Source organism: Clostridium sp. HGF2, assembly GCF_964240115.1.
GTDB classification, from domain to species: domain Bacteria; phylum Bacillota_I; class Bacilli_A; order Erysipelotrichales; family Erysipelotrichaceae; genus Clostridium_AQ; species Clostridium_AQ innocuum.
The window spans coordinates 57,672-115,342 of the sequence record NZ_CAXSSO010000001.1; the positions used below are offsets into that span (position 1 = coordinate 57,672).

Here is a 57,671-nt window from a genome sequence, read left to right on the forward strand (position 1 = left end):
CAGAAAAGAACTGGAGCAGGAGGAGCATGAAAAGCTGAAGGATGCAGGAAAAGAGGCATCTTGAAATTATTAGATATAAAAAAAGGATTGCGGGTCCGCAATCCTTTTGGAATAATGAACTATTGAATGCTCGTATCGTTTACAATAGTATCCGTGCTATCCTTTAAAGCCTCAATAACACAGAATTTCTTATAAAAAGCGATGCCATAGCCGATAATATCCTCATAACCCTCCGCCAGCATACCTTCTATATATTGTTTATCCTTTATCTGCTTACATGCGTGCTTTGCCGTGTTTTTTAATTCCGCAAGGGAAGTAGCTGTTTTTAGTTCTAATATCATCCCCCGATCACTTAAGGAACGAGGCGCAACCGCTATATCGAATCTTCCCAAACCGGACTCCTGATTAGACATGATGCGATAATTGCATAACAAGCCTATTAAAATGCCATGATAGAATTTCTCATCATAATCAAAATAGCTGATGGAAGTAAAAAGAAGGTCATTTACTATTTTATTTGCGGTTTCTATATCTTCCTTCAACAAGGCTTCAGCGAAATTCTCAGCATGTGCCTCCGTTTGTTCCTGAAACCATTCTTCAAATATGAGGGTATAAATTCTGTTGATTTCTTTGTTAGGAATCATCAGCTGGTATATACTCTTTTCTTCATCTATGCATTTTATGACTTTCAAATAACCCGTGAATAGAAGAAAGCTGTAAATGTTCTGTATTTTATCCATTTCACGGTAGGTGAGCTCATGTTTTATGGCTTTTTCAATCATCTTACCGGATGTCAATAAATCAAAATCCTCTCTCATATGTGAATTTGCTTTTTGAATGTACTGATAGATAATATCATTTCCACTCGTATTTGCCCAGAAGGATTCCGGTGTATCGTTTCCCTGCTTGATTTTTTGAACATATTTCAGTACGCTCCATGGATTGTATATCTCTTTGTTTCCGAATAGATACCCATCATACCATTCTTTTATGGTTTGTTCATAGGATTTCAAATCGTAGTGTTCAAGGAGTATTATCGTTTCTTTTGGTGTAAATCCAAAGGATGTACTGGATTGATCTTCAGAAATGGAATATACACTAAAATTATTTAAGCCAGTGAAGATCGACTCTTTCGCAATTCTCAGGCAGCCTGTCAGAATCCCTTTTTCCAATGCATCATTTGTTTTTAGGGCAGCACTGAACATACCGCTTAAAAAGTCTGCCATTTCATCATAATATCCTTTTAAATATGCGCTTTGTAACGGAACATCGTATTCGTCAATCAAAAGAATAACATCTTTATGATAATGCTGCTTCAAGCAACCGCAAAGAAACTTTAATGCATTCTGCAGATCTACATCACTTTGTGTACGACGATAATATGCTATAAGCTGTTCTTTATCGAAGGTATTTAATTCCTCACTTTCGAGTAACTCCTGATTTTTTCTGACAATATCCTGGATTAGGATAGCGAACATCGCCTTTTGATTTTCAAACGTGTGTTTTTTCATATCTTTCAGAGTAATAAAAATGACCGGATACTGATTTTGGTATTGTAATGAGTCTGTATGATTGACAATATCCATATCGTTAAAAAGATAAGCATTATCCTTCTGCTTCATTGAGAAAAAATAATATAGCATACTCATATTCAGTGTTTTACCAAAACGGCGCGGTCTGGTATATAATGCGACCTTTTCATTTATAATGTCTGTAATGAATGATGTTTTGTCTACATAATAACAGTCTTTGTCAATCAGTTCCTTGAAATCTTCTATTCCAATCGGCAGACGTTTCATATGATCAGCTCCTTAACTTTATCCTTATTATACCACGATACCGAAACCGTATCGTAAGGAAATAATGTTTTGCGTACATGGTTATACAAAATGCATAATGCTATAAGGCATAGATGATATAGAAGGACTTTATTTCCCTTTCTTTCGCATGTTTTCATGTGAAAAGTACAGAAATAAGTGCTATACTATAGAGGTTGAAAAGAGGTGTCTATATGGAAATGCATAGAAATACACGCTGCTGGTGCGGCAGTGGAAAGAAATATAAGCAGTGCCATGAAAAATTTGATGAAAAGCTCGCAAAGCTGGCCAGGGAAGGACATATTGTACCGGATCGCTCTCTGATTAAAAACAAGGAAGATATCATCGGTATTAAGAAAAGTGGGAATATCAATACAGGAGTACTGGATCATGTCGCAAAGCATATTCGTCCCGGTATGAGTACCGGTGAAATTGATCGTCTGGTATATGATTATACTGTTTCCCATGGTGCGATTCCTGCACCATTGAATTATGAAGGATTTCCGAAAAGCTGCTGTACATCTGTGAATGATGAGGTCTGTCACGGTATTCCGGATGACAGTATTATCCTGCAGGAAGGCGATATTGTAAATGTCGATGTATCAACAATCTTTCATGGCTACTATTCCGATGCTTCCCGTATGTTTATAATCGGGGAGGTCAGTGAAGAGGCAAGAAATCTGGTTGAGGTCACAAAGGAATGTCTGAACATTGGCATGGATGCCGTCAAGCCATGGGGACATGTCGGTGATATCGGTGCCGCCATTCATAAATATGCGACAAGCAGGGGATACAGCGTTGTTGTGGATTTTGCCGGACACGGTGTTGGCAAGGAGTTTCATGAGGATCCGGTAATCGGTCATGTCGGTCGTGCAGGCAGTGGTATGGTGCTGGCTCCCGGTATGGTATTTACGATTGAGCCCATGATCAATGTAGGAGATTATCATTTATATATTGATGAAGATAACGGATGGACATCCTATACAGAGGATGGTTCATTAAGTGCCCAGTGGGAGCATACCCTCCTGGTCACAGAACATGGTATTGAAATACTAACGTATTGATACAATAGAATATAGAGATGTCTGAATTAGTGTGAGCAACAAAATGTTTTTATAATGTAAGCAGATAGTATATGCAGTATTCAATACTTTATATGGTATCTGCTTTTTTGTACATCAGCTTCTTTGCACATAAATTGCCTGTGAAATAGCATTTTTCATAGTTTTTTTTTGAATTTGCTGAATCCTACGGTTTTTGTCACAAAAATGTCTTAAACAAGCAGGTTTAAAGTGTTTTCATAGTGCCTGTATTGTGTTAAAGTAGTAATAAGATAGATTAGGGAGGTATGCATATGAAGAAAATCAGTGGCAATAAGTTGTTGGTAAAGGCACTTCAGGAAGAGGGTGTGGATACGCTGTTTGCTTATCCGGGCGCCTGTACCATTGACATCAGTGATGAATTATATAAGCAGAACAGTATAAAAATCATTCTTCCAAGGCAGGAAATCGCTCTTGTTCATGAAGCGGATGCCTATGCACGTTCTACAGGGAAAACAGGGGTATGTCTCGTTACCAGTGGCCCGGGTGCGACAAATCTTGTGACCGGTCTTGCGACTGCCTATTATGACAGTGTTCCACTAGTATGCTTTACCGGACAGGTTGCCCGAAATTTAATCGGAAATGATGCGTTTCAGGAGGTGGATATTGTGGGAATCACCCGCAGTATCACTAAATACGGTGTCACGGTTCGCAGAAGGGAAGACCTGGGACGTATTATCAAAGAAGCCTTTTATATAGCGGCAAGCGGAAGACCCGGTCCGGTGCTGATCGATCTTCCAAAGGATGTTATGGGAGAGCTGGGAGAAGCAGATTATCCGGATAAGGTGAATATTCGGGGATATAAGCCCAATACTGCAGTGCATATTGGTCAGCTGAAGCGTGCTATCAAAATGCTGGGAAAGGCAAAACGTCCATTGTTTCTTGCCGGGGGCGGTGTGAATATTGCCCATGCAAATGAGGACTTTACAAAGCTGGTTAATAAAACGAATATACCTGTCATAACAACAATTATGGGGAAGGGGGCAATTCCAAGCAATCACCCGCTGTATGTGGGGAATATCGGAATGCATGGTGCCTATGCCTGTAATATGGCCGTAAATGAGTGCGATCTGCTGTTTTCCATCGGTACAAGATTCAATGACCGGATCACGGGAAAGCTGCATTCCTTTGCGCCCAATGCCAAAATAGTGCATATTGATATTGATACTGCCGCGATCTCTAAAAATATACAGGTAGACATCCCGATTGTTGCGGATGCCAGAGAAGCAATCAATAAAATGCTGGAATATGTGCATGAATATAATACAAAAAAGTGGCTGGATGAAATCGATGCATGGAAAAGCGTGCATCCACTCATGATGAAAAAGAAGCCGTATCTGACCCCGCAGGACATCATCGAAACTATCAACCGGGTATTTGAGGAGCTGATCGTTGTCACCGATGTCGGACAGCATCAGATGTTTACAGCACAGTTTATCGAGCTGACTAACAAGAAGAAGCTGTTGATGTCCGGAGGTCTTGGTACGATGGGCTATGGTCTTCCGGGGGCAATCGGCGCAAAAATTGGAAATCCGGATACTCCTGTACTATCCATTTCGGGAGATGGCGGGATGCAGATGAACATCCAGGAAATCGCAACAGCTGTACTGGAGGAGCTTCCTATTATAAATTGTATTTTCAATAATAACAATCTGGGCATGGTTCGGCAGTGGCAGAAGCTGTTCTATGGAAAGCGCTATGCCATGACCTGCCTTCGTGCCGGAGCTGCCTGCCGCAATAAATGCGGGGAAGTATCCTGTCCAACGTATACTCCTGATTTCGTAAAGCTGGCGGAAAGCTATGGGGCAAAGGGGATCCGGGTAACGGAAAAGGAACAGATTGAGCCGGCACTTCGCGAGGCGATGAGCAGTAAGAAAACACCGGTAATCATTGAATTTATCATAAATCCGGAGGATCTTGTGTATCCGATGATACAGCCCAACGGCACCTTAAAGGATATGCTTATGGATTGTTAAACTGATGCTGAAACAGGAAGGAGAGAATGGATATATGAATGGTAACGGTATGAAAAAACGTTGGATATCGCTGTATGTGGAAAATCAGGTAGGTGTTTTGTCTAAGATTTCCGGATTATTTTCCGGGAAATCATATAATCTTGACAGCCTTACCGTAGGAACGACGGAGGATCCTACCATATCCAGAATGACGATTGCGACAGTCAGTGATGATGAAACCTTTGAACAGATCAAGAAACAGCTGAATCGACTAGTGGAAGTAATTAAGGTCATAGATTTTACGGATATCTTTGTCCGTATGAAGGAAATTTTATATGTGAAGGTACAGAACTGTACCCTGCAGGAAAAAACGGAGCTGTTTCAAATCGCACAGACCTTTAAGGCAAAGGTGATTGATTATGGAAGAGACAGCCTCCTTCTGGAATTTGTGCAAACCGCAACAAAGAATGATGCGGTCATTAAGCTGATGAAAGAGGAATTCAGAGACATCGAGGTAGTTAGAGGTGGAAGTGTGGGAATCGAGTCAATCAGCATGATGGAACGTTGAATACACATGGAACGCAAAAATGTATATAACTAAGAAATAGGGATCAGAACATCTGGTCCTTTTCTATTTATTTGGCTGTTCGCAAATACAATAAGCGGTATAACGATTCTGTACATGCATATATGGATATGTGGTATAATGAACAGGAAATGCGGGGGTATACATAATGGTAAAGCATATGTCATTTAGCTCACTGGAAGAAATTGATGTGAGACTCTATGATTTTAAAATTCTGTTCGCGTATCATTCAAATAAAATAGAAAATGTCATGACACAAGAGATATTTTCGAAAAGGGCTCTGTGAACGGTTATACCGGTGATCTGAGAACACTGTTTGAAATAGAAAATCAGGTGCATTGCTATAATTACTTGAAACTGCTTATCGTAGAGAAAAAAGCTCTGGATATAAACTTTATCAAGCGCATGCAGTATAAGCTTATGAAAGGTACATATGATGATATTCGTTACCATGATAAACAGGAACGTTCGGGTGAATTCAAAATACATGATTATGTAACCGGTAAAAATGAAATCGGCAGGTATCCTCATGAAGTCGAATCCGATGTGAAAGAGCTGTTATCAGAGCTTAATACATATCAGGGAACAGATTACTTTACAGCAGGAGTATATCTACATGCAATATTTGAACATATAATCCCTTTGCGGATGGCAGAGCAGGCAGGACATTGATGAATTATTATTTCATGATTCATGATATCGCCCCTGTTATCATTTACAATGAGGATAAACCGGCGTATTACCGTGCACTGGAGGCCTTTGATCACAAAGTGATTTGATTCCTTTAAAAAGCTTTATACAGGAAGAACAGGCAAAAACATGGTGTAAGAAAAAGGATTCAGGAAAAAAGCGGTTAAGGAAATTTCTGGAGTAAACTGTATATAAATAAGGAAGCAGACACCCCATATGAGAGCATGGGGATTGCATTGCTTCCTTTTATTGGATAATATGCCAGAGATTCTGCCTTTTGATAGAGGTTGAGCAGAGAATCAGATCAATATGCAAACTGGCGGTAATAGCGTCTTGTTGTCAGATCATGACCAGTCACACGTTCATAATGAACAGCCAGTCGCTCGTCAAGAATTGTTGTCACAATGGAGGTTGCTATGATATCCATAAATTCCTCATCGATATCCGGACAACTGTAATCTGCGACATCAATCACTTCTGCATGATCGCTTAATTTTTTAATCAGTCGTTCCACACGATTATCAATCGGTCTTGTTTCATCCACACCCTTTACAAGAAATACAGGAGTATCCTTTTCAATCACTTCAAGGGTACCATGAAAGAATTCAGCACTTTTAATGGATTTTGTACGAATCCATTGCATTTCTTCAAGAATGCACATCGCATGTAAATAAATTTCCGGTGCCAGAGAGCCGCCTCCAATCCAGTATTGAATACCGGAATTATAATAGGTTTCGGCAATTCTTGCGGCAGTTGGCTCGAACTGTTCTTTTACAGCTACAAGATTCTCAGGAAGCTTCTCCAGCTGGTCAGCCAACCGGTTATAGGCATCGAATTCACCATTGTTAAACAGCAGCCGGAATGCCAGCAGGTAATGCTGAATATACTCAAACTCTACAGCATCCTTTGCTTTTCCGATGATGGAATAGGTAGCCAGCTGATCAACCGGTGTATCCGGTTTTCCACAAAATGCAATGACGCGGATTCCTTTTTTATTACAAAATTCGATCGCTTCCATTGTTTCACTGGTAGTACCTGATTTACTGGAAGTGATAACAATGGAATCCTTTGTCAGCTGTTTATTATCTGTCAGGATAACCTCTGATGCAATTTCACAATATGTGGGAATCGCACTTTTTGAACGCAGCAGATACTGAATCGGCTGCATGACTGCCAGAGAGCCTCCGGAGGAAATGAAGAATATGTTTTTAAATCCCTGCTTGCTTACCTCATCAGCAACCCGTTCGATTTCTCCTCTTGTATCATATGTTAGTTTAGCGTCTGTGAAATATGCTTCTTTATCAAAATTGTACATGTGTTTACCTCTCTTTTCTTTCTGTTTTCGTATGTTAATTATCTCCCAGTATGGAAATCATTACATCCCGTATCTGTGGACCATCAAACTCCGCAAGATAAATTTCCTGAGCCTTTCCAAGCATGATGCTACCATTTACGATTGGAAAAACGGCATGATTCCCTGTGATCATTGCCTTTAAATGTCCGGTGGGATTCCCGGCCATAGCACCATAGCTTTGCAGGAATCGAGCATGATAGTAGTCGTCCTCTTCGGGAAATATCATACCGAGTCTCTTCAAAATATCAGCCTTTAGACATTCCAGATTTTCATTTACTGTAATTCCCGTTGTTGTGTGTTTGGTGATGATATAAACTATTCCCTGCTGTATGCCGCATTCAGATACCAGTTTTTTTATATCCTCTGCAATCGGAATAAGCTCATTGTACGCCTGTGTTTCATAGGTCAATTCTCTGTATTCAGTCATAGAAACCGCCTCCGTTTAAAAAGTCAAGTGCATTTTCTCTGAATATCATTTGCTTTGTTCTCTCACGCCAATCCATGTTGTAAATCGCTTCTATCATGCGTCTTTGTTCAAGACGTGGCTCATCGCTTCCAAACATGATCTGGTGACGAAGACTGCGGTCAATCCAATGTGCGCCAATGTCTATACAGAAGCTCTGATGATAAAATTCTTTGGGATTGTCAAAATAAAGCAGAGCTGTGTCGGTATATACATTTTTATATTTCAGCATCAGCATGCATACCTCACGTACCCATGGCCATGCAAAGCCGCTCAGGCAGATACGTAAATGTGGATACGCACAGGCGACTTCTTCAAATAACAGCGGATGTGCATATTTACTCAGTGTATTGGGACGTGCAGACATTCCGGCATGAAATATGATTGGCTTATTAAATTCCTCGCATACCTCGTACAAAGCCCCGCATAACTCTTCATTTGGATAAAACCGTTGCTGGGAAGGATGAAGAACCAGACCGGATAAATGCAAATTCAAAAAGGCATGGCGGACAACATCCACGGCATCACTTCGATGCGGATCTACACTGGCAAAGCCGATAAATAGATCAGAATCCTTTTGTACCAGTTGAGCAACCTGTTCATTGGTGCCCAGATAAGCATTATGTGTTGTTGTTAAATCGAGGGGAAGAAGGCAAAGCATTTCAATATCCGATACCTTACACATCGTTTTCATAAAGGAAACAGGCTGAGTATCTGTCTTGTATAAGCCTGTCAGCCTGCGACAGGTTTGCAGCTGCGTTTCGCTTTGATGCAGCTCGTCAATAAAAGCCGGAGAAACATGCATATCAATTATCAATCCTGCCACCTCACTTTCATCCATCTGTAACTAGCAGGCAAGAATGCCGAGCCACGCACAAAGGATACCAAAGAGTGCAGTACCGACAATCATGGCAATGACGTTCACTTTCTTTTTCAAAAGCCAGTAGTAAATCCCCATGACACCAAGGCTGAGCATACCCGGCATGATACCGTCCAGTATTTCCTGAATGCTGGCAGCAGCGTCACCGGAGCCAATCGAGACTGGCGTATTAACAGTAATCAATTCCTTTGTCATACCACCGATTACCATAACACCGACAATAGAGGCAGCCAGCATAAATTTATTCATTAACCCGGATTTCTGAATTTTTTCCAGATAATTAGCACCAAGCTCATACCCCTTCATGGCACCAATATAACGGACGGCATATGCAGGAATATTGAAAATCAGCAGAAACAAGATTGTACCGAGAATATTTCCCTGTGCAGCCAGAGAGGTACCGACGCCAATGGCAAGAATACGAATCGTACCAAAGAAAACAGAATCTCCGATACCGGCCAGCGGTCCCATCAATGCGACCTTCATAGTACTGATGGAGGCAGTATCAAAGCTGCCCTGTCTTGCATTCATTTCCTCCATGGAAATGATGATACCTGCAATAAAGGTACTGAAATACATGGATGTGTTAAAGAATTCAAGATGACGCTGTAAGGAATCATTGAACTTTTCCGGATCATTATCATAAATTTTACGAAGTGCCGGAATCATCATGAATTCAAAGCCCATATGCATCTGACGCTCATAGTGCCAGGAAAATTCCATAGGAAGCGATCTCCAGAACATCTTATGCAGGTCTTTTTTTGTAATCAAATCACTGGTATTAGAAGTCATCATCTTCACCTCCGTCCGCAGCTACTGCGGTTTCTGAGAAAAAATCAACCTTTAGGAATGCGGCAATCACACCCAGCAGAGCAATACCGAGAACCGGTACACCGACATAAGCAGACAACAGGAAGCCCAGGAAGAAGAACATAATGACTTTCTTATTCAATGTCATTTGAGCCAGCATGGCGAATCCCATGCCAGGAAGCAATCCCGTTGCTATGGTAAGGCCGTCTGTGATAACAGCCGGTATGGAATTTACGAGTGTTTCCACCTGACCGCTTCCGATCAGGAAACCAAAAACAACCAGCAATGCAAAGGTCAGACTCTGAACGATACCATCTCCGATATGGATCATTTCTATGGCACGGTAGTTTCCCTTCTCTGCATACTTATCTGCCCAGGTACCGGTTAAAGGGAAGATGGCAGACATAAACAGATTTTCAAATATACTAGCAAGCAATGCGATAGGGTAAGCAAGTGTAACTGCTACTTCCGCACCCTTTCCCGTCGTAATTGCAAAAGCGGTACCAAGCACACCGCCAACAACAACATTAGGCGGTACAAATGCACCGATGGATTGTGCACCGATAAACGCCAGCTCCAGTGTACTTCCTATGATGATTCCCTTTGTGACATCCCCCAGGACCAGACCGACAAGCGGTCCTAATACAATTGGGTTTTTCAATAAGCTGGTACCCAATGCATAATCACAATTACCGAAAAATGCAATAGCCCCCAATAATAGTGCCTGTATCATTTTTTACTTCCTCCTTCATGCAGTGCGCTGCGGGCATCAATGGACTTATCCACCGGAATCATTCGGATTTCCACTTCGACTCCGGCATCCAGTAATTCCTGAATCCTTTTTTCCTCCACCGGATTCACATTTACCGCTCTGGAAATGCTGCGTGTGCCTTCTCTGGCCTTTGTTCCTCCCAGATTTACCGCTTTTACAGCAGGACACTGCGTCGCAATCTGATAAGCATCTTCTATGGATTCTACAACAATAAACAGCTTATACTTGTCTGTAACACCGCTGTTTAATGCTTCGATGGCATCCGCAAGTGTTTTAATAACCAGCTTGACACCGCTTGGCTTGGCAAGCTTGATCGTCGTTTTGCGCATCGCATCATTCATGACATCATCATTTGCAATGAGAATGCAGTCAGCCCCCAGTGCTGTTGTCCAGGAAAATGCCACCTGGCCGTGTAATAATCTGTGATCCACTCGTAAACACTTAATCATACGCTACCTCCTTCAGAACTCCTCGTCCTTTTTTTCTACCAGATCATCTCTGGTCATAAGTGTTATTCCCTCTCTTGCATTTTCAAGCAGAATCTCACGATTTTCTGTTTCAATCGTATCGGGACAGGACAATAGCAGATCCAGAACCAGGTTCATATTGGTGCCGCTGAATACTTTAACGTTTTCATATGCACACAGCTGTGAACATACTGTATGAACACTTCCTCCTTTGATGTCACAGAGGAAGATGTATTCATGCTCCGGATGCTGCTTGATTTCCTGTTCGATTTGTTCCTTGAAATCCATAGGGCTTTGAGAAGGATAAAGACAGAATGTATGGATATCATCCGCAAGCTTTCCAACGATCAAGGAAATGGAATGCTTCAGTCCCTTCGCAAATTCTCCATGGGAAGCTATGGTTATTTTTCTCAAGCTGTTATCTCCTTTCTTTTTGTGCATACAGGAAATTCCCTGTATTACTTTTAATACTCATACATATCCAAGCAAGGATCATGCCACAGCGCTGTAACCGACATGATTTTCTTTTCAAGGTATGCATCTGTATACAAGCAAAAAGCGTGCCATAGGGCACGCTTAGGTATAATATTTTTTATAATTCAGATCATTTTTTACATAATCATGCACATAGCCGATTTCAGCAACGGGAATCTGCACACCGTAAAAGGCTTCTACTGCTGTGAAGGCTGTTTCTACCTGCTGTATGAATACAGTATGCTCTTTTTCAAAGGCAAGCATATCCGGATACAGTTCGATTCCCTTGTTCATGACAAGACGTTCGATCAGACAGCTCATGTGAACATACAGCCCGAAACAGGTGTTGTTGGCAAGTGAAATATTAAGGATTATCTGTAGCCGGTCTATAGCATCGGCAACATGCTCCAGCAATTTATTCGGATTCAATATGGTAAGACTGTTCATGATGTTGGAAAGCGAGAAATTCTTTAATATATTCTTCTTGAACAGAGTCAGCTGTTCCTTCGACATTGCATTCTCTATGCAATGATCAAATCCGTCAATCGTATCGTTGATAATTAAATCCTCAATCGGAATAAAATACAATTGGTCAATGTTTGGATTTAATGTCCCAATCACACAGAGTATATGATAACTATCAAACAGTGTGCAGTTCATTCCCTTTTCAACAAGCTCATTATAGTCATAAGCCAGTACACTGATTTCTGTGGACAGAGGCAAAGAATCTTCAATCGTTTGTTTTAGTTTTTCTGCAGTTCCCATACCGCTTGCACAGCTGCACAGGATGGCATGTTTTTTCTGTCGGTTTCGTTCGATGTGATAACTGGTAATATTACCGGAAACAACATCACGGAAGATATCCTCCATGCTTCGGCTTTGCAAAATGCCGCTTCCTATTTCAAGCGCTGCCCGTGTACTGATATTGTTTATGATTCCAATATTGACATTGTTTAGGTGAAGTCCTTTATATATTTCCTCCAGACTTCCCATGTCCACAAGAAGAAACAGCTCTTCAGTTTCCCCCAGCTTTTTCAGATAGGTATTCATCTGTTCCAATATGGAGCTCATGTCAACATTCAAAGGCATGTCGATCGCATCAAAAACGTAGCTTCCCAAAGACTTATTTACCGCATCGGAAATACTGCTTGCGGTGGAAAAGCCGTGGGCGAGGATCACACCGCATCGCTTTTGGTCGTCCTCCTCTGCGAACAGACTTTTAAAATAGAGAATGAAGATAATCGTTGCCATTGGCATGATATCGATATCCAGATAAGAGTTTAGATATTTTCCAATTTCTGAAGCGATGCTGTATTCTCTGGGAAAACGGGTTTTCAGACAATTCAGAAACAGCTCCGTCTTACCTTTATGTTTAGCTGACCAGTTTCGAAAGCTGTGGTAATCCTTTGTATAGGCATTGAGGTAGCTACATACAGACAATACATCGTTATTACTGATGGTGAGCTTATACTGACCGCTGACGATTCCGAAGATATGCTGAATACCGCTTTGGTAGAAATCCTTTTCCTGCTTCAGTGCTTCTGTAAGAAGTACAGTGTCAAAATATTTCCACACAGCCTGCCTGCATCTTCTGATATAGCTTTCTTCATCCGCTGTATGGTTTTCAAATGCCTGAAAATGCTTTAGAAGCTCTTCATTAAGCCGTATGATTTCCTTATCCGTATGAATGAAATTCTGCAGATCATGCAGATTGATGAATTCGGTTGTTGTTGTATAAACGGAGCTTTTTTCCGTTATGCCGTTCAGTATCTGTTCCGACATACTGCTGAGCTGAATGCGCATTTCCTGATTGTCATCATCTTGAAAAAGGGAATTGATGCAACAGGATTGCACACAGCTTTTTAAGCCTCCAATATTACCGGTAAAATCATGGGAAAGCAGGATATTATATACCTTGGTGCTGATGTGAATCGTTTTGCGAAGGCGCTGTTCTTCTTCCTTGAACATAGCATATAGAAGCTGTACCTTCTCCTGTACACCGCGCTGCTTCAATGTGGGAACGGTAATCGTCATAGGGATTCTGCGCTGCAGTGTTTTTAATAAGACCTCTTCCGGAGGCTCTGTTGTTGCAAGTATAAGACGTACCTTTGACGTATACCAGGTTTCATTATCTCCTACCTTGTGATAGATGGAACGATCCATAAACTGAAACAGCTTCTCCTGACATTCTGCTTTTAAATTGTGAACCTCGTCAAGAAACAATACGCCGCCATTTGCCAGCTCGATGAGTCCGGCCTTGTTCTGGTCAGCGCCGGTAAAGGCTCCTTTCACATAGCCAAACAGATTTGCAGTCAGCAGTTCGGGATTGTTCGCATATTCACTGCAATTCACTGCCATGAATTTTCCATGCTCCGAAAGGAGTCCGTTATTTCCCGCATATTCGTATGCCAGACGGGCAATCAGACTTTTACCGGTTCCTGTGGGGCCGTAGAGCATAAGAGGAAGCCCATCAGGTGGATACGCAATGGTAGCTCTGCATTGCTTGATCAGTTCAGACAGACTTCCATCGTGTCCTATGAGTTTTTCAAAATCCTGCGGCTCATTTCTGCATTGGGATATTAGAAATTCGACAGATTTATAGCTGTTGTTTGGAATTTGCATACCGTATTCCTGCTCCATAAATTCTCTGTCTATGAAAAACGATGGACGTGCTCCAATTTTTATTACTTTCTTTTGTGTTGTTAATGCATGAAGCAAGGATGCAGTTTCATTTCGACTTATATGAATCTGTTCACTGATGATAATGGCTGTATTGGCTTCAAACATCTGCTGCTCACAGTTTCTACGGATTATTGCTAGTATTTTATCTCTCATGCCATCACCCCTTTGATAGAATAGTAATTTCAAAAAAAATAAATGTCAAGATTAAAATTTACATCCACTCTGTGGCACAATTCTTGCTAGAATATTGGTGAGAGGAGGGATTGCTCTGGAACCAAAATTTATTTATACACAAAAGCTTTCACAGACACTTCAGCTTTCGCAGTCGATGAAGAATTCACTCGATATACTTAAAATGAGTCAGCAGGATTTGCTGGACTATATAAAAACATTAACGGAGAATAACCCTGTAATTGAATATACGCCATCGACTGATATGCACCTTCTGCTGCAGGATAGCATTGCTGCAGGAAAAACATTGAAAGAGGATTTGTATCTGCAGTTGCACACAACAAAACAGGATGCTGATGAGGATATTTGTAATTTTTTGATTGAATCACTGGATGAGCATGGATTTCTTAACGGTTCAGCTGCAGAATATGCGGAAATACTTGGTAAAACACCTGTTAGTATTCAAAAAAATATCCAAATTCTTCAAATGTTCGAACCTGCCGGTGTTGCCGCAAGGGATAGTATAGACAGCATCCGTCTGCAGTTGTTAAGAAACAAGAAATATACTGCTGAGAAAATATTCACTCAGTATGTAGAAGAGCTTATCCGTAAGGACTATAAAGCGATAGCAAAGGACTGTGGGCTGTCAATGGAAGCTGTAACACAGTGTCTGCTAGAAATACAAGGCTGCCAGCCGTATCCCTGCAGCTCCTATGCTGGAGAAAACAATGCAATCCTTCTGCCTGATTTTGAAATTCAGACACTGGGCGATGAAATAGAAATAATACCAAAGCAATTGGGACACTTTCAGATTCAGGATGAATTACAGGCTGTAAAGAACGATAAGGAGCTCCGTGCGTATTTTGATGAGGCTTATTATTTTATCGATCATTTAAGTAAACGTAATAAAACACTCTTAATCATGGTAAATGCGCTGATTCATATACAGAGAAACCATTTTCTCTATATGGATGAACTACAGCCGTGCACACTGCTGGATATCGCCAATAAGACAGGATTTCATGAATCCACCGTATCCAGAACATTGTCAAATACATATTATCTTTTTCATAATGAAATTTATGCAGTAAAGGATCTTTTTGTTTCTGCAACTAGGGATGGAAGCAGCAAGGATTCAATTCTTAAGGCAATTCAGAAATTTGTGGAGCAGGAGGATAAAGAAAATCCTTATCGTGATCAGGATCTGGTGGAGCTGCTGGAAGAAATCGATTTGTATGTGTCCAGAAGGGCGATTGCAAAATATCGTTCCATTCTGCACATCCCAGGATCAAAAGAGCGGAAAGTAAGGTGAAGCTTATTACCTGATTACAAGGGGATCATCCTATCGTATTGTCTGTATAGGCTGTTGTAAAACAGTAGCAGCAAATAGAAAGCTTATACAATAATGCAGGATTCAATACATGTTTCATCCGTTAATATAACATCCTTCCATTATTTTCGTGAAATGCAATATCTTTATAGCGGATACTTTATGTATCAGAATTTCCTAAATGTCAAAGCTCCTGGTTTATTCTATAGAAAAAGAGTCTATTCTTCTACGACTCTTTCTTACTTTAGGGTTTGAAAAAGGGAGAATTCAACTTCTATTGCTACATACAATCGTATTGAAGTCTCCCTGTTTTAAGTTTACTCATATTCGGAAACAACTTCTTCTAACGAATAAACTCTTTCATAGCTGTCATTTCTTATACCTTGTAACATCGACACCTGATAATAGAACATATTTCTGATGATCATACCATTCCACATAGGCTGCTGTCGTTTGAATATCCGCATTCAGCTTCGCATTATGTATGTCTGTGGAGGCAGAGGGAACTGTCTTTGAAAGCTGACGTATCGGGCAATCCTTACACGGTGTATCTTCCTCTCTGAAGACCTTATGACAAATTTCACCAGTCTTCAATTTCGGAAAGATTTCCATAAGACTCTGGTTAAAGTAAATCAGCTGATAGCTGTGCGGATCAATGACATATATGGAATTTCCAAGGTTGTTCAAAAGTGAAATCAACGTGTCGGTATACTTTTTCTGCTGCTCACGCTGCTGCTGATCTTTGAGGAAGGTGACGATTACCTCAAAAATTGTCCGAATATCCGTGCGCTGATCACGACTGAAGCTGTGCGTATGCCTGGTATTGGCAAGACCGATGAGGATATCGTGTTGATTGGAAACCGGCACACTCATGTGAACCAGCGCAAAAATAGCTAGCTTGTTCAGAATTTCCTTTGGAAATCTATCAAAACAGTCCTTCCCGCAATTTTCCAGAAACAGTATACGGTCATTGTCAGAATGAATGGTTTCCAGAAATTCCAATGCTGCTTTCTGCTCATCCAGCTGCAGCAATTCATACAGGCTCTTATCCTCTTCACTCCAGGAAAGCAGCGGCTGTATGCATTGGGTTTCCCTGTTGAAATCCATAACATAAAAATACTGCATGTCGTAATGGTGGGCGATAAGCTCCAGTACCGTCCGCATGGTTTGCGGATCCGTCTTCTCCCGACGATAGAGAATGCGGAAAATATACTCGCCGATATTTTCCTCAAAAGGCTTATTCAGCTGCATGTCCCCGATATTGTCGGAATCCGGCTTTTCCATGATTTGCTGACAGCGCTCCATCGTATCCTGATAAACCGTCCATCCGTTTTTTCCGTTCCGCTTACAATGATACATGGCAATATCCGCCTTATCATAAAGCTCTGTAAAGGTGGTACCGTGCCGTGGATAAAATGAAATCCCCATGGAGACACTTGTTTTTACCATGTGACTTCCCGAGGTATAGGTATTCACAAGTGCTGTTTGCAGGCGTTCAGCTGCATGCATGAGAACCTCCTCGCTTTGTAAACGGGGAAAGAATGCAACGAACTCATCACCGCCCAGCCGTCCTATCAGCGTGTCACTTCGACAGAGCTTCTGAATTTTCTTCGCTGTTTCAGATAATACAGCATCGCCGTATAAATGACCGAAGGTATCGTTGACCTCCTTGAAATTATCAATATCCAGTGATGCGCATGCGCTGATCGCTTCGGGATTCTGCCGCAGCAGCTCCTCGATATGTGTAATAATTCCTTTACGATTATAGGCGCCTGTCAGTGCATCGATGTGCACTTCTTTTTGAAGCTTTTCTTCCTTTTCTTTTTGTGCCTGAATATCTTTCAGGAAAACACGTGCGAAAATATCCGCACTGCTATCTTTTTTCAAAAGCTGAATGGATGCATTGATCCAGTGGTAACAGCCTTTTCGCTTCAGCCTGTATTCCACATTGCATGTATGTATGCCACGCATATACGCCAGATGCAGTGCCCTGCAATTCATTTTTTCGTAGACCTTTTTCTGAAAGTCCGGATGAATTTTCGGTAAAGCTGCCTGTAGAATTTCATCATACACGCCTTCCTCCGGCGGACTGCTCAATTTTTCCGCAGCTTCCTTATCTATCAGAATCATCCGGTTTTGTGTTACATTTATTTCGAAGACACTCAGGAATCCTGCATTCATGATTTCCTGCAGCTTCCGTTCATTTTGGTAGCTGCTTTCCAAGCGCTTCTGTTCACTGATATCCTTTGAAATACCGATTGCCTTAATGGCTCTTCCCGCTTCATCGAAAATGGTTGTACAGCGGATTTCCACCCATCGTTCCTCACCATTTCTGTTACGCATATGCAGCTGTCCGGAAACTTTTTTGTAGCCTTCCTTCAGCTTGCTGTACATGACTTCGATCTCCCTAATGGAATCCTCAAATAGAATGCCCTGCGCAATAAGAGCATCCGGCACGCCTTCAATAACCCCTTCATTGGGAAATATTTCAGAAAATTGTCCCCGGACATTATCTATACGCTGTATGGTATGCTCCTTGATATCGTATTCCCACAATGCGGTGCGGGCCTGCTGTAAAGCAATCTCATAGCGCTCCTGGCTGATTTTCAGCTGGCGCTGCACCTCCATCAGCTCCCGTACATCCGTGGATACATTGATATAACCGATGGGATTGCCCAACGCATCCCTGAGATAGGAAATATCGACACGATTTATAATATCTCCGGGACCGCTTTGGATGGCACCCTTTTCATTACGCAGGAAGCGTTGGATACAGCAATCTTTTGTATGACAGTAGGGTGTATGAAAATTACTGCAGGGTTGATTCAACAGCTTCTCATAAGGAGGGGGAACAATCGCTCTCGCCGCAACATTGATATAGCGTACGATTTTGTCCATATCTGTGACGATGACAGGGTTTGGAAGAGAATCGAGAATATAGCGGTATTTATCCAGACTCTCCCAGAACTGATTCTGATCAGGCATGGGCGCCGCCTCCTTTCCCAGCTTTTATAAATCCGTATACATGTTTCTATCTAACTTCATTATAGCGGATAAACAGGGGCAGTTCAAATGATTATCGGTTTTCTTTATGTATTTTGAAAAATGGAAATGTTCACCTTTGTGAAGCCGCCTGCAAAGGAAAGGCAAAAGGTTTTCTTAACAATTTAAAAAAAGAGTTTCGTTTTAAAAAAGCAGTGCTATAATTAAACCATGCCGTTAAGGAAGGAGAGTATCATGGATCAAAAAGAAAATAAGGAAGAACAGTTCCAGGCAGTCATCGATGGAACGGAAAACATAAAGCCAAAAAAGAAAAAGGAAGAAAAGAAAGGTTTAAAATATGAGCTGCTGGACTTGGTGAAAACCTTCGTCATCTGCTTTGTATGCATCTTTCTGTTAACCAATTTTGTTGTCAAGCCGGTGCGTGTGGATGGCAGAAGCATGGACCCTACGCTGGAGGATGGAGAAATCGGCCTCATGAATGTGTTCAGTGCAAAGTTTCAGGATATTGAACGCTTTGATGTAGTCGTAGTATACAATGAAGAAAAGAAGGAAAACTGGGTAAAGCGTGTCATCGGTCTGCCGGGTGATACGATTTATGCAAAGGATGATGTGGTCTATGTGAATGGCATGCCGATAGAGGAGCCTTATCTTGACAATGCTTATGCAAATCAGATTCGCAGGCATGGCAATAATTTTACAGAGGACTTTCCAAAGCGGACACTGAAGGATAATGAATATTTCCTGATGGGGGATAATCGTATCGTTTCTTATGATTCCCGTCGTGTCGGGCCATTCAAGCGGGAGGATATACGGGGAAAGGATGTCTATGTCCTGTTTCCGTTTAATAAAATAAAAATGGTACGCAATGGAGGAGCAGAATGAAAACTTCCGTATTTCGAACTGAGCTGCCATACAGCACAGAGTCTGTCTGGGCGGTTATGACAGATACAACGCAGTATGCATGGAGAAGTGACTTAAAATGTATAGAAACCGATAGTGATACGGTTTTTCGTGAAATCTATCCGAATGGTAATGAAACAGTATTTACAATAACAGAAAAAAAGCCGTTTACGCGATATGCTTTCCATATGGAAAACAAACGCTTCAGCGGTGAATGGACTGGTACTCTGGAGGAGCTTGCGCATGGAGGATGCCGTTTGATCCTGGAAGAGCGTATTGAGATACATAATCCGCTTATGCGCCTGGTGGCAGGCATGGCTTGGAATCTCAACAAGCTGTAGCAGACCTATGTGCAAGATCTAAAGAAAGAACTTGTCAGGCGTAATAATTGTAAGGAAGCATCTGCTTCGTTATAATGGTATCAGAAAATTATGAGGAGGAGCTTACATATGGAATATCAGATTATGGTTGATGGAATAGAAATTCAGTCAAATGAACAGGTGAATGAAAAGGAAGCCCGCGCGTATATCAGCTATATACGCAAGAATAATCCAAAGAAGGAGATATCATCCGTTGAGCTGAGCTTTGATGGTGAGGAAGTAGGATTGGGCTATCACCTGCAGCCGGAGGGCTTTGAAAAAATAAGACGCATTACCGGTTACCTGGTGGGGACAGTCGATCGCTTTAATAATGGAAAGCGCGCAGAGGAGCATGATCGCGTTAAGCATGCATAGGCAGCAGAGCGCTGCTTTTTTTTGTATGATATATTACATATAATAGAAATATCACGTAGTGGAAAAGTATAGTCTTAAAATATGTAAAATTAAGTTAATTTTAAGATTTAAAATGACAGTTTATGTGATTAGGTGTTATAATTATGCCGTAAGATTGCATATATTCATCTAGCCAATGAAATAAGGATATGTGACTTACGTAGCGAAATTTCTCTCTCCTCCTTTGAGAAGCAGAAATTCGATTCGGAGTGTTCGTAGGAGAACTATGAGCACTCTTTCATTAAAATAAGGAAAAACGACAAAACGGTGCGCATAGATTATATACAATGATACAAGTACGTTGGAGGTTTAAATATGGATGATAAAAGAAGAACAGCCGGAAATGATGAAGATATTGATTTATCCGGTATGATCAATGAATACAGTCAGGATAATGAATTGAGAAAGAAGATTGAGGAGCTGAAAAAACAGAAGGAAGAGGAGATAAGGATCTATGCTTCCAAGCAGGAGTCCTCAGCAGCAGGCAGCAGCATTTTTGACAGTATCAGCGAAACTGGTACCTTTAAACGGCCGGAAGCGGTAAAGCAGGGTGGGATTCCGGATATCCGTGTGGATGACACACAGCTTGATCAGACGAGGGTAGGCTTTGATGACGATCCTGCCTATGATAAAACACTGGTTATCATGAATAACAGAAACAAGGCATCTTCCGCAGATCAGACACAGATTTTCGGTGAAGACCGTACTGCTGTGTTCCACACAATGGACGCACAGGAATATGATGACAGTGATGTGGAGGAAGAGGATGCAGAGGAAGAAATTTATGAAGAGGATGACGATGATAATCTGCTAGCCCGCATAAAAGAGAAAAAACAGCGCAAAGAGGAAGCAAAACGCAAGCTGGAACAGGATGACGATGAGGAAGAAGATGAAGACGATCCTGGGAAAAGTGCGAAAATGAATAAAATCATCACCTACGTAATTATCGGTATCGTGGGAATCTGTATCATTGCCGGCGCATTTTTCGGTGTGAAATATGCCTTGTCAAATTTCCTTGGCGGAAGTGATGATAAGGAAAAGACAACGGATAAAAGCGGTACTGGTTCAAAGGATAAGGAACAGAACGAAGGCAATAAGCAAACGAATACCAATCCGGGTGATGACGAGGATGAAGAGAAAAAGAATGAAATCAAGACCAATCAGGCAGAAGCGGCTCAGCTGCAGAAACAGCTGGATCAGTATGAATCTCAGCTGAAGGATGTGGAAAAAGATCTGGCGGCTGCAAAAAAAGATAAGGAAGCTGCGCAGAGTGAACTGGATTCGTATAAGGAATTATTTAACAATGCAGTATTGTTGAAAAAGCAAGCAGAGGAATTATATACTTTATTAACACCAGTTAATGAACAAAATACTTATAGGAATAGTGATAATCCAGAAGAAAAAGCCAAATTCGACGTTGCAATTTATGAGACAGCATTAAAAGCATATAATGACGCATGTGCTAAGTACAGTGTTAGCAGTTATAATGAGCTGTATACCAAGAGTCAGCAGGCAAACAATGATTACAATACCAAGGCGCAGGCAGCTGAACAGAAAAAAAGTGCTGCCGAAAGCAGTATCAGCTCACTGGAAAGCAGAAAAACTGATCTTGAATCTAAAATAGCAGATACGACTACGAAACTAAATGCATATAACTAACCGGCGGGATAAGCCGGTTTTTGTTACTGCTCATTACAACTCTGCAATTGCATAAGGGAATTCTGACTATGGTATATAACAGCCATGACCTCTGTTATTGTGCGTATGCTCCTTCAGGATCTGGCTGAGAAATTGTATCGTTTTCTCTACCAGTTTTGTAAGGTAGTCATTATTAAATTGTCATTTTTTTGCCGCAATGCTATAATAGGTTTACTTTGTTTAGGAATGGAGGGAAACAGATGGAGAGAATTTCCGCTTTTCTGCACCGTAAACTTGATAACTTCACACTGGATGAATATATTATTATGTTCGTTGTGTGTTCCATATTCCTGCCGTTTGAATTCCCATTGCTGGCGATTGCCGGTGTACTTCTTTACCTGTGTGCAACAGGAAGGATGAAGGGAATCATTCAGGCAGTGCCAAAATCAGGATTTATGATAGTATTCTGCTTACTGACCTCTGCAATTGCATTTATCAGCGGTAATCTGCTGGGCGGTGTCTGCGGTATCGGAATCCTGCTGCTGATGCTGTTTATATTTTATTTCCGCACTGTTATCAATAAGCGCTTATTCGAGTTGCTGATGGACGCCTGCTGTATCATTTCCCTTTTCTGTTTTGGCTGGGCGATGATGGAATATTGCAGAATCATAGACCGTTTAAATTACAGCTTTCTTCAGCTGAAGGTGGAAAACAGTCCGAAGGACCGTATCAATTCAACCTTTTTCAATGCAAATTATTATGCGATGATGATTGAATTTATTGTATTGATCTGTGTTTATAAAATGATGCAGGTGAAGACTCTGCGCCGTATTGTATTTTACGTTGTTACCATCGTATGCAACCTGTTCGCCCTATATCTGAGCGGCTCCAGAACAGCATGGATTCCCTTCGTGGTGACCATTCCGTTTATGTTTTTGATCAATAAGCGGTTTATCTATTTCACCACATCCATGGCGGGAATTGGCGGTGCCGGTCTGCTGTTGCTGCTGGAACCAAAGCTGATGCAGCGGGCAACGATTTTTCAGGATTTCGCAAAACGCAGTAATATATGGGAAACGGCAATCAAGGGTATCCAGGCGCATCCGCTGCTTGGAGAGGGACCGCTGACCTACTTCCATATATATAAGCAGTATCACGGACATCCAACCCAGCATGCGCACAGCATCTATCTGGATCCGATTTTAAGCCATGGTATTATCGGTGTCATTCTGGCAGGTATCTACTTTGCAGGTAATCTGAAAGAAGTATATTTATTGTTAAAGCGAAGAATTGACTTACGACTGTTTTCTTTAATATCTGCATTCATACTTACCATACTGATTCACGGTATTCTGGATTACACGGTTTACTGGGTACAAACCGGTCTGATGTTTTTGATAGTTTTATCTGCATCCAGTATGTATTTTCACAAGGAACAGCCATATGATATACACGAGGAACATTGATTCCTCTTTTTTATATCCATCATTTGTTTGGGCTCGCTTTCCATTTAATTATTAAACGAATTTTCCATCTTTTCTTATATGGCTATTCTGAATTTCCGGCATTAAGTTTGAAACCCATTATTTCTAAGTAGGAATAGTGAAAAGAGATGGCAAAGGTATTTGATATCTGTATGACATCTCTAATGTTTATACATACTTATTTTATAAATTATAAGATACAGCAAATGATGGAATGGACACATTCTTTATTCGTATAACGGATATATCCGGTTGCGATTAGAGCCGAGCGATACAATAAGCTTCTTATCTGTCATTTCTTTCAGTATCTGCCGTGCCCGAGCCTCATTTATATGGAATGTATTGGCAATTTATCACTGATTATCGACATTTATCGTCGATTTCTATATATATCGCAGATTATCGCTATGTATCGCTGATAATAGACAATTTATCGCTGATTTTATGATGCTAATCGTTAATTTATTTAATATAAAATCAATAATTTCACCAGTACCTAACGATTAACAGTAGACATAAAGACACTATGTGTTTTAAAACGACACTATCTATTCTCTGCTTAACACTATTCTACATTTTTCCATATCTATCCATCTCGTTTTCATTTACAACCATGCAGGATTGCGTTATTTTTAATATAGAGAAGTAGGTGTTGGATATGAAAATGATAATACGTGCGGATGATTTTGGATTTAGTGAAGCTGTAAACTACGGTATTTTGAAGGCATTCCAGGGAGGTCTTGTGAAAAACATCGGGCTGATGAGCAATATGCCTTATGCGAAACAAGCCTTCGATATGATCAGAGAAGAAAATGTCACGTTAGGACTTCATATCAATCTGATTCTGGGAAGCCCCTGTGCCAGACCGGAACAGATTCCCTCACTTTTGAATATGGATGGGAAGTTCCTATCCTCCCGCGTCAGAAGAAGAGAAATGGAAGAGGGAATAGATAACTTCGTATATGAGGATACCGTTGTGGAAGTGAAAGCACAGGTGGAACAGTTTTTGTCCATCTGCGGCAGATTACCGGATTATATAGATGCTCATGCGGTATGCACAGGGACAACAGAAAAAGCCATCTGCGATATTGCGGATGCTTATGGAATCGATATAAAAGGACATATTGAGGATACCCGCTGGCAGGGGATACAGACAGATTACACCAACACAGAGTTTTATAAGCAGAAGCTGCCCTTTGTGCAATTTTTTAAATCCTATCTGAACTACAGTGACCGTATCAGTTTGATTGTCTTTCATCCGGGCTATCTGGATTATGATGTGATCCGTACATCATCGCTGACTGTAAACCGCTGTCTGGATACTGCCTTACTTTGTGATGCTGAAGTTAAAGAATATCTGAAACAACATACATTGTTGTCATTTAAGGAGCTGTAGGTAACATGGAAGACAATTTGCGTAAGCTTGTGAAAGAGAATACGATACATGAAAAGTATAAGCTGAACAATGCTTCTCAGCTGGGGACACAGCTGGGACTCAGCAGAAACTGGATATCACAGTATCTGAATGAATACTATAATGATGGAACATTTATCAAAATAAATACCCGTCCGGTTGTGTTTCTTGACCGGGAGGCACTTGAAGAAAAATATTCCATACGGGTGGATAAGAACCTGCTGACCTCTTTTGATGAGCTAAGATCAATCATTCAGGGACAGAATACATCCGATTTTGAAAAACTGATCGGTCAGAAGGGCTCTCTGCGTGATGTTGTGGACAAATGCAAAGCCAGTATATCCTATCCGCCGCACGGACTTCCGACACTGCTGTATGGACCAACCGGAACAGGAAAAAGCAGCATTGCGGCAATGATGTACGAATATGGTATCAATCATAAAATCCTCAAGGACAACGCTGCCTTTCTTCATGTAAACTGCAGCGAATATGCAAACAATCCGGAGCTGATAACCGCAAACCTGTTTGGTTATAAGAAGGGAGCCTTTACCGGTGCGGAATGTGATAATGTAGGGATGATCAAGGCTGCGGAGGGTGGTGTCCTGTTTCTGGATGAGGTTCACTGTCTGCGTCCAGAATGTCAGGAAAAGCTGTTCCTGTTTATGGATAACGGCAATTACCGCATGCTGGGAGACAACGAGCATCAGTATCACAGTACAGTGCTTCTGGTATTTGCGACAACCGAGGATCCAGAAACGGTGCTGTTAAAAACGCTGCTGCGAAGGATTCCCGTACGTATAGAAATACCGTCGCTGGAGGACCGCGGCATCAAAGAAAAGACCTCAATCCTTGTTGAGGCACTGGATATCGAAGCGAAGAAAATGCGCAGGAATATCACTATCAGCAATACTGCCTTCAATGCACTATTGAATGCCAGATATACAGGGAATGTCGGTGAGCTGTTCAATGTTGTACAGGCAACGTGTATGAATTCACTGTTTCACAACAAAAAAGAAGGAGTACTGGAGATTCATACGCTGAACCTGCCGGGTAAGATTATTTCTAATCATCACATTGATCGAAACAGCATTTTATTTGACAGGCATCAGATGCTTTCACTGGATCAGCTGAAGCAGCATGCATCCGACAGTCTGCCGCAGACCACATTGTTTGCGACACTGCTCGGACACCTTAGGGATCTACAGAATAACCGTATTCTGATGCCGAAGTTTATCGAGAAATGCACCGTGGATGTGGAGCATTATTTTAATTCGGTTCTTTTTGATAATCGGAATATCAAAGACCCGACGAATACGTATATTATGAAGTCACTGAAGGCTATTGTGGAAATGATTTCGGAAAAATACGGGTATTCCTTTCAGACGAACGAGATATATTCCATGTCCCTTATGATCCGTGACTGTATGCAGTCCTATAGAGAGATGGAGGAATATTTTGATACCTTTTCTGAGGAATGTGATAATTTTACCGGTATCATAGAAAAGAAATTCATGCGGGAATATGCCATTGTCTCGGAAATCAGTGAGGTGCTGAAGCTGCATCTTGACATTGAACTGCGCCCTTTTATTGCGGCGATTTTCACCTTAATCATGCATATGTATCACCGCAGCAAAGACATCAATAAACGCATCGGCATCATTCTGGCACATGGCTATGCGACTGCCTCCTCCATAGCGAATGCAGTAAATCAGATGCTGGATCAGTATGTGTATGATGCCATTGATATGCCGCTGGATACGACTACGGAAACCATCGTGAAAAAGCTGAATGATTTTCTGAGAAAGCGGGGAGAATATCGCGATCTCGTATTGCTGGTTGATATGGGCAGTCTAAAGGAGATACACAGGGGAGTTTCGGATATATCGCGGGCAAATGTCGCCATTGCCAGTGATGTCAGTACAAGGATGGCACTGCAGATTGGAGACGCACTCCGTAAGGATGTACCTTTGAAGAAAATTTTTGAGGCATACCGGGAAACGTGTGACATGCATGTAGAGATTTTGGAAAGCAAGGTACGGGAAAAAGCAATTTTATGTTCCTGTGCCACCGGTATCGGAACTGCGGAAAAGCTGAAAACGATACTGGAGGATTCCCTTCCGAAAAATCTTCCTGTACGTGTGCTTACCTATGATTATTCAACATTGCTGGAGAACCGCATGGAGGATGATTTCTTTGACCGCTATGAGGTCGTATGCATTGTCGGTACACTGAATCCCAACATTGACAACATAAAATTCATACCGGTGGAAGAGCTGATTATGAACAATTCGTTTGATGTTTTAACGATTCATTTCAAAGACCTGCTCAATGAGGAAGCAATGGAGCAGTTTCGAAGAAATATCCTGAAAAATTTTTCCCTGTCTAATATCATCGGAAATCTGACCATCCTGAATCCGGATAAGCTGCTCCGGCATGTCGCAGATGCGATTGACCGACTGCAGAAGGAAATGAACAGGATGTTCAGCTATAATATGTGCTTTGGTCTTTATGTGCATGTCTGCTGTCTGATTGAACGTCTGGTAACCCGTGAGGGGGCTGAGGATTATGTGAAAAGCTATGCGGAATGCAGTCGTGAAATGCAGGAGTTTATTCTTTGTATAAAAGCCGCATTTGAAAAAGTGGAAAAGTATTATAGTGTTTCCATCCCGATTGAGGAAATTGAGTATATCTGTATCTATATTCGAAACATGCAGTAGGCGCCAGGGGTAATCGTCCCGATAATTCCATCCGTTTTCATTGATTCCTACATGGGCGATTACTGATAACTCCTAGTGTTAAGTTTTAAAATATAGTGTCCTTAATTGTTGAAAAAGCCTGTAAACAAAGGTTTTTGAAAGGTTGGCATGGGAATTGCTAGAGGAATGGTGAAGCAGAACAGACGCAGAACTCATCATGCGTCGGATTCTGACATGCGAAGGAGGAAATGTAATGAGTATTGTATTGGGCAGAGTGGATTACCGCCTGCTGCATGGTATTGTGGCAACCATGTGGGCACCGCAGTCCGGCGCTCAGCGGGTGATGGTGATCGATGACCGTACGGCAAATGATCCGATCATCAAGGAAAGCATGCGACTTGGAAAGCCTGCCGGCATGGCATGCTCGATCATCACTGAGGAAACAGCCATGAAGAATTTCAAGGCAGGGAAGTATGATGATCACAAGGTATTTGTGGTATGCGAAGATCCGGGGGTGTTTCTAAGACTTCAGGAAGCCGGACAGAAGATTCCGAGAATCGTCATCGGTATTACCCGTGATCGCGATAGCGGAACGAAGGTCAGCTCCAGAGCTTCTGTGAAGGATGAGGAAAAGCCAATTTATAAGAAGCTGATGGAAAACGGATGCGAAGTGGATGTGCAGTTCACAACAACGGATAAAGCTGTAAAGCTGTCACACGCAATGGAATTGTAGGAGGAGAAAAAGGATGGAATTATCAATACTACAGATTGTCTTTATCACACTGATTGCGTATCTGAAAATGACAGATACCGTAACAACACAGCTGTTTGCATTCAATACGATTATCTGCGGCTGGCTCACCGGTCTGGTTGTGGGAGATCCGACAACAGGGTTAAGCATCGGAGCTACCATGCAGCTGATGTCTATGGGGGTCGTGGCAGTAGGCGGATCCTCCATGCCGGATTATCCGATTGCGGCCATCATCGCGACAACGATTGCGGTTACAACAGGAAAAGGCATGGAGGCAGGTCTTGCCATCGGTCTTCCGGTTGCCATGCTTGGGGTAAACTTTGACGTTATTTACAAAATTTTCAACGGCTTCCTGATGAGAAAGGAAACATCTCTTATCGAAGAAGGTAAGTTCCAGTCAGCACTGAATATGATTAAAATTTCACCGGTCTTCTATGGTCTGTGCTCCGCTGTTCCGGTTCTGGTTTGTATTGTCGCAGGACCTACAGTTGTCAATGCGATACTGGATTTCATGCCTGCCTGGTTTACCACCGGCTTAACGATCGCCGGCGGTGTTCTTCCCGGTGTCGGTATGGCGATGCTGTTAATGTATATGCCGCTGGGAAAATACTGGTCCTTTCTGCTGGTCGGCTTTGTGCTGGCAGCTTATCTGAAGGTTCCGGTGCTTGGTATTGCGGCAATCGGACTTGCAGGGGCATATGAAATTTACAAAAATCAGATGAAGGCGGGAACTGCAGCTGCAGGTGCTGTCGCAGGAGGATTGGAAGATGAGTAAGGAAAAGGTTTTAACAAAAAAGGATTTGCGTAAGGCAGCATGGAGATGGCTGATTGGTATTTCCACATTCAACTATGAAACACAGCTGGCACCTTCTACATTGTTTTCCGTATATCCATGCTTACGGAAGATGTATCCGGATGATGAGGATTTGAAGAAATCCTGTCTGAATTATATGCGTTACTACAATACCATGCCGTGGATTTCACCGTTTGTGATTGGTGCAGCTCTGGGTATTGAGGATGAAGGCGGTATTTCCTCACTGGATGCAGTCAACGACTTCAAGGTTGGTCTGATGGGACCGCTGGCCGGTATCGGCGATACCATCGGCTGGGCAATGATACCTACAATTTTCGGATCTATTGCGGCAAGCATGGGGATGGAGGGAAATCCACTGGGAATCTTCCTATGGGCGGCATTTACCTTTGTGTTCCTGGTAGTCCGTATTCTTCAGTATGAGTGGGGATACGGTATGGGTGTCAATGTTATTACCAAGTTCGGTAAACAGATAACGGTCTTTACCGAGGCCTGTTCCGTTCTCGGTCTGACCGTGGTCGGCTCTCTGGTTGCGACCGTCGTAAAGCTCAGCACCGGTTTGCAGTTTAAAAACGGAGATGTCGTCATGAAGGTTCAGGAGCTGATTGACGGTGTTATGCCGGCACTTTTACCGGTAGCTGCTGTAGGAATTATATATTACTTCATGAAGGTGAAGAAGGTGAAAATGACCTGGATGATTCTGTTCATCATCGTGGCATCCATGATCGGAGCTGCCACCGGCATCTTCACAGCCTAGAAAGAAGGGACTGATATTGAAGGCTGCGACCTGTGTCGCTGATATCACACCAAAATGTGCCGTTCATTTATGCGGTTATGTCGGAGAAGCCAGAAAATATACTGCAAAGGGGATTCATGATCATCCCCTTGCGGTTTCTCTGTTGCTGGAAATTGACGGTGTCCGACTACTCTTTATCAGTATTGATGTCATCACATTGGGTGGAGAAAAAGCGGCAGTTATAAAAGATAAGATACAAAAAATACTCACAATTGAAAATGATCATATCATTATCAGTGCAATTCATACCCATTCCGGCGCAAACGGACTGGATGATATGACAATGTTCGGCACACCGGATAATCCGGAATACTTTGCATATGTCTGTGAGCAAATTACTGATAGTATCCAGCATCTGGAACAGCAGCTGTGTGAGGTGCAGGCATACATTACGACAGGAAAGGTACACGGATACTACAGTAAACGGACGGATAAACATCTGCCCTTTGAAGACCATGCGGCCATCATTACATTCATACATGGAGATACGGTTGTCGCTGCCATGTGCAATTTCAACTGCCATGCGACCGTTCTGGGTGTGGAGAATATGCTTGTGAGTTCAGATCTTGTGGGAAAGGTGCGCTCCCTGATGAAAGAGGATCTGGGCGTTACCCCTTATACCTTTACCGGCGCCAGCGGAGACATCAGTAACCGTCAGTACCGGCAGGGAAATGACTTTGCGGAGCTGGACCGTGTGGGAAGCGGTATTGCAGAAATTCTGCGCAATATGGGGCCATATGAAAAGCTGGGGCTGCATCATGTGCAGACAGTAAGCTATGATCACACTGTCTCCTATGATAACACATGGTATTTTGAAGAGTATCAAAAGGGTATACGGGATGCAGAAGAGGTATTATCACGTAAGAATATTTCACTGGATGAATGGAAGCTTGCCACCTCGGAAAAAACACTGCTGGAAAAGAAGCTGCAATGTGAGAAAGTGGAATTTCATGTGCGTGGAGTTGTTCTCCATCTTGGTGATCTTACGATCGTCACCTTTCCCGGAGAGCTGGCGTCTACCTTTGGCTTGCAGCTGAGAAGAAAATGTAAAACAAAGCATTTTCTGTTGATTGGCTATGCGAATGATTATCAGGGATACTTTATGGAAGCACAGGAATATGGAAAAACATACGAAACAAAAGCAAGCAATACGCCGGTTGGGGAAAGTGAACGGATTGCTGGCGAGATAGGAGATTTATTATGAGAAGGTTTATTTTTGCATCACATCATTATCTGGCATACGGACTAAAGGATACCGTGAATTTTCTTACGAATAAGGCAAAGACGATCTACGATATCAATGCATATGCAGAGGATAAGGAACAGAATCTGGAAAGCAGGGTAAAGGAGCTGTTTGATACATTTGATCCTCAGGATGAGGTCATTGTGTTAACGGATTTGCTGGGGGGAAGTGTGTATCAGAAATTTTATCCCTATATCAGTGAGCGGGTGCATGTTTTATGCGGGATGAATCTGCCCATGGCGATGAGCATGGTTCTGGCGCAGGAGGATGTGCCGTTTAGTGAAAAGCGTATAAGCGAGATACTTGAGGAATGCAAAAACCAGATCGTTTATGTAAATACCTTACGTTGTGCTTCCACTATGGATGGTGATGATGAATAGCATCCGGCGGCTCTGAGGTTCTGCTTCAGAGTCTTTATTTCCGTTATGGCATTTGTTCAAAAGGACGGTAAACGGTGAAAGGCTTCAGAAAGGAGGTTTGTTATGAAGGTAATGGATGTTATACAACTGCTGGAGAAGGAAGGAACATGGATAAGATCTGATTTTAAAACACGGGATCACCTGCTGCATGGAAGCGAAGATGCACAGATTCATACCGTTGGCGTGTGCTGGGTGGCGACCACGCAGGCGATTCAGGAAGCCGCAAGGCATAAGGCGGATATGATCATTACGCATGAAAACCCGTTTTATCAATGCTCAACGCAAATACATACGGCTGCATATGAAGCGGCAAAAAGCAAGCGCAGGCTGCTGGATCAGTACGGGATCAGTGTATACCGCTGTCATGATGTATGGGACTGTATCCGTACCTACGGTGTTGCGGATCAGTGGGCGGCCCTGCTTGGCTTCCCGTTTGAACAGCGTCCACAGGCTTCCTATTATCAGGCTGCGGATATTTCTGAAATGCGTCTGGAGGATCTGGCAAGGCATACCTGCCGTGTATTGCATGGTGATCATGAGGATGGTGTATATGTATTCGGGAATACGGATATGCATATAAGGCGTATTGCCATCGGAACAGGTGCTGCCACCGATTTGTATGAATTGCTGCCGCTTCACCCGGATGCGGTCATTGTCAGCGATGATGGGATTACAAGCTATGATGCGGCGCAGTATGCACTGGATCATGGTATTGGAATGGTAGTTGTTAACCATGCGGCAGTGGAGCGCGCCGGACTGAAAGCCATGGTGCCCTGGCTGCAGGAGCGCATGAAGGATGCGGAAGCTGTCTGGTTACATGACGGTTTTCATATTCATTATTATATGAATAAGGTTGGGTGTTGACCAGATGGAAGCGAACAGGATCACGATACCGAATTTTCGCAGAGTAGCGGGAAAAACAGCGGATGGCAGAAACATCAGGAATCACATGCTGTATCGAAGCGGTGCTCCAATACCGATCACGGTGCAGGATATAAACGGAATGAGAGAATGCGGTATTCGTCATATCGTTGACCTGCGAAGTGATGAGGAGTGCTGTGCCCATGCCTATCAGCTTAGCGATGCGTTTGTATCACATCATATGTCTGCGTTAAAGACAAGGGACGGACTGGAGAATTTTTATTTTTTTATGCTGATTGATAAAAGCTCAACTGTCGAGGATATAAAAAGGGCGGCTTCCTTTATACATGAGGGATATCGGATTCTGCCGTTTCACAATCCTGCATTGGCACTTCTGCTAAATCTGATGGAAACGGATGATGGAGCTGTTTTGCTTCATTGCAGCTCCGGCAAGGACCGTACCGGTGTACTCGCGGCACTTCTTCAGAAAATGCTTGGTGTAAAAGAGGATGTGATTATGCAGGAATATCTGTTGAGTAATGCGTATATTCTACCGGATACTCTGCGTCATGCGAAAGAGCTTGGATTTCAGGGAGATACCAGAGATATGCTGGTGCATTGCTGCAGTGTACATGAATCGCTGTTGCGCTCCTCCTTTGATGAGGTGGAAAAGCGGTATCCGGGCTGGGAGGAATTTTTTGAAGCTGAATACGGTATGAGTGAGAAAAGAATCAGGAATTTAAAAAAGCGTTATCTGGAACCATAAACATAGAAAAGGAGTGATTTTATGCTGATACAAACGGTAATTGATCATATAAAAGAGTATCATAAAGGAGTATTTGAAGGGAAGCAGATTAATGAGCAGACAACAAGGGATAAGGTTCTGTATGGAAACCCTCATCAGGAATGTACAGGCATCATCACCACCTGCTGGGCAAGTGTGGATGTCATAAGAGAAGCGGCAAAGCGCGGCGCAAATCTAATCATTGCACATGAAGCCTTGTTTTGGAATCACGGAGATCATACAGACTGGCTGCAGGAAGAGAACAACCAGTCCTTTCTCGCAAAGAAGAAGCTGCTCGATGAGGCGGGAATCGTTGTCTGGAGAGATCATGACTATATTCATTCCGGCATACCGATGGAAGATGGCAGCTATACCGATGGTATTTTTTATGGTGTGGCGGATAAACTGGGCTGGACGCAATATATTACAAAGGATATTCATCATCCATTGCATTTCACAATACCAAAAACAACAGTCAAAGAGCTTGCGGATTTTCTGATTCAGAAACTGCAGCTAAACGGTGTAAAAATCATAGGAAACAAGAACAGCACAGTAGAAAAAGTAAGGATTCCCTTTCATATACTGGGAGATGCCAGAGATTCCATTCAGGAAGCTGATCAGGAAAATATCAACTGTTATCTCACCATGGAAGTAGTGGATTTTACACTGGCGGAATACATTCGGGACAGCAGTATGCTGGGCATGGATAAAGCGATTATCGGTATGGGACACTTTAATCTGGAGGAACCGGGTATGGAATATATGATAACGTATCTGCCAACCGCTATCAAAGCAGAAATCCCGTGTGCATACATCCAGTCCGGGGATATGTATGATTACAGAACACGATAGCACAGAAAGCACATACAGAAGCTGCATAAATAAAAATCGAATAAGGTAGGGACGCCGGTTTTTTCCCGATTATGGGTAAACATAAAACAGGGAGACTTCAACACGATTGTATTATCAATAAAAGTTGAAGTCTCCCTTTTGCAAACATCCTAAAGTAAGAAAGAACCAGGCAACGGCACCTATTCGTTTTTGTATGTAAATATTTGAACACTGCGTGGTCTATTCCCTGGCAGATGCGATTGCTGTCACGATTAAGATGAAGCTTTCTTGTGTGATATTGCGCCATTCACCACCATGGGAGTAATAACAGAACATACTATCTTTTTTCCAATCCTGTTCCCTTCCATCAGAGAAAAGGCCTTTTCTGATAAACCACAAAACGAAAGGAAACAGCCCTTCTATTCCTCACTGCTTATCTTCATGCCAAAGCGCTTCCGGTATTCCAGAGGGGGATAGCCGACTCTTTTTAGAAACAGCTTTGCAAAATGAGTCGTATTGTCATATCCCACCTGAGAGGAAATGGAAATCAGGGAATCACTCGTATTGATCAGCATCCATTTCGCTTCACTGATTCGCCGGTCAATCACATAATTGATTGGTGAGATTCCATAGGTTTCTTTGAATTTATGGGAAATATAATCACTGCTGATGTGAAAATGCTCTGTCAGTTCCTTTAACGTGATATCGGAAGCATAGTTTTCATTTATATAGAATAAGATATCCTGAGCAAATGTTGACTTCTTTTTCTTCCTGTCCGTAACTGCATTTTGAAAGATATGAAAGTAAATATGTGCCAGAGCGTTTGCCAAAGCGTTACAAATTGCCGCAGAGGACTGTGTTTTCTGTTGCGAAAACATTTCCAGTGTTTCAAAGATATCCGCAATGATTTTTTTATGTTCTCCGGCATGTGCATACGGCTTTTTATCCAGTGATAAGAAACAGTCCGCAGCTTTTGCATTTGCCATTGTAAAATCGGTAATGGCGCACGTCCAGCAGGAAATCGGATCCTCATAATCGGATGTAATGGAATGGATACAGCCCTTATTCACAATCAGCAGATCGCCTTCGGAAACATGAAAAATCTCGTTGTTAATCTGGTAGCTTGCTTTTCCCTGTGAAAAATATATCAGCTCGGTTTCCTGTTTATGTACATGGTAGGGATAGGACCAGTGTGCATCATTGAAGCTATGGGACAATCTGGATATGATCGGCTCCTTCGTAAAGACTGGGGTGGATTGTTTTTTTTCGTTCAAAATATCAGATAAGAACATAGGACACCTCCAAATTTAGCAATATAATTTTTTGAAAAAGCAGGATAGTTACCTGTATTACCCTTTTATTATAGAAAAATGAATGAAAACAAGCAAGATAATTTTTGATTTCAACGGAATAGACAGTTTCTTTTTTTTCCTACAATTCCTATAATTTCTATATAAAGGAAAGGATAAGGATATGTCAAAAATCAAGAGGAATGGAACAAAGCCGCAAGTATTGTCTGCCAGAGAAGCAGTGGAGTATATTGCGGATCAGGATACGGTGGCAGTTTCCGGTGCAGGCGGTGGAATCGTTGATCCCTATGCACTGATCAATGCCCTGCATGAGCGGTATGTGGAAACTGGCTGTCCGAAAAATTTAACGCTGTGGCATTCTACCGGATTGGGGGATCGAAATGACCGCGGCATGTCACCACTCGCCCTGGAAGGTCTCGTGAAGCGTGTGATCGGAGGACATTGGGGACAGTCACCAAGACTTGCGGAAATGGCAAGTGAGAACAAGATTGAAGCGTATAATTTTCCACAAGGCATCATGGCACAGCTGGCAAGAACCGCTGCGGCAGGACAGCCGGGAATTCTCAGCCATGTGGGTCTTGGGACATTTATCGATCCCCGAGTAAGTGGCGGTAAGCTGAATGAAGTAACGAAGGAAGACCTAATCAAGGTTATGAACGTAGATGGAAAGGAATGGCTGTATTATCCGGTTGTTCCGTTGGATGTTTGCCTAATACGTGCAACGACTGCTGATACAGAAGGCTATGCATCCATGGAGGAGGAAATCACCTATATCGATGTTCTCCAGCTTGCACAGGCGGTTCACAATAACGGAGGAACGGTTATCCTGCAGGTAAAACGGCTGGTAAAAGCAGGTACCCTGCATCCGAAAAGCGTAAAAATTCCAGGCTTCCTGGTGGATGCAATCGTTGTGGAGGAGAAGCAGGAACAGTTATATAACGGTTCTGACAGGTTCTTTTCGGGAGATTATATCGCCGATGACAGTGCGGTGACGATGCTGCCGCTTGATCAGCGAAAGGTTGTCGCAAGAAGAGCACTGATGGAGGTTCGTCCGGGATATGTTGGAAATGTCGGTGTCGGAATTGCGGATGGAATCGGAAATGTTGCACGTGAAGAGGGTGTTCAGGATGCCTTTACGTTAACCGTGGAAACCGGGCCGGTCGGTGGTGCTACGGCACAGGGAATCTTCTTTGGCGCAACAGTCAATGCAAGAGCGGTGATGGATATGCCTGCACAGTTTGACTTCTATGACGGCGGTGGTCTGGATGTGGCATTCCTGTCCTTTGCCGAACTGGATGAGAACGGGGATGTGAATGTTCATCATTTCAATGGCAAAATTATGGGAACCGGCGGCTTTGTCAATATTGTTGCAGGAAGTAAAAAAGTGGTACTGTGCGGAACCCTGCGTGCCGGTAAGCTGTTAACAGAAATCAGAGATGGAAAAATAACAATACAGCAGGAAGGCAGGTTTGAAAAGCTGATAAAGAATGTCAGCTCCGTGACCTTCTCTGCGAAACAGGCGGAAAAGCAGAAACAGGAAGTTATCTACATTACAGAACGAGCTGTGTTCAAGCTGATGAACGGTAAGGTGGTTCTTACAGAAATCGCTCCGGGAATTGATGTACAGAAGGATGTCATCGATCAGATGGGCTTTGTACCTGAGATTGCAGAGGATCTGAAGGAAATGGATGCACGTATTTTCAGGGAAGAAAAAATGAATATCTATAACGAATTTATCAATCAGTAAATATGAATGGGCTGTGCGCAAGTCATATGAGGTCATAGTCGGGTTCTATGCCTGGTATGCATAGGATGGAGTCAGTTTTTGATTACATAACAAATTACAAAGGAGAAAAAACATGGCAGAAAAAAAAGAAATCACAAAAGTGGATATCCCTTTAAAAATAGGGGACAGCGCAGTATTTGAAAAAACGATTACGGAAACAGATGTCGTACTGTTCGGTGGCTTGACGGGCGATTACAGTCAGATGCATTTCAATGAGGAATACATGAAGAAAACAATGTACGGCACTAGAATCGCACACGGTATCTTAACATTTGCAATCGGATGTACAGCATCCACAAAAATTCAGGAACAGGTAAAATCACCGGTTCCTTCCGCATCCTACGGATATGATAAGCTGCGTTTTATCAATCCGGTATATTTCGGAGATACGCTGACCTGCAGATATACCGTTGACAGAATCGAAGAAGAAACAAATAAAACGTATTCAAAATTGGAAATCTTTAACCAAAAGGGAGAAATCGTTGTCTTTGCCATCCATATTCTGAAGTTCTTCCCTTTGGAAGAAAAGTAAACCGGGAGGCGGAATATGAAAATAGTAATGTTAGGTGCCGGTGCTTTGGGTAGTACGATTGGCGGAACTCTGGCGATTGGCGGAAACGATGTCCATTTCGTTGATATGTGGCAGGAGCATGTGGATCTGATCAACAAAGACGGTCTGCATATGACAAATGAAAAAGAAGACTGGTATGTCAGGGTGGACGCAAGAACAACTGCCGATACGATCGGTGAGGCGGATCTGGTCATTGTCCTTGTGAAATCCTTTGCGACAAAGCAGGCAGTGGAGCAGTTAAAGCAGACGAATGTTATCGGAAAAAACACCCTGGTCATGTCCTTACAAAACGGTTTGGGCAATGAAGAAACGATTGCTTCTGTCATCGGCTCTGAAAATGTCATCAGCGGTAAAACGTATGTTGGCGGCAGACTGATTCAGGCGGGCTATATCTCCGCAGGCGTACAGGGGAAATGGACCTATATCGGTGAATTGAACGGAGAAATCACGGACCGCATTCAAACGGTATGCAACGTATTCAATGATGCAGGGCTGCTGTGTGAGGTAAGTGATAATATCAAGGGTCTGATCTGGGATAAACTGCTGATTAATGTTGCGGCAGGGGCATTGTGTGGAATTACGCGTTTACCTTACGGTCCGCTGTATGAAGAGGATTATATTAAGGATGTAGCGGTAGCCGCAATTCAGGAAGGAATTCAGGTCGCAAAGGCAGCCGGTGTCGTATTGAAGAGTGAAGATCCGCAATACCCATGGGTTGCCGCAAGTGAGGGACTGCCGGGAACGTTTAAAACCTCTATTCTGCAGTCTCTGGAATTAAAGCGCCCCACAGAAATTGATTTCATCAACGGCTCCATTGTGGAATGGGGGAAAAAATACGGTATTGCAACACCGGTGAACCAGACGCTGGTAGCCTGCGTAAAAGGAATCGAAAAGTATATTTTAAAGTATGAACCGTCATTGAAAAAGGGGTAGTGCTATGGCAACATATGTAGAGCATACAGCATGTAAGGTGAAGGATCTGGACTGGTGTGTGAAATTCTTTACTGAGGTATTTGATATGCCGATTAGACTTTCTCTGGGTGAGAAACCGAATCGTAAAATCTGGCTGCATGCCGGGATTCAATTGAATGAGGATATCACCTTTGACGAAAAGGAAGGCAGACTGGATCACATAGCTCTTATGACAACAGATTACGACAATGTTCATGAGAAGTGTCTTGCATGGGGCTGCACAGTTCTTCCGCCTGGGGATAACTGGCTGAAAATGCCGAATGGCATTGTTATCGAGTTAAAAAGAGGAAACAACGAGGTACTTCATACGATCATAAGTCAGAAGCCGTGGGTAGATTAGGAGAGAGAATATGCGAAAATTAGTAATTGTAAACGGACCAAATAATAATTTCTATGGAATACGAAACAAAGGGCAGTACGGAAATCAGTTATACGCTGATTTGATCGAAGAGCTGAAGGAATATGGTGCATCCATCGGATTTGAGGTTGAGGCATTTCAGAGCAATGGGGAAGGGGCACTTATCGATTACTTCCAGAGCTTATATTTTGAAGCGGAGAAAAGTGGATGCAAGATTCCGCTGGTACTAAACCCGGGAGCATTCACGCATTACAGCTATGCAATTAAGGATGCATTGGAGTCCGTACATACGCTGATACCGGCAATTGAAGTTCACATGTCCAATATCCATGGACGGGATGATTTCCGTCATATCTCTGTGACGGCATCCGAATGTCTGGGTCAAATTGCAGGAATGGGTAAGCACAGCTATAAAATTGCCATGGAGGCTTTTAAACAGATGATTGAGGAGGGGCAGTTGTAAGTCACTTTCGAATTGATTACAATTGACTTTGAGATATAGGTAAAACAAAGGAGTGAAGATTTATAGGTCTTTCACTCCTTTTTCTATACTGGAAATCCTTAACAGTGCATGATTATCATGAATTTAAATTTCTTATAGATACCTTCCTTTAGGATCAATTCCTGTCTGTTCTTCATGATGTCCGCAGTTATCATCAGTTACATGTTTCATAGTATGTTGAGTCCATTACACAGTTATAAATCAAAGAATCGATTCCGTGATATGTATGAAGCTTTATTATATATCAGTATTTTTGACATTATAACTGACTGTCTTACGTGAACCTTTCTTCTGAATTAAATCTAAAGCTATTAGTTTATCTAAATACCGATCCAAGCTAGTTAGAGGAATCTTTGTTTTTTCAAAGATTTTCTTTCTATTTAGATTAGGAAATTCTCTTATAACATTTAAAACAATCTGTTCTTTTTCATTTAATATATGATTTGGCTTTTCTAATGCCCCACTTAATGCCCCACTTAATGCCCCACTTAATGCCCCATGCTCTTTCTTTACAATCCATAACTTAAGATTCGTAATTCTCATGTCTTGATTTTCATACAACTCAGGCACTTGAAAGCCTTCAGCTCTGGAGGGAGCTAATATTTTGTCATATCCAGATCCTGCACTTTCTCCAAATCCAATAAACCTGAAAAGTTTTTGTAATGTGATATTTCTAGGAACAGATACTCCACCTTGATAAATCTGTTCAATAGGAATTCTCAGTAACCCTGGATTAGAATAAGAAATGTAATTGTCTTTTTTAATAACCAATATTGAGCAGCTTTCTTCCTTAAAATCAGCATGTATAACTGAATTAACTAATGCTTCTCTAGCAGCTACCTGCAATTTTGTTTCATCATTTCTTTGCAATGAATCTTTCATTTGAAATGGTACAGGGAATTCAGAAATAAGTTTAGGATACACTTTTGTAATGAAATTATATAAATTTTTCTCCCATAAACCATTTTCTATTATTCGATCACTCCAACGCATATCACCAAACAAATTGGTTTCATCTCTATAATCCAGATTGACATTATGATAAATTTCGTTAAATGTTTCAGTTTTCCCAAACATCAAAACACCTGCAGATGTAACTCCCTCAATATTTCTTTTCTTATCAAAGCGGTATGCACCCATCTTTGTTAGAAAGTCTTTATCTGATAATTCTTCATAAATATGCCCTTCATTATTATTTCTAAATCGTGTCCTGTATACTGCAATTGTGTTTTTATCAAGATCGCCAATATTTAACCATTCGAGAATCTCATTATCGCCAGCGTTCTGAAAAGAGTCACGTATCATTGAATTTACAGATTCCTTCGTACATCTATAATCTCCTTCAAAATTTCTTTTAAACGTACCGGCATAAGGATTACTGCCGATATAGATAGGTTTCTGATTGTACAAGGCTCTTGGTATATGCAGAATAACAAGCTCTAAGCCCTGGACTGTTAATGAATAAACGTCTGCATCCTTTAAAATGTTTCTATTTACTTTACCGGAATTTATCGTATTCCAAAAGTCAGAAATAATAGAATTTGCATTTTCTACTCCACTAATTTCATAATTTACAGCTGTGCCTGTTTTTATTTCTTTTACTCCTAAAATAATCAAGCCGCCATTGGTATTGGCAAAAGAAGAATAAGTTTCATATATACTTTTAGGTACTCCTCTTTTAGCTTCTTTAAATTCAACATTTACTTTTTCTTTATTATCTAATATATTTAATAATTCTTTCTCTGAAAGCATTTTTTCACCCACCTTTAAATGATTTTCATATTTATTATACCTTTTCTAATGTGGAAAGGAAATAAAAGAATTCTGCTTGCGTATAGCATAGGCCAAAAACTCCTATCGCATACCAGCCTATAAAAAGGAGAGAGCACTTCTCATAACTTTTTATTAAGGCTTCCGAATCAGCGTATGGCAATAGGAACAGTAGAGCATTTTTGTTTTATGATGAAATAAAATGTGGTTCTGTTTGTATACTATCAAAAGAATAAAGATATTTTATATTTGCAGCAGGAGAATAAAAACTGCTAACTGATTTAAACAAAATAAGAAATGTTCTAAGCTTTCAGAAAAAGTAAAATAACAGCACAGATTATTGCATCCTTTTTTTCACCGGACGTATATACTTCCAGTAGCGCTCCGGCTGAAAGTAAAAGTACAGCATTCTGCCGGGGGTATCATCAAAGCAGTAGCCGGTATTTGTAAAATCAAATGCAGTCATTGCATCCTCCATTCTATGCTCAACACTTCGATTCTCCTGCTCATAATCAAATGGTCCGTGTTCAAATACAAGATACTTCGCTTCCGCAATATCAAGCAGCTGCATATCATGTGGCACATCTCCGGTATAATGAACAGGAAGACGAACACCATAACACTCTGTCCGCAGGTATCCCCAGTCACACAATCTGCCGTTTCGATCATTGCGATAGGCCATAATCTGACCGCCTCCGCTGTTGATGTCACTCCCGCCACTATCATCGAGCTTTCCTTTGATGCTGTCCAGTAGCCCGCAAACCGTATCCATATCCTGGCCGGGAATCTGATTCTGCTTCTGCCAGAAATCCCAGTAGCCGTTACTCTCCCGGTTTTCGATAAACAGGAACTTATGTGCGGGAATGGTCACGAAATAGGTCTTTACAGCTTTCGCTGAATTTATTTCTCCAAGCTCATCCAGACCTAGAAGATAGCGGTCAAACGGATTGATTTTGGTACGTAGAACAACAGGACTGGGCTGTTTCCGGTACGCACTCGGTGTCCTTCCGTATGCAGCTTTAAATGCTCTGGTAAACGCCTCATGAGAAGAAAAGCCATAATCAAGAGCAATCTTCAATATGCTTTTCTCACTGTCACGGATTTCCTTCAGGGCGAAGGCCAGCTTTCGCTGTCGGAGATATTCCCGAAGCTTCATACCGGATATCTCCTTGAACTTTCTCGTTGTATAATATTCAGAATAGCCCAGCTTTTGTGAAAGGGTTCGCAGTGTCAGTGCTTCATCCTGATAGCTTTTTATGCAGCTGTCAATTTCATCAACAATAATCTGAATCTGCTTCTGCCACTCATACATATTGCTTCACCTCATTTATATACTGCTTCTATTATAAGGGAAAGATTTAGGAAATACTTGACATGACTTGCGAATTACACAAATTTTCTGTGAAAATGCAGCTTTCTATGGACAGCCTTTCCAACGATATGCCATAGATTTCTCTACCATTCGCGAACATAAAGTTTTATGAAAATTAGATTATTTCATACCTTTCGTTTATTCTTTCATGCTTATCCCCACAGGTATAGCACATTACAATATCATCTGAAAACTGACAGGAGCTTGTCCTATATTTTATAAGGAAAAACTGCCGGAGCATTTCATCTTATGGTATAATGTAACCAGAATGAAATAGGCGAATTATACAGATGAGCAGCGTCGCTATACTTGTATGATTGTAAAATAGGAAGCATTTCCAAGACGGCTTATGTCTTTTCTTTTCTATCCTTCCCTTTACAAATGGATGGAGTATTTGAACCAGGTGCTAAAGACGGCGCGGCTTGAGTAAGCGAAGCCCTCGTATTCACAGCATTTGTATGATTGCAGTATTACAGCTTGTAATAGTGATCATCTGTGAAAAATCCGGGATAAAAACAGGAGTGTGAAGCCTGCACCAGTATTGTCTGTAGGATATATGGATAAGCACTTGCTATGTAAACGCGTACTGCGACCGCCATCTCATGGATGTCAGGCACGCTTTTATAAATGTGGAAACAGGTATAATAAACTTATGGAGGTTATATATGCAATATTTTCTAATGAATCTGGCTGTTCATGTACTATCCTTTACACTGAGCTTCTGGGCATTGAGCTGTGTACGTTTTGAAACCTTTACAAATGTGAGAAAGCCTGGTCAGGTGCGTCTGCTGCTGTTGCTGCTGTCTCTGGGTCTGGGATATCTCGTAGCGCAGTTTTTGCTTGCTATTTCCGTATACAACGGACTGTAGAGGCTTTATTTATAGATAGAAAAGGACCTACAGCTGATACATGATGAAAGGTGCTGGTTGTTATGCTGAGAGGAAACAGAAATCTGCTGCGCAGAACGGATATTAAAACAAGACTGACGCTGGCCTTTATCTTTGTACCGCTTTGTCTGATGATTGTGTTTTTTCTTATCTATTATTCCTTTAGCACAACTGTTATACGGGATAAAAATGAACAGGCGTCTGCACAGATGGTGACCATGTCCGAGGAAATCTTCCATTTGAATGCGAATGCATTAAATGAACAAATCGATAATCTTGCGGCATCCACCTACTTGCGGAATTATTTATACTATCCTGCAGATACCGCAATGCGGCGTGCCTTCTCTCATAATCTGCACGACAATGACCTGCTTGCCGGCAGAAAGGGGCTGCAGCTGTATGATGAAACAGGGAAGCTGCTCTATGAGGAGGGAACCCTCTTTCCCGTAGATTTAAAAGCATATAAAGCAGAAATTCAGGCACAGAAGCAGGGCGGCTACTGGCTGTATGATAACGAAGCGCAGATGATTATGCTGACAAGGGAAATTCGGGATCTGTATGATCAGCCGCTGGGTTATGTATTTTGCAGCTTTGCGCAGGAAGCCTTCAACGCATCCCTCTCACAATCCACGCAGGCAGGAAGCCATATGCTTGTCGTTGATGCAAAAGGACAGGTTCTGTTTGGAAGCAATCCGGATGATATAAAGGAAATCATTGATTTACAGGCATCCACCGTAGAGATCAATCAGCATTCCTATTATATGTCTGATAAAAAAATTGAGGGAACGCCCTGGTATGTGGTTTATCTGAATGATGAAAACTATGTGCTGGAGGAAATCCATAATTTTCGTAATATGCTGGTGGCATATGGAATCGTCTTCTTTGTCCTTCTGGCTGCCATTGCCTACTTCGTATATCACAGCATCTATGACCCGGTTCATAACATTCTGTATTCCATGCGGACACTGGATGAGAATAATCTGGCAATGAATCGTGTGGAGGATGATGGACGTGATGAAATTCATGAACTGAGTATCAACTTCAATGACCTGCTGGATCGGGTACAGGAGCTGCTGCATACCGTGCACCAGGAGCAGGAACAGAAAAGAGAAACCCAGTTTCAGCTGCTGCAGGCACAGATCAACCCGCATTTCCTGTTCAATACCCTGAACACACTGCATTACCTTGCCATCCTGAATGAGGATAAGCCGGTCAGTGAGGGAATCACCGCCCTTGCCAGACTGCTGCGCAACACCATTGTGGACAGCAAGGAAGTTGTTACGGTGGAAGAGGAAATCGAAAATCTGAAAAATTATATCATCATTCAGAAGCTTCGCTATGGTGATGTGTTTGAAACCGTATATAATATAGATGATAACGTGCGCAGCTGTGCTATTTTGAAATTTCTGCTGCAACCGATTGCAGAGAACAGCATTCTTCATGCCTTTGAGGAGGACAGGGAGCATCAGATTCTGACAATTCGCGCCAAGGCGGAGGGAAAATATCTGAAAATAGAGATTGGTGACAACGGCAAGGGCTTCGCTTTGGATATGCAGGAAAACCGCAATAAGAAGCTGAGCGGTATCGGCATTGGAAATATTCAGGAGCGTATTCGTCTCATGTATGGAGAAGACTATTCGATGGATATACAAAGCGTGGTAGGCACCGGTACGATTGTGACACTGCTGCTGCCGTTTAAAAAAACAGAGGGGAGGTAGGCCTCATGTACAAGGTACTGATAGCAGATGATGAGCGCTTAATCCGGATCACATTAAAAAACATGATTGATTGGAAGGCACTTGACTGTGAGGTAATCGCTACAGCAAAGGATGGGGAGGAAGCATTTCACATTTTCACGGATATGCAGCCGGAAATCGTTATTACGGATTTGAAAATGCCGGGTATGGATGGAATTGATCTGATATCCAAAATCAAGGAGGTCAATAAAAACACACAGGTGATTGCACTCAGCAATTATTCCGATTTTGAATATGTGCGGGATGCCATGAAGGCCGGTGCGTTTGATTATCTTTTAAAGGTTACGTTGGAAAAGAAGGAGCTGGAACGCATTATCACGCAGGTGAAGGAATCCTGTGTGGAAAGCAGTTTGAATGACCATGTGGAATATGAATCTGCGTTAAAGGAGCTGCAGCAATGTCTGATTCTTACCAAGAATGAGCATATTCTGAGCCGTAAGGAATTTCAGGAAACACTGTCACAGCCGGTGTTTGAGCCCTATCAAAAGGGATTTCAGATGGCATATTTTCGCGTGGATAACATCAATCATCTGTATCGAACCAAGCTGAAGGACCATGCGGCACTGCATAAGCATCTGCAGGATTTAATACGGGAATCCATGCCGCTTGCCGTGCATCATCACCTGATTTTTATGAGCAACCATTCTGGCATCCTGATGTTTGAAAGCAGAGAAAAGCTTCGTATTCTGAATATATGCAACAGCATCATTCGAAATATCACACAGTATCTGGATATACATCTGTCCATTACATTGTCGGATATCATTGCATCACTGGATGAATTTTACGATCAGTTCGAGCTGCTTCTGAAATCACATGAGCGAAGGTTTTATGTGGGTGAGGGATGTCTGATTCAAAGCGAGGAGCATGACGCGTTTCAGGAGCTGGATATGAATGAGGTGACCTTTCATCTGGAGCTGCTGAACGCGGTTGCCGCTAAGGATTTTGATACGGTACAGCACAAGCTGAAGGAAACTCTGGAGTATATGAAATTTCATGAAATTGATCCGCATGCGGTACTGGAGTATTTCATCTTCATTTTCCATAATATAGAGGGAAATGAAATGGCACGGGGGATTCGGCAGGCCTTTCCGTTTGATACGATAACAGCAAAGCTGCGACTGTGTGAAACAGCAGACAAGCTGGAGGAAATTGTCTCCTCCTCGTTTGATCAGATTGAGGCATGGATGAAGGATCAATCAAACAGACGCTATCGCCGCAAGATTCTGGAGGTTATGGAATATATTGATGCAAACCTGAACCGCAAGCTGACACTAAAGGAAATCGCAGACAGCATCGGTATGAATGAAAGCTCTTTGAGCCGCTTGTTTAAAAATGAAACCGGCGTGAATCTGAATTACTATATCAATGAGAAGAAAATGAAAAAAGCGATGGAGCTGCTGCGCGGGGAGTCCAGCATGATCAAAGATGTCGCAGCGGCGGTCGGTATGGATGATCAGCTCTATTTCAACAAGGTATTTAAGAAATACTATAATGTATCGCCAAGTGAGTTTAAAAAAAAGCTGCATCCGGATACCGAGGAATAAGTGCACACACCCTTTCATACAGTGTAGAGAGGGTGTGATTTTTTGAAGATAGCTGTGAAGTTTCTCCTTGTACTCTCCATTATTCTTATCTCTTTTTTTCTCTGGCTGAATATGGGCACATCCTCACCGATTTTATGGAATACAGGCAAAGAATCGGTGCAGGAGCAGGAAAAGAAGGATAAGGAGAAAGCAAAGGACAAAGAACAGATTGTACATATTACAAGACAGGATGGGACCAGCCTGAAGCTGCCGCTGGAAACATACCTGGAGGGAGTCATCGGCTCGGAGATGCCTGCTTCCTTTGAGATGGAGGCGTTGAAGGCACAGTGTGTGGCGGCCAGAACCTTTGTGACAAAGCGCGGCTTTGAGGTGGATGACACTACACGGACACAGGTATATCACGATGATAAACAGATGCGTCAGATCTGGGGGAGCTCCTATGATAAGATGCATGCCAGAGTTGTGAAGGCGCTGCAGGAGACAGAAGGGGAAATCATGACCTATCAGGGCGAACCGATTTCTGCCGTGTTCTTTAGCGGATCCTGTGGTAAGACTGCCAACAGTGAGGAATACTGGGACAGCAGGACGCCGTATCTGCGCAGTGTGGATTCACATTGGGATAAAGAGGAAGACGGCTATGAAAAAACAGCTGTTATTTCAGAGGAGGATTTTCATACGATGCTCGGCTTTGAGAATCCGGTGAAGGAAGTGGGAAAGCCTTCCCATTACGCTTCCGGCTATGTAAAATCCATAACGATTGACCGCATTGTCTTCAGTGGCAGAGAGATTCGTGAAAAGCTGAATCTTCGCTCCTCCTGCTTTTCCATAAAGAAAACAAGCGGCGGTTATGCGGTAACAACCAGAGGCTTTGGTCATGGTCTCGGCATGAGTCAGTACGGGGCGCAGGGAATGGCGCTGGAGAAAAAGAATTACAAGGAAATACTGAAGCATTATTATACCGGTGTACAGATTGTAAAAGAATGATGTATAAAGAAAAAAGGGGCGGGCATAATCATCACTAGAGGTGATGAAATGTATAGCTATACAAAGGAAAAGAAATTTCCAAAACGCAGACTGATTGTTTCCTTAAGCTGCCTGCTGATTGCCGCAGCTGCCTTTCTGACTTATGAATATTCCATGAAGAATCCTGCAAAGGACACTTCCGTGTTTAAGGAAGATACCACGCCGGTGCTCTCGCTTCCCAGCTCAGCTGAGGAAGAAAAAGGCATCCAGCCGTTTGCGGTCAAGGCAGAGGTCGTTCTTGATTATTTTGATGGAAAGGACAGCAAGGTTGACAGTATGACGAAGTTTGAAGGCGTCTACCGAGCCAATCAGGGCATGGACTATTCCTTCAACAAAGAGGCTTTCGATGTTCTGGCAAGCTTCAGCGGCGAGGTGAGTGATGTGAAGGAAGATAATATCTTCGGCAAAAGTGTTACAATCACCAGCAAGGATCTGAGCATAACCTATCAGAGCCTGTCCGATATCACTGTGAAAAAGGGCGATAAGGTCAATCAGAAGGATCCCATTGCAAAGGCCGGAAGCAATATTTACAACAAGGAGCTGGGCAATCATCTGCATATCGTCGTAGAGAAAAACGGCAAGATTATAGATCCGGAGCTGATGTACGGCAAAACGAACGCTGAGATCAAATAGTACCCTTGCGGTACTATTTTCATATGTGAAAGCCCATCCATACATATTACGGAATTTTAAGAAAAGGAAAGGCATATTAACACTTTTACATTTCGGATTTTGTGTTATAATGGTAATTGCTTGAAATTGAGTATAAATAGCGCATGGAATGTCTGAAAACGGATATTTCTTATCTATTTCAGAATCTGTGCGGACTACTGTAAAAAATGCGGATCAAATTCTTATGGAAGAAATATGAACGCACGAAAGGAATGAAGGACTATGTTTTCAAAAGAAGTAGGAATCGACTTAGGAACAGCAAACTTACTAATGTATGTAAAAGGTGAAGGCATCGTAATTGACGAGCCTAGTGTAGTTGCGATAGATGCAGAAACAAAGAAATGTCTGGCTGCCGGGCAAGATGCGAAGGACATGCTTGGAAGAACACCGGGCAGAGTACTGGCAATCCGTCCTCTGAAGGATGGGGTTATTGCGGATTTCGAGGTAACGGAAATCATGCTGAACTTCTTTTTCAAGAAGCTGGCTATCAAGGGGATGTTTAAGCGTCCTACCATTCTGATCTGCTGTCCAAGCAACATCACCAGTGTGGAAAGAAATGCCATTCGTGATGCAGCTTATCGTGCAGGTGCGAAAAAAGTGTATATCGAGGAGGAGCCGAAGGTGGCTGCTGTCGGTGCCGGACTGGATATCGGAAAGCCAAGCGGATGCATGGTTCTGGATATCGGTGGTGGTACGACTGACGTTGCGGTGATTTCTTTAGGTGAAATCGTAAGCAGTACCTCCCTGAAGATTGCAGGGGATACGCTGGATCGTGATATTATCAAATTTGTTAAAGAAAATAAAAAGCTGCTGATTGGTGATCGTACAGCAGAGGAAGTGAAGAAACAGATCGGAACTGCATGGAAGGGCAGCATGCATGAAACGATTGAAGTAAGTGGACGTGACCTGGTAACCGGTCTGCCGACAACCATTACCCTGTCCAGTGAGGAAATTCAGGGCAGTATGGCGGAAAGTCTGCAGGATGTTGTTCGTGCCTGCAAAACGGTTCTGGAACAGACACCTCCCGAGCTAGCAAGTGATATTGTGACAAGAGGTATCGTACTGACCGGTGGCGGTGCACTGCTGCACGGTATTGACGAGCTGCTGCGTAATGAACTGCACATTCCGGTATATGTTGCGGAGAATGCACTTCGCTGTGTGGCCGAAGGTACGGGAATTCTGCTCGAGAATCTGCATCTTGTACAATAGAAAATAAAAGCGAGGTATCTATATGGATTGGCTGAAATATCTGATTATTCCATTGGCCTTATCCGCACTGATTACTCCTTTTCTGAAAATCGTCGCCTACCGGCTGGATATTTATGCACAGGTGAATGAGCGAACCGTACATAAGGGAAAAATCGCACGTATTGGCGGTGTAGCCATTTATATATCCTTTGTCGTGTGCATGGCGGTTTTTATGAAGACGGATATGACCATCAACGGTATTCTGATTGGTGGGACAATCATGTTCATAGGCGGTCTGATCGATGATATGGTCAATCTGAAACCGAAGTATAAGCTTGCATTTGAAGTTGCTGCCGCCATCGTTTTGATGACAGTGGGAAAGGTTTCACTCGATGTGATCCGTCTGCCGATGGGAATTTCCATCGATATGGGACTGGTATCCTTTATTGTAACCTTTGTGTGGATTATCGGTATCACCAATGCGGTGAACCTGATTGACGGACTGGATGGTCTGGCAGGGGGAATCTCTGCGATTATTCTGGTTGTCATTGCATGTCTTTCCGTGATCGAGGGACGTCTGGATATCCAGACGATGTCTTTGATTCTGGCAGGGGCAACCATGGGGTTTCTGCTGTATAATTCACATCCGGCAAGTATTTTCATGGGGGACTGCGGAGCCTTGTTTCTGGGCTTTATTATATCCGCTATCTCATTGCTGGGCTTCAAGAGCTCCACGATTATGACACTGGCACTTCCGATTCTGCTGCTGGCGGTTCCCATTGTGGATACCATTGGGGCAATTTTGAGAAGAAAGCTGAGTGGGCATAAATTTTCCGAAGCCGACAAGAACCATCTGCACCATCTGCTTATGCAGCGGTTCGGACATCGCAATACGGTCATTATTTTGTATGTGGTGACTGCGCTGTTCGGCTTTACAGCGTACATCTATCTGATAAATAAAGCGACAGGATTTCTTGTTTTGTTTATCATCGCACTGGTTGTTGAGCTGTTTATCGAGTTTTCCGGGATGATATCCAAGCAGTATCACCCATTGCTGTCGATAGCAAATACCATTCAGAAGCGTGCCAGAAAGCTGTATCGGAAATTTTCAAAGAAAAGTCCGGATACGAAACAGGAAAAATAGCAAATCTAATGCTGTAGAAATCCTTGACATTCAGGATGAAAATAAAAAATATGAGAATACAGGGCTGCGACCATGATTGCAGTGCTTGGATTCTCTTTTTTACATTTTGTATTTGATACTCGTGTAATGAAAATTATATCTTTGTTTGCCATAGCGTTAAAGCAACACCGATTTCATAGCTGCGATGTCAGACATGGCTGTTGTTTTTACTATAGGCAAAGCCATTACAGAGAGTGTTATATTTTGTATTATTTTTACATTTTCCTTTCTTCTAACAGGAAACAGCTGTAGGAATGCTGTTGTGAATGACTCCATATTGTAAGAATTGTTTTTATGGGACATTTACGGCATTTTCCCTAATTATGAAGACTTTGTGGATTTTAGTAAAAAAAATATCCGCAATTTCAGGATTTTTTAGGAATTGGCCCTTTTTCTATCGTATGTATATAGTGAGGTGAGAAAAATGGAAGTTAAAAAATTATACGAAATGGTCGATGAGGATCAGAAGGAGGGTTCCCTTGGAGAGAAGGCGTATTGGAAGGATCTGTGGGAATGCTACATCGAGGAGAAGAGCATGGATTATGCATCTTTGAGTGTGAAGGAGGCGATACCGCGGCTGGTGTCGGAACAGAATCTGAGAGAACGCCGTCATGCGGGAAGCTGTGGTGAGCTTGGTGTGGATATCCGTGTTGGTGATATCTGTTATATAGATTTTGGTGAAGCATACATTGCAGAAATCGGTTATCAGCATTTTGGTCTGATTATAACAATTTTTCATAACAAGGCATTCGTTGTGCCGATGAGCGGGAATCATACGGCTTATCTGCAGGCCTACAGCAAGGAGAATCCGAAAGGGAAGCGTCATTTGATGCGCCTGGGGAAAATCAAGGGAATGAATAAGGAATCGGTTTTGTTCATCAATGATGCAAAATGGATCAATACTGCCAGAATTATTGATGTCAAAGCACATTTAAGGCGTGACAGTGAGCTGTTCCGTGAAATAAAGGAACGTGTGAAAAACTGTCTGGACTAATGCAAGGCGCTTGTTTGACGGGGAAATGCAATTTGAAGAGTTAGGGAATGTCAGGATGATGAAGAATGCTGTGGAAAAGCAGGCAATTTTGCAGAACAGACAAAATATGACAGAATCCATGCGAAATGTCTTCTACAATAACGCATGAAAGAGGTGGTTTTGTTTGGAAAAGGTGATGAACAAGAGACTGAAGGGGAAATTTTCCATTCATGCGGAGGATTTGGCCTGTGCCGGAATTTCAATAATTCTTGGTACACTGGCTTCTCCGCTTAGTTATACACTTGCATTTCTGTATGTATCCTATTCCTATATGCGTACAATCCGGGAAGCGATGATCAGCGTATTTTTTATTCTTCTTTGCTCGTTAACCAGAGGAATTCTGCCGGCGTACAGCTATGCGCTTGGCTTTGCCTGTTACTTTGTGATTATTCATATGGTTAAGGTGATGAATCAGAATTTATACCAGTGGATGCCGTATCTGACAGCACTGTTAAGTGCGGCGTTCAGTGTCCAGCAGTATGGACTGCACAATACGGCTGTGATTCTGCCGGTACTGAGCTTTGTGTTGATGCAGGAGCTGTTTGCGGATTATCAGTGGATTCAGAAGGGGATGCTGCATAATGCCTGCATGCGGGGAATTCTGCTGTTTACCATCGGCTTATTGGGGGTGGAGCTGTTACCAGTATATGCACAGGAGGTCATTATGATTACCATGCTGCTGATTGCTTTATCAAGCAATGCATGGATCACAGTGACTGTGGCGCTGATGATATATTTCCTGCTGGATATCCGTGTGCTGCCGGCACTTGTCCTTACGGTTCTTTTAAGTGTTTTGAAAAAGGAGCGCAAGAGTGCCATGCTGCTGTTGCTGGGTGCATGTTTCCTGTATCCGGATAATACAGAGGATTTGATATATCTGCTGCTGTGTATGAGCGGTGTTCTGCTTGTACCGGCGAATGCAGCTTCCCTGCATATGAGTACGGAGCTTCAAAATGAACAGGAGTACCGGCTTTCTCAGACGAGTATGCTAAAGCGGCAGATGCAGAATTATGCCAATATCTTTCAATCCCTGTCGGAATATTATGCACAGATCAGTGATGTGCAGGCTGAACTGCTTGCCAATATGTCCAATGCTTTGCAATATAATGCAGACGCCATACGAAAAATAGACGGCTACGAAAAGGATACGGTACGTGTCGCCAAGGCGCTGGAAGGCTATCAATATGATGTGCGTGAGCTGAGTATTGAAGAGCCGAAGGAGGGCTGTATACAGGTTTGTGTGGAAATAGCAAATATCAAACGCGGAGAAATACGAACCACGCTGCTTCCGCTGCTTGAGGTCCTGCTTCACCGCAATCTGCAGATCGCGGACATTCGCAATCGAAAATTCATGCGCGGCTATCATTCCATCACCGTCTGTGATGATATTCCCTTTGTCATTGATGCCTATGCGGACAGTGTAAAAAACTCCTACACCTCCAGCGGGGACACCTTTTCCATCTTCAGATTCCGTCAGAGTGTGGTGTGCATGATTTCGGATGGTATGGGAAACGGTGAGCGTGCTGCCCAAAGCTCACGCCTGATTACGAATATTTTCCAACGTATGATGGTCAGTGGAATTCCACAGGACAGCGCCATCAAATGTATAAACAAGCTGATTCAAAGCGATACCTATGCAACGCTGGATGTCATTTGCTTTAACCGTTCACAGGGGGTTGCCTACATATCAAAATCCGCAGCCTGTCCGACATTTCTGCTGCGGGATGATCAGATATATGAAATTAACGGCAGTGCGTTGCCTGTGGGAATCATCAGTCAGATGCAGCCGGACTGCTTCCAGGTTGATGTAAAGGCAGGGGATGAATACCTTATGATATCTGATGGCATATATATGAATGAGATTTATAAATGGCTCAATCAGAGGACACAGACAAGTGTGAAGGCGGATGTGGAAAGCTTTACGGAGCTGTTAAAAAAGACAAGACGTAAGGACGATTCTACGATTGTACTGGCCAAAGTGGATGAGGTTTAGGAAACTGTGCCAGCTTAAAGATATTAGAAACTCCGTGAAATTACGTTTGCGATAATTAAAGCTCAGTGCTGTATTTATAGAATACTGTATAAAGTAATCATAACAACGAAAATGTTATATTACCAGCCTGTTTCCTTTAAAATTTATATGATAGTATATAGGTGTAAGAGGAACGATAGGGGTTGGTAGTAATGGTTATACATAACCTTCACGCTTTGAAGCACAGGAGCATGAAGATGCTTGAAGACAAAGAAAAACACTTAAAATTCCGAATATGGGTTTCTGTGATATGTATGGTCTGCTTATGCGGATGCTCTAGTGCAGGTGAGAAACCGGAAATAGAAGTAACGCAACAACCTGTCATATTGGAGACCCATACGAAAGCATTATCGGATAAACAGATACTGTCATTTTCTCTAACGCAGCCGGTGAGTGAGGGATACAGTGTTGCTTATGAAGGAAATTGTGTCATAAACGCAGATGGAACACTTGATCGTGAGAATGAAGTCACCGTTTTTACATCCATCATGAAGGAGAATACCGTGCTGGCGAATGATACCAAACACATTGGAATCGCCAATATAGATAGTAACCTGACGATACAGGATGAAAATACCTTGTTGCTGATAACCACAGTACACTATGATGATCCTGATGGAGATGTTACATTTCATTACCTGGAGCATATGACACTTGCTGTGAAGCAGAATAAGGGAACTTACCATATCGAAATAACTGAGGTGACCATGGCATAGCGTGATAAAGAATTAGTATGGGAGTGCTTATAATAGGGCATTCCTTTTCTTAGCTATTCTAAACGCAAATCATGCAGAATTTGGTTTTACCGAATTTCATATCTACTTCTCTGCTTTGTTGTAAGGGCATTTGTATTAGGCTTCATCATACATGAAATTCATACCCACCTGCATGATATAATGTAGAAAGAGTATGATATAATAAAGCTATGCAGACAGGAGCTGATAATATGAAAGCTTTGCCAATCGGTATAGAAAATTTCAAAGAAATGATTGATCATCAATATTATTATGTCGATAAAACGGACTTTATCAAAGATGTATGCAATGAAAAAGTAGCGTTATATACAAGACCGAGGCGATTTCACCGAAATAGTGTCGATACCTTTGGTATCCGACAAGAGGCGCGCTAGTAGCGGGAAAGACCTTGAATATGAGTAGGCGCTGCCCGCCCAGGCGTGCTGTATTATTTCTTTTCGATCAAACAAAAGGAAAGCGCTTATCTGTTTGAGGGATTGGATATCACAAAAGATGCGCAGGTTATGAAACTACAGAATCAGTATCCGGTTATTTTTCTTACTTTAAAAGATATGAAAAATAATACCTTTGAAAAACAACTGACAATGTTTTCCTATCTGATGCAGGAAATCATTAGAAATAATCATGAATTGCTAACAAGTGAGCGGATCAATGAATTTGACAAGGAGCGAATGAAAAGTTTATACCGTGGTGCACAAAATGAAGTGGAGCTGCAAAATGCTTTAAGATTCATTTCGGGATGTCTGGAACAACATTATCAAAAGCAGGTAATCATACTCATCGATGAATAGGCGCTGCCCGCCCATGGCGTGATGTCCCTTTACAGAATGCCTACTTGAACGGTTATTATGATGATATGGTTGCTTTCCTTGGAAATGTATTCAGTGCTGCTTTAAAAACAAACAATGCCTTAGAGAAAGGGATACTGACAGGCTGTTTAAGGATTGCGAAAGAATCGACACCACAGGCGGGCTTTAGCCTTTTTACCGGACTGAATAATTTTAAGGTGCTTTCTGTTTTTGATGAGACCTCCAAACAGCGATTTGGCTTCACGCAGAATGAAATCGATTCCTTGTTGCTTGATTATCAGGCAAATGAATATCAGGGGCAGGTAAAGGAATGGTAGGCGCTGCCCGCCCATGGCGCGATGGCTATCAGTTTGGAAACTGTGAAATTTACGCTACTAGCGGACAGAGTCTAACCCGTGGAGTGTTTTGATGTATCTTGATAAATTGATTAAAACGGATAAACAAACACCGGAGTCTTTTTGGGCGAATACGAGTGGAAATGATATTATCTATCGCTACGTAAAAGAAGCAAGCTCTAAAATGAGAGAAGAATTCGATATACTGGCATCAGGCGGAGTTATTGAAAAAACAATCAAGGATAATATAACGTATAGGGAATTGGATCAAGTTAATAATATTTACAGCTTTTTACTGTTTACCGGTTATCTGAAAGCTGTTCAATGTACGGATCAAGAGAAGGGAATCTACCAGTTGATGATTCCAAACAAGGAAATCAATCGGATTTATACGATGATCTTCCGTGAATGGTTCGAACAGCAGATAATGCAAAACAGTATAAAATTTGCAGAAGCGCTGATGGTAGAAGATGTGAAAGCGGCTAATAAAGTACTGAACGATGTTTTATTTCAGTCAATCAGCTATTTTGATTACAATGAAAGGTTCTATCATGGTGTTTTAATAGGCATGTTAAATGACTATCAGGTAGTGTCTAATCAGGAATCAGGAGAAGGCAGGTTTGATCTTGCTGTTCTTCCGGCATATGCCAAAGAAAGAGGCCTGTTGTTTGAAGTAAAGGTGGTAAAAAATATGGAACATATGGAAATAGCCGCAGAACAGGCATGCCGGCAGATAAAAGATAGGAAGTATCTGGAAGTTCTGTATAAGAAAGGCTATACAGATATCGTCGCATACGGAATCGTCTTTTGTAAGAAATCCTGTCTGATTGTAAAAGCAGAATAGCAGTCTGTCTGAGATTTCAGGATATAGGATAAAAGCAGGTGTTGGATGATGAATATCCCTCATCTGTTTTTTCATAGACAACGTGTTCGTTTTCTACCAGTGATAGAATAAATTCACCTGGCTATTTATTTTTCATATTGCCTAATGATCGTATTTACCGTATAATAGCCGCATGAAACAAATGAAGAAACTGGAAAAAGGAACCTATATCATCGGTGTCAGCGGAGGCCCGGACTCTATGGCATTGCTGGATATGTGCAGAAAAGAAGGATTCCAACTGGTTGTCGCGCATATGAATTATAAGAAGCGTGATACGGCGGATCGGGATATGGAACTGGTGCGCAGCTATTGTGCACGTTTTCATATTCCCTTCGAAGCGAAACTGCAGACAAAGCCCTGTGTGGGCAACTTTCAGGCGTTTGCCAGAGAAGAGCGCTATCGTATGTATCGCGAGCTTTTACAGAAGTATCAGGCGGCTGCCGTATTGCTGGCACATCATTTGGATGACCATCTGGAAACCTATCTGATGGCAAAAGAGCGTGGTAGTATGAAGGAATATCTCGGTATACAGGAGGAAGCATGCATCATGGGCTGTACAATCATCCGTCCGCTAATGGCGTATAGCAAACGGGAACTGGAAGCATACTGTAGAGAGAATGCCGTGCCTTTTGGAATTGACGAAAGCAACCTTACGGATCACTATGCAAGAAACAGAATCCGGCATGAGATTGTGGATAGAATGTCGGAAAAGGAAAAAGAAACGCTGATGGAAACCATTTCCCGGGAAAACATGCGCATGCAGCAGTTGCGTGCAGATTGCCGTGCGTTTTTAAACAGCTGGGACGGAAGTCTGAAAAAACTGCGGGTACTGGACAGCTATTTTCTGGAACAGGTGCTGATCACCTGGATTCATGATACATGCAGCTGTTATCTGTCCATGCATGAAATTCAGGTGCTGCGGGAGCTGATTATGAACAATGCAAACTATTGGACACGCGATATCGCCGGCG

Annotated in this window: 52 protein-coding genes and 1 pseudogene (2 of these 53 cut by a window edge); 40 read left to right on the forward strand and 13 right to left on the reverse strand. The window is 42.3% G+C overall.

Features of this window, described 5'->3' with window-relative positions; all coding sequences use genetic code 11:
- Positions 1-64: the 3' end of a hypothetical protein gene (locus tag ACESPQ_RS00285; protein ID WP_008728725.1), read on the forward strand. The gene continues 815 nt to the left of window position 1, outside the view; only the last 64 of its 879 coding nucleotides appear in the window; its start codon lies beyond the left edge, outside the window; it ends in the stop codon at positions 62-64.
- A 55-nt stretch (positions 65-119) separates the two neighbouring features.
- On the opposite strand, the gene ACESPQ_RS00290 is transcribed toward ACESPQ_RS00285, so the two are convergent.
- On the reverse strand, positions 120-1,799 hold the full coding sequence (locus tag ACESPQ_RS00290; protein ID WP_118001712.1) for an AAA family ATPase: 1,680 nt from the start codon (positions 1,797-1,799) through the stop codon (positions 120-122).
- Between the two features lie 212 nt (positions 1,800-2,011).
- Between ACESPQ_RS00290 and ACESPQ_RS00295 the strand changes: the two genes are divergently transcribed.
- The 4 genes from ACESPQ_RS00295 (at position 2,012) to ACESPQ_RS00310 (ending at position 6,130) form a co-directional block, all read left to right on the forward strand.
- Positions 2,012-2,881: a methionyl aminopeptidase gene (locus ACESPQ_RS00295; protein WP_373143743.1), complete on the forward strand. Its 870-nt coding sequence runs from the start codon at positions 2,012-2,014 to the stop codon at positions 2,879-2,881.
- A gap of 290 nt (positions 2,882-3,171) precedes the next feature.
- Positions 3,172-4,893: a biosynthetic-type acetolactate synthase large subunit gene (gene ilvB / locus ACESPQ_RS00300; RefSeq protein ID WP_109769910.1), complete on the forward strand. Its 1,722-nt coding sequence runs from the start codon at positions 3,172-3,174 to the stop codon at positions 4,891-4,893.
- A gap of 34 nt (positions 4,894-4,927) precedes the next feature.
- Positions 4,928-5,440: an acetolactate synthase small subunit gene (gene ilvN, locus ACESPQ_RS00305; protein ID WP_002606390.1), complete on the forward strand. Its 513-nt coding sequence runs from the start codon at positions 4,928-4,930 to the stop codon at positions 5,438-5,440.
- Positions 5,441-5,740: 300 nt separating this feature from the next.
- Positions 5,741-6,130: a hypothetical protein gene (locus ACESPQ_RS00310; RefSeq protein WP_008816314.1), complete on the forward strand. Its 390-nt coding sequence runs from the start codon at positions 5,741-5,743 to the stop codon at positions 6,128-6,130.
- 322 nt (positions 6,131-6,452) lie between these two features.
- On the opposite strand, the gene ACESPQ_RS00315 is transcribed toward ACESPQ_RS00310, so the two are convergent.
- The 8 genes from ACESPQ_RS00315 to ACESPQ_RS00350 all read right to left on the reverse strand — a co-directional run bounded on the left by ACESPQ_RS00315 (position 6,453) and on the right by ACESPQ_RS00350 (position 14,203).
- Positions 6,453-7,463, reverse strand: a complete 1,011-nt coding sequence (locus ACESPQ_RS00315) for an SIS domain-containing protein (protein ID WP_109769908.1) — start codon at positions 7,461-7,463, stop codon at positions 6,453-6,455.
- A gap of 34 nt (positions 7,464-7,497) precedes the next feature.
- Positions 7,498-7,929 (reverse strand): secondary thiamine-phosphate synthase enzyme YjbQ, encoded by a 432-nt coding sequence (locus tag ACESPQ_RS00320; protein WP_002606385.1) that lies wholly within the window; start codon positions 7,927-7,929, stop codon positions 7,498-7,500.
- The gene (locus ACESPQ_RS00325) at positions 7,922-8,791 is read right to left on the reverse strand and encodes an amidohydrolase family protein (RefSeq protein WP_257379087.1); all 870 of its coding nucleotides are present in this window, start codon (positions 8,789-8,791) and stop codon (positions 7,922-7,924) included. Before ACESPQ_RS00325 ends, ACESPQ_RS00320 begins: the two co-directional genes overlap by 8 nt.
- Before the next feature lie 21 nt (positions 8,792-8,812).
- Entirely contained in the window at positions 8,813-9,640 is an 828-nt protein-coding gene (locus ACESPQ_RS00330) for a PTS system mannose/fructose/sorbose family transporter subunit IID (protein WP_373143745.1), read from the reverse strand.
- Complete coding sequence (locus ACESPQ_RS00335; protein ID WP_002606382.1) at positions 9,627-10,388, reverse strand: PTS mannose/fructose/sorbose/N-acetylgalactosamine transporter subunit IIC; 762 nt, start codon at positions 10,386-10,388, stop codon at positions 9,627-9,629. Before ACESPQ_RS00335 ends, ACESPQ_RS00330 begins: the two co-directional genes overlap by 14 nt.
- Complete coding sequence (locus ACESPQ_RS00340; protein WP_373143746.1) at positions 10,385-10,876, reverse strand: PTS sugar transporter subunit IIB; 492 nt, start codon at positions 10,874-10,876, stop codon at positions 10,385-10,387. Before ACESPQ_RS00340 ends, ACESPQ_RS00335 begins: the two co-directional genes overlap by 4 nt.
- A gap of 12 nt (positions 10,877-10,888) precedes the next feature.
- The gene (locus ACESPQ_RS00345; protein ID WP_258291322.1) at positions 10,889-11,308 is read right to left on the reverse strand and encodes a PTS sugar transporter subunit IIA; all 420 of its coding nucleotides are present in this window, start codon (positions 11,306-11,308) and stop codon (positions 10,889-10,891) included.
- Between the two features lie 162 nt (positions 11,309-11,470).
- Complete coding sequence (locus ACESPQ_RS00350; RefSeq protein WP_373143747.1) at positions 11,471-14,203, reverse strand: sigma 54-interacting transcriptional regulator; 2,733 nt, start codon at positions 14,201-14,203, stop codon at positions 11,471-11,473.
- 97 nt (positions 14,204-14,300) lie between these two features.
- On the opposite strand from ACESPQ_RS00350, the gene ACESPQ_RS00355 reads away from it, so the two are divergent.
- Positions 14,301-15,533 carry an RNA polymerase sigma-54 factor gene (locus ACESPQ_RS00355; RefSeq protein WP_373143748.1) on the forward strand — a complete coding sequence of 411 codons (1,233 nt, stop codon included), beginning with the start codon at positions 14,301-14,303 and terminating at the stop codon, positions 15,531-15,533.
- A gap of 387 nt (positions 15,534-15,920) precedes the next feature.
- Here the strand turns inward: ACESPQ_RS00355 and ACESPQ_RS00360 are convergent, their stop codons facing one another.
- A complete protein-coding gene (locus ACESPQ_RS00360) occupies positions 15,921-18,536 on the reverse strand; it encodes a diguanylate cyclase (RefSeq protein WP_373143749.1) in 2,616 nt (871 codons plus the stop codon).
- Between the two features lie 252 nt (positions 18,537-18,788).
- Here ACESPQ_RS00360 and lepB point away from each other — a divergent pair, with 252 nt between their 5' ends.
- From lepB to ACESPQ_RS00435, 15 genes are all read left to right on the forward strand, one after another.
- Entirely contained in the window at positions 18,789-19,436 is a 648-nt protein-coding gene (lepB, locus tag ACESPQ_RS00365) for a signal peptidase I (RefSeq protein ID WP_002606376.1), read from the forward strand.
- Positions 19,433-19,795, forward strand: coding sequence for an SRPBCC family protein (locus ACESPQ_RS00370; protein WP_002606375.1), 363 nt, complete (start codon positions 19,433-19,435; stop codon positions 19,793-19,795). The genes lepB and ACESPQ_RS00370 overlap by 4 nt, the downstream gene beginning before the upstream one ends.
- Before the next feature lie 108 nt (positions 19,796-19,903).
- The gene (nrdD, locus tag ACESPQ_RS00375) at positions 19,904-20,188 is read left to right on the forward strand and encodes an anaerobic ribonucleoside-triphosphate reductase (RefSeq protein WP_002606374.1); all 285 of its coding nucleotides are present in this window, start codon (positions 19,904-19,906) and stop codon (positions 20,186-20,188) included.
- A gap of 354 nt (positions 20,189-20,542) precedes the next feature.
- Positions 20,543-21,886, forward strand: a complete 1,344-nt coding sequence (locus tag ACESPQ_RS00380) for a transmembrane and coiled-coil domain protein (RefSeq protein ID WP_257376953.1) — start codon at positions 20,543-20,545, stop codon at positions 21,884-21,886.
- Between the two features lie 239 nt (positions 21,887-22,125).
- On the forward strand, positions 22,126-23,331 hold the full coding sequence (locus ACESPQ_RS00385) for an O-antigen ligase family protein (protein ID WP_009269948.1): 1,206 nt from the start codon (positions 22,126-22,128) through the stop codon (positions 23,329-23,331).
- Positions 23,332-24,007: 676 nt separating this feature from the next.
- Positions 24,008-24,745, forward strand: a complete 738-nt coding sequence (locus tag ACESPQ_RS00390) for a ChbG/HpnK family deacetylase (protein ID WP_002606367.1) — start codon at positions 24,008-24,010, stop codon at positions 24,743-24,745.
- Between the two features lie 5 nt (positions 24,746-24,750).
- Positions 24,751-27,480: a sigma 54-interacting transcriptional regulator gene (locus ACESPQ_RS00395; protein WP_118001718.1), complete on the forward strand. Its 2,730-nt coding sequence runs from the start codon at positions 24,751-24,753 to the stop codon at positions 27,478-27,480.
- 232 nt (positions 27,481-27,712) lie between these two features.
- Positions 27,713-28,192: a PTS sugar transporter subunit IIB gene (locus ACESPQ_RS00400; protein WP_002606365.1), complete on the forward strand. Its 480-nt coding sequence runs from the start codon at positions 27,713-27,715 to the stop codon at positions 28,190-28,192.
- Positions 28,193-28,205: 13 nt separating this feature from the next.
- On the forward strand, positions 28,206-28,985 hold the full coding sequence (locus ACESPQ_RS00405) for a PTS mannose/fructose/sorbose/N-acetylgalactosamine transporter subunit IIC (protein WP_002606364.1): 780 nt from the start codon (positions 28,206-28,208) through the stop codon (positions 28,983-28,985).
- Positions 28,978-29,778 (forward strand): PTS system mannose/fructose/sorbose family transporter subunit IID, encoded by an 801-nt coding sequence (locus tag ACESPQ_RS00410; protein WP_002606363.1) that lies wholly within the window; start codon positions 28,978-28,980, stop codon positions 29,776-29,778. The genes ACESPQ_RS00405 and ACESPQ_RS00410 overlap by 8 nt, the downstream gene beginning before the upstream one ends.
- A gap of 16 nt (positions 29,779-29,794) precedes the next feature.
- Positions 29,795-31,021, forward strand: coding sequence for a neutral/alkaline non-lysosomal ceramidase N-terminal domain-containing protein (locus tag ACESPQ_RS00415; RefSeq protein WP_257376952.1), 1,227 nt, complete (start codon positions 29,795-29,797; stop codon positions 31,019-31,021).
- On the forward strand, positions 31,018-31,440 hold the full coding sequence (locus ACESPQ_RS00420) for a PTS sugar transporter subunit IIA (RefSeq protein WP_257376951.1): 423 nt from the start codon (positions 31,018-31,020) through the stop codon (positions 31,438-31,440). Before ACESPQ_RS00415 ends, ACESPQ_RS00420 begins: the two co-directional genes overlap by 4 nt.
- A gap of 102 nt (positions 31,441-31,542) precedes the next feature.
- A complete protein-coding gene (locus ACESPQ_RS00425; RefSeq protein ID WP_257376950.1) occupies positions 31,543-32,343 on the forward strand; it encodes a Nif3-like dinuclear metal center hexameric protein in 801 nt (266 codons plus the stop codon).
- Between the two features lie 4 nt (positions 32,344-32,347).
- On the forward strand, positions 32,348-33,106 hold the full coding sequence (locus tag ACESPQ_RS00430) for a tyrosine-protein phosphatase (RefSeq protein WP_233105361.1): 759 nt from the start codon (positions 32,348-32,350) through the stop codon (positions 33,104-33,106).
- 21 nt (positions 33,107-33,127) lie between these two features.
- On the forward strand, positions 33,128-33,976 hold the full coding sequence (locus tag ACESPQ_RS00435; RefSeq protein WP_109769901.1) for a Nif3-like dinuclear metal center hexameric protein: 849 nt from the start codon (positions 33,128-33,130) through the stop codon (positions 33,974-33,976).
- Between the two features lie 398 nt (positions 33,977-34,374).
- Here ACESPQ_RS00435 and ACESPQ_RS00440 read toward each other — a convergent pair whose 3' ends face one another.
- Positions 34,375-35,247 carry an AraC family transcriptional regulator gene (locus ACESPQ_RS00440; RefSeq protein ID WP_044904582.1) on the reverse strand — a complete coding sequence of 291 codons (873 nt, stop codon included), beginning with the start codon at positions 35,245-35,247 and terminating at the stop codon, positions 34,375-34,377.
- 181 nt (positions 35,248-35,428) lie between these two features.
- On the opposite strand from ACESPQ_RS00440, the gene ACESPQ_RS00445 reads away from it, so the two are divergent.
- The 5 genes from ACESPQ_RS00445 to ACESPQ_RS00465 all read left to right on the forward strand — a co-directional run bounded on the left by ACESPQ_RS00445 (position 35,429) and on the right by ACESPQ_RS00465 (position 39,415).
- The gene (locus tag ACESPQ_RS00445) at positions 35,429-37,012 is read left to right on the forward strand and encodes an acyl CoA:acetate/3-ketoacid CoA transferase (protein ID WP_002606356.1); all 1,584 of its coding nucleotides are present in this window, start codon (positions 35,429-35,431) and stop codon (positions 37,010-37,012) included.
- Positions 37,013-37,124: 112 nt separating this feature from the next.
- Positions 37,125-37,583, forward strand: a complete 459-nt coding sequence (locus ACESPQ_RS00450) for a MaoC family dehydratase (protein ID WP_002606355.1) — start codon at positions 37,125-37,127, stop codon at positions 37,581-37,583.
- 15 nt (positions 37,584-37,598) lie between these two features.
- Positions 37,599-38,555 (forward strand): ketopantoate reductase family protein, encoded by a 957-nt coding sequence (locus ACESPQ_RS00455; RefSeq protein WP_002606354.1) that lies wholly within the window; start codon positions 37,599-37,601, stop codon positions 38,553-38,555.
- Positions 38,556-38,559: 4 nt separating this feature from the next.
- Positions 38,560-38,934: a VOC family protein gene (locus ACESPQ_RS00460; RefSeq protein ID WP_022300602.1), complete on the forward strand. Its 375-nt coding sequence runs from the start codon at positions 38,560-38,562 to the stop codon at positions 38,932-38,934.
- A gap of 10 nt (positions 38,935-38,944) precedes the next feature.
- Complete coding sequence (locus tag ACESPQ_RS00465; protein WP_002606352.1) at positions 38,945-39,415, forward strand: type II 3-dehydroquinate dehydratase; 471 nt, start codon at positions 38,945-38,947, stop codon at positions 39,413-39,415.
- A gap of 276 nt (positions 39,416-39,691) precedes the next feature.
- Here the strand turns inward: ACESPQ_RS00465 and ACESPQ_RS00470 are convergent, their stop codons facing one another.
- Positions 39,692-41,206, reverse strand: coding sequence for an RNA-binding domain-containing protein (locus tag ACESPQ_RS00470; RefSeq protein ID WP_002606351.1), 1,515 nt, complete (start codon positions 41,204-41,206; stop codon positions 39,692-39,694).
- Between the two features lie 355 nt (positions 41,207-41,561).
- Positions 41,562-42,536 carry a helix-turn-helix transcriptional regulator gene (locus ACESPQ_RS00475; protein WP_373143754.1) on the reverse strand — a complete coding sequence of 325 codons (975 nt, stop codon included), beginning with the start codon at positions 42,534-42,536 and terminating at the stop codon, positions 41,562-41,564.
- Between the two features lie 725 nt (positions 42,537-43,261).
- Between ACESPQ_RS00475 and ACESPQ_RS00480 the strand changes: the two genes are divergently transcribed.
- The 14 genes and pseudogenes from ACESPQ_RS00480 to tilS form a co-directional block, all read left to right on the forward strand.
- A complete protein-coding gene (locus tag ACESPQ_RS00480; RefSeq protein WP_002606349.1) occupies positions 43,262-43,465 on the forward strand; it encodes a DUF1146 family protein in 204 nt (67 codons plus the stop codon).
- A gap of 62 nt (positions 43,466-43,527) precedes the next feature.
- Positions 43,528-45,201: a sensor histidine kinase gene (locus ACESPQ_RS00485; protein WP_109769899.1), complete on the forward strand. Its 1,674-nt coding sequence runs from the start codon at positions 43,528-43,530 to the stop codon at positions 45,199-45,201.
- Positions 45,202-45,206: 5 nt separating this feature from the next.
- On the forward strand, positions 45,207-46,787 hold the full coding sequence (locus ACESPQ_RS00490) for a response regulator (protein WP_002606347.1): 1,581 nt from the start codon (positions 45,207-45,209) through the stop codon (positions 46,785-46,787).
- Positions 46,788-46,829: 42 nt separating this feature from the next.
- Complete coding sequence (gene spoIID, locus ACESPQ_RS00495; RefSeq protein ID WP_109769898.1) at positions 46,830-47,771, forward strand: stage II sporulation protein D; 942 nt, start codon at positions 46,830-46,832, stop codon at positions 47,769-47,771.
- Between the two features lie 48 nt (positions 47,772-47,819).
- Complete coding sequence (locus ACESPQ_RS00500) at positions 47,820-48,443, forward strand: M23 family metallopeptidase (protein WP_002606345.1); 624 nt, start codon at positions 47,820-47,822, stop codon at positions 48,441-48,443.
- Between the two features lie 261 nt (positions 48,444-48,704).
- Positions 48,705-49,691 (forward strand): rod shape-determining protein, encoded by a 987-nt coding sequence (locus ACESPQ_RS00505; protein WP_002606344.1) that lies wholly within the window; start codon positions 48,705-48,707, stop codon positions 49,689-49,691.
- A 22-nt stretch (positions 49,692-49,713) separates the two neighbouring features.
- A complete protein-coding gene (locus ACESPQ_RS00510) occupies positions 49,714-50,814 on the forward strand; it encodes an MraY family glycosyltransferase (protein ID WP_008816354.1) in 1,101 nt (366 codons plus the stop codon).
- 463 nt (positions 50,815-51,277) lie between these two features.
- Positions 51,278-51,847, forward strand: coding sequence for a hypothetical protein (locus tag ACESPQ_RS00515; protein ID WP_002606342.1), 570 nt, complete (start codon positions 51,278-51,280; stop codon positions 51,845-51,847).
- Between the two features lie 172 nt (positions 51,848-52,019).
- On the forward strand, positions 52,020-53,879 hold the full coding sequence (locus ACESPQ_RS00520; protein WP_233105367.1) for a SpoIIE family protein phosphatase: 1,860 nt from the start codon (positions 52,020-52,022) through the stop codon (positions 53,877-53,879).
- A 236-nt stretch (positions 53,880-54,115) separates the two neighbouring features.
- Positions 54,116-54,634 (forward strand): hypothetical protein, encoded by a 519-nt coding sequence (locus ACESPQ_RS00525; RefSeq protein ID WP_109769897.1) that lies wholly within the window; start codon positions 54,116-54,118, stop codon positions 54,632-54,634.
- Positions 54,635-54,903: 269 nt separating this feature from the next.
- Positions 54,904-55,464 (forward strand): annotated as a pseudogene (locus ACESPQ_RS00530) (AAA family ATPase).
- 44 nt (positions 55,465-55,508) lie between these two features.
- Positions 55,509-55,799 carry an AAA family ATPase gene (locus ACESPQ_RS00535; RefSeq protein WP_373143756.1) on the forward strand — a complete coding sequence of 97 codons (291 nt, stop codon included), beginning with the start codon at positions 55,509-55,511 and terminating at the stop codon, positions 55,797-55,799.
- A gap of 91 nt (positions 55,800-55,890) precedes the next feature.
- Complete coding sequence (locus ACESPQ_RS00540) at positions 55,891-56,661, forward strand: PD-(D/E)XK nuclease domain-containing protein (protein WP_002606335.1); 771 nt, start codon at positions 55,891-55,893, stop codon at positions 56,659-56,661.
- Between the two features lie 181 nt (positions 56,662-56,842).
- A protein-coding gene (tilS, locus tag ACESPQ_RS00545) for a tRNA lysidine(34) synthetase TilS (RefSeq protein ID WP_081615984.1) crosses the window boundary here: on the forward strand, positions 56,843-57,671 show its 5' portion. The gene runs 383 nt beyond the window's last position; the window shows 829 of its 1,212 coding nt (coding positions 1-829); it begins with the start codon at positions 56,843-56,845; its stop codon lies off the right edge, out of view.

What these genes read in the sequence shown, in the direction of transcription:
- ACESPQ_RS00290 (WP_118001712.1), bottom strand. Translation starts at nt 1,799, where the DNA reads ATGAAACGTCTGCCGATTGGAATAGAAGATTTCAAGGAACTGATTGAC.
- ACESPQ_RS00295 (WP_373143743.1), top strand. Translation starts at nt 2,012, where the DNA reads ATGGAAATGCATAGAAATACACGCTGCTGGTGCGGCAGTGGAAAGAAA.
- ilvB (WP_109769910.1), top strand. Translation starts at nt 3,172, where the DNA reads ATGAAGAAAATCAGTGGCAATAAGTTGTTGGTAAAGGCACTTCAGGAA.
- ilvN (WP_002606390.1), top strand. Translation starts at nt 4,928, where the DNA reads ATGAATGGTAACGGTATGAAAAAACGTTGGATATCGCTGTATGTGGAA.
- ACESPQ_RS00315 (WP_109769908.1), bottom strand. Translation starts at nt 7,463, where the DNA reads ATGTACAATTTTGATAAAGAAGCATATTTCACAGACGCTAAACTAACA.
- ACESPQ_RS00320 (WP_002606385.1), bottom strand. Translation starts at nt 7,929, where the DNA reads ATGACTGAATACAGAGAATTGACCTATGAAACACAGGCGTACAATGAG.
- ACESPQ_RS00330 (WP_373143745.1), bottom strand. Translation starts at nt 9,640, where the DNA reads ATGATGACTTCTAATACCAGTGATTTGATTACAAAAAAAGACCTGCAT.
- ACESPQ_RS00335 (WP_002606382.1), bottom strand. Translation starts at nt 10,388, where the DNA reads ATGATACAGGCACTATTATTGGGGGCTATTGCATTTTTCGGTAATTGT.
- ACESPQ_RS00340 (WP_373143746.1), bottom strand. Translation starts at nt 10,876, where the DNA reads ATGATTAAGTGTTTACGAGTGGATCACAGATTATTACACGGCCAGGTG.
- ACESPQ_RS00350 (WP_373143747.1), bottom strand. Translation starts at nt 14,203, where the DNA reads ATGAGAGATAAAATACTAGCAATAATCCGTAGAAACTGTGAGCAGCAG.
- ACESPQ_RS00360 (WP_373143749.1), bottom strand. Translation starts at nt 18,536, where the DNA reads ATGCCTGATCAGAATCAGTTCTGGGAGAGTCTGGATAAATACCGCTAT.
- lepB (WP_002606376.1), top strand. Translation starts at nt 18,789, where the DNA reads ATGGATCAAAAAGAAAATAAGGAAGAACAGTTCCAGGCAGTCATCGAT.
- ACESPQ_RS00370 (WP_002606375.1), top strand. Translation starts at nt 19,433, where the DNA reads ATGAAAACTTCCGTATTTCGAACTGAGCTGCCATACAGCACAGAGTCT.
- nrdD (WP_002606374.1), top strand. Translation starts at nt 19,904, where the DNA reads ATGGAATATCAGATTATGGTTGATGGAATAGAAATTCAGTCAAATGAA.
- ACESPQ_RS00380 (WP_257376953.1), top strand. Translation starts at nt 20,543, where the DNA reads ATGGATGATAAAAGAAGAACAGCCGGAAATGATGAAGATATTGATTTA.
- ACESPQ_RS00385 (WP_009269948.1), top strand. Translation starts at nt 22,126, where the DNA reads ATGGAGAGAATTTCCGCTTTTCTGCACCGTAAACTTGATAACTTCACA.
- ACESPQ_RS00390 (WP_002606367.1), top strand. Translation starts at nt 24,008, where the DNA reads ATGAAAATGATAATACGTGCGGATGATTTTGGATTTAGTGAAGCTGTA.
- ACESPQ_RS00395 (WP_118001718.1), top strand. Translation starts at nt 24,751, where the DNA reads ATGGAAGACAATTTGCGTAAGCTTGTGAAAGAGAATACGATACATGAA.
- ACESPQ_RS00400 (WP_002606365.1), top strand. Translation starts at nt 27,713, where the DNA reads ATGAGTATTGTATTGGGCAGAGTGGATTACCGCCTGCTGCATGGTATT.
- ACESPQ_RS00405 (WP_002606364.1), top strand. Translation starts at nt 28,206, where the DNA reads ATGGAATTATCAATACTACAGATTGTCTTTATCACACTGATTGCGTAT.
- ACESPQ_RS00410 (WP_002606363.1), top strand. Translation starts at nt 28,978, where the DNA reads ATGAGTAAGGAAAAGGTTTTAACAAAAAAGGATTTGCGTAAGGCAGCA.
- ACESPQ_RS00420 (WP_257376951.1), top strand. Translation starts at nt 31,018, where the DNA reads ATGAGAAGGTTTATTTTTGCATCACATCATTATCTGGCATACGGACTA.
- ACESPQ_RS00425 (WP_257376950.1), top strand. Translation starts at nt 31,543, where the DNA reads ATGAAGGTAATGGATGTTATACAACTGCTGGAGAAGGAAGGAACATGG.
- ACESPQ_RS00430 (WP_233105361.1), top strand. Translation starts at nt 32,348, where the DNA reads ATGGAAGCGAACAGGATCACGATACCGAATTTTCGCAGAGTAGCGGGA.
- ACESPQ_RS00435 (WP_109769901.1), top strand. Translation starts at nt 33,128, where the DNA reads ATGCTGATACAAACGGTAATTGATCATATAAAAGAGTATCATAAAGGA.
- ACESPQ_RS00440 (WP_044904582.1), bottom strand. Translation starts at nt 35,247, where the DNA reads ATGTTCTTATCTGATATTTTGAACGAAAAAAAACAATCCACCCCAGTC.
- ACESPQ_RS00445 (WP_002606356.1), top strand. Translation starts at nt 35,429, where the DNA reads ATGTCAAAAATCAAGAGGAATGGAACAAAGCCGCAAGTATTGTCTGCC.
- ACESPQ_RS00450 (WP_002606355.1), top strand. Translation starts at nt 37,125, where the DNA reads ATGGCAGAAAAAAAAGAAATCACAAAAGTGGATATCCCTTTAAAAATA.
- ACESPQ_RS00455 (WP_002606354.1), top strand. Translation starts at nt 37,599, where the DNA reads ATGAAAATAGTAATGTTAGGTGCCGGTGCTTTGGGTAGTACGATTGGC.
- ACESPQ_RS00460 (WP_022300602.1), top strand. Translation starts at nt 38,560, where the DNA reads ATGGCAACATATGTAGAGCATACAGCATGTAAGGTGAAGGATCTGGAC.
- ACESPQ_RS00465 (WP_002606352.1), top strand. Translation starts at nt 38,945, where the DNA reads ATGCGAAAATTAGTAATTGTAAACGGACCAAATAATAATTTCTATGGA.
- ACESPQ_RS00470 (WP_002606351.1), bottom strand. Translation starts at nt 41,206, where the DNA reads ATGCTTTCAGAGAAAGAATTATTAAATATATTAGATAATAAAGAAAAA.
- ACESPQ_RS00475 (WP_373143754.1), bottom strand. Translation starts at nt 42,536, where the DNA reads ATGTATGAGTGGCAGAAGCAGATTCAGATTATTGTTGATGAAATTGAC.
- ACESPQ_RS00480 (WP_002606349.1), top strand. Translation starts at nt 43,262, where the DNA reads ATGCAATATTTTCTAATGAATCTGGCTGTTCATGTACTATCCTTTACA.
- ACESPQ_RS00485 (WP_109769899.1), top strand. Translation starts at nt 43,528, where the DNA reads ATGCTGAGAGGAAACAGAAATCTGCTGCGCAGAACGGATATTAAAACA.
- ACESPQ_RS00490 (WP_002606347.1), top strand. Translation starts at nt 45,207, where the DNA reads ATGTACAAGGTACTGATAGCAGATGATGAGCGCTTAATCCGGATCACA.
- ACESPQ_RS00500 (WP_002606345.1), top strand. Translation starts at nt 47,820, where the DNA reads ATGTATAGCTATACAAAGGAAAAGAAATTTCCAAAACGCAGACTGATT.
- ACESPQ_RS00505 (WP_002606344.1), top strand. Translation starts at nt 48,705, where the DNA reads ATGTTTTCAAAAGAAGTAGGAATCGACTTAGGAACAGCAAACTTACTA.
- ACESPQ_RS00510 (WP_008816354.1), top strand. Translation starts at nt 49,714, where the DNA reads ATGGATTGGCTGAAATATCTGATTATTCCATTGGCCTTATCCGCACTG.
- ACESPQ_RS00515 (WP_002606342.1), top strand. Translation starts at nt 51,278, where the DNA reads ATGGAAGTTAAAAAATTATACGAAATGGTCGATGAGGATCAGAAGGAG.
- ACESPQ_RS00525 (WP_109769897.1), top strand. Translation starts at nt 54,116, where the DNA reads ATGCTTGAAGACAAAGAAAAACACTTAAAATTCCGAATATGGGTTTCT.
- ACESPQ_RS00540 (WP_002606335.1), top strand. Translation starts at nt 55,891, where the DNA reads ATGTATCTTGATAAATTGATTAAAACGGATAAACAAACACCGGAGTCT.